Source organism: Caballeronia sp. LZ016, from assembly GCF_031450805.1.
GTDB lineage: Bacteria > Pseudomonadota > Gammaproteobacteria > Burkholderiales > Burkholderiaceae > Caballeronia.
This window is the reverse complement of record NZ_JARTVY010000003.1, coordinates 173,015-230,685: the sequence shown is the minus strand read 5'-3', so window position 1 is coordinate 230,685 and position 57,671 is coordinate 173,015. Positions and strand designations below refer to the sequence as shown.

At 59.4% G+C, this 57,671-nt stretch carries 47 protein-coding genes, 7 pseudogenes and 1 other annotated feature (2 of these 55 running past the window's edge); of the genes and pseudogenes, 18 read left to right on the top strand and 36 right to left on the bottom strand.

What is annotated here, in order from left to right; all coding sequences use genetic code 11:
* Positions 1–1,198 (bottom strand): IS3 family transposase gene (locus tag P9220_RS20090; protein WP_404989561.1). Its coding sequence is split into 2 segments (ribosomal slippage): positions 1–892 and positions 892–1,198, totalling 1,242 coding nucleotides (it extends 43 nt beyond the left edge of the window); the frame shifts between segments, so codons are not numbered across the junction.
* Positions 780–896, bottom strand: a sequence feature (AL1L pseudoknot). It overlaps the preceding gene by 117 nt.
* Positions 1,199–1,425: 227 nt before the next feature.
* Between P9220_RS20090 and P9220_RS20085 the strand changes: the two genes are divergently transcribed.
* Positions 1,426–2,919, top strand: coding sequence for a sensor domain-containing diguanylate cyclase (locus tag P9220_RS20085; RefSeq protein WP_309767111.1), 1,494 nt, complete (start codon positions 1,426–1,428; stop codon positions 2,917–2,919).
* Positions 2,920–2,991: 72 nt separating this feature from the next.
* Here the strand turns inward: P9220_RS20085 and P9220_RS20080 are convergent, their stop codons facing one another.
* The 3 genes from P9220_RS20080 to P9220_RS20070 form a co-directional block, all read right to left on the bottom strand.
* A complete protein-coding gene (locus P9220_RS20080; protein ID WP_309767109.1) occupies positions 2,992–3,372 on the bottom strand; it encodes a response regulator in 381 nt (126 codons plus the stop codon).
* Between the two features lie 113 nt (positions 3,373–3,485).
* Complete coding sequence (locus tag P9220_RS20075) at positions 3,486–3,698, bottom strand: hypothetical protein (RefSeq protein WP_309767108.1); 213 nt, start codon at positions 3,696–3,698, stop codon at positions 3,486–3,488.
* 133 nt (positions 3,699–3,831) lie between these two features.
* Entirely contained in the window at positions 3,832–4,677 is an 846-nt protein-coding gene (locus P9220_RS20070; RefSeq protein WP_309767106.1) for an MFS transporter, read from the bottom strand.
* 119 nt (positions 4,678–4,796) lie between these two features.
* Here P9220_RS20070 and P9220_RS20065 point away from each other — a divergent pair.
* Positions 4,797–5,088: pseudogene (locus tag P9220_RS20065) on the top strand (dienelactone hydrolase family protein); the annotation flags it as partial.
* A 716-nt stretch (positions 5,089–5,804) separates the two neighbouring features.
* Here the strand turns inward: P9220_RS20065 and P9220_RS20060 are convergent.
* The 5 genes from P9220_RS20060 to P9220_RS20040 form a co-directional block, all read right to left on the bottom strand.
* Positions 5,805–6,368, bottom strand: coding sequence for a hypothetical protein (locus P9220_RS20060; protein ID WP_309767105.1), 564 nt, complete (start codon positions 6,366–6,368; stop codon positions 5,805–5,807).
* Positions 6,369–6,927: 559 nt separating this feature from the next.
* A complete protein-coding gene (locus tag P9220_RS20055; RefSeq protein WP_309767103.1) occupies positions 6,928–7,185 on the bottom strand; it encodes a hypothetical protein in 258 nt (85 codons plus the stop codon).
* 17 nt (positions 7,186–7,202) lie between these two features.
* Complete coding sequence (locus tag P9220_RS20050; protein WP_309767102.1) at positions 7,203–8,189, bottom strand: serine protease; 987 nt, start codon at positions 8,187–8,189, stop codon at positions 7,203–7,205.
* A gap of 90 nt (positions 8,190–8,279) precedes the next feature.
* Entirely contained in the window at positions 8,280–8,543 is a 264-nt protein-coding gene (locus tag P9220_RS20045) for a hypothetical protein (RefSeq protein ID WP_309767100.1), read from the bottom strand.
* A gap of 66 nt (positions 8,544–8,609) precedes the next feature.
* Entirely contained in the window at positions 8,610–8,840 is a 231-nt protein-coding gene (locus P9220_RS20040) for a hypothetical protein (protein WP_309767098.1), read from the bottom strand.
* Positions 8,841–8,992: 152 nt separating this feature from the next.
* On the opposite strand from P9220_RS20040, the gene P9220_RS20035 reads away from it, so the two are divergent.
* Positions 8,993–10,165, top strand: coding sequence for a bifunctional diguanylate cyclase/phosphodiesterase (locus P9220_RS20035; protein ID WP_309767097.1), 1,173 nt, complete (start codon positions 8,993–8,995; stop codon positions 10,163–10,165).
* Positions 10,166–10,437: 272 nt separating this feature from the next.
* Here the strand turns inward: P9220_RS20035 and P9220_RS20030 are convergent, their stop codons facing one another.
* Positions 10,438–10,734 (bottom strand): DUF6723 family protein, encoded by a 297-nt coding sequence (locus P9220_RS20030; protein WP_309767096.1) that lies wholly within the window; start codon positions 10,732–10,734, stop codon positions 10,438–10,440.
* 1,091 nt (positions 10,735–11,825) lie between these two features.
* On the opposite strand from P9220_RS20030, the gene P9220_RS20025 reads away from it, so the two are divergent.
* On the top strand, positions 11,826–14,456 hold the full coding sequence (locus P9220_RS20025; RefSeq protein ID WP_309767095.1) for a PAS domain S-box protein: 2,631 nt from the start codon (positions 11,826–11,828) through the stop codon (positions 14,454–14,456).
* Positions 14,457–14,642: 186 nt separating this feature from the next.
* On the opposite strand, the gene P9220_RS20020 is transcribed toward P9220_RS20025, so the two are convergent.
* The 4 genes and pseudogenes from P9220_RS20020 to P9220_RS20005 all read right to left on the bottom strand — a co-directional run.
* On the bottom strand, positions 14,643–14,924 hold the full coding sequence (locus tag P9220_RS20020) for a flagellar transcriptional regulator FlhD (RefSeq protein WP_404989565.1): 282 nt from the start codon (positions 14,922–14,924) through the stop codon (positions 14,643–14,645).
* Between the two features lie 219 nt (positions 14,925–15,143).
* The gene (locus P9220_RS20015) at positions 15,144–16,388 is read right to left on the bottom strand and encodes a glycosyl hydrolase (RefSeq protein ID WP_309767093.1); all 1,245 of its coding nucleotides are present in this window, start codon (positions 16,386–16,388) and stop codon (positions 15,144–15,146) included.
* Between the two features lie 1,723 nt (positions 16,389–18,111).
* Positions 18,112–18,486 carry a response regulator gene (locus P9220_RS20010; protein WP_309767092.1) on the bottom strand — a complete coding sequence of 125 codons (375 nt, stop codon included), beginning with the start codon at positions 18,484–18,486 and terminating at the stop codon, positions 18,112–18,114.
* A gap of 123 nt (positions 18,487–18,609) precedes the next feature.
* Positions 18,610–19,558 (bottom strand): annotated as a pseudogene (locus P9220_RS20005) (sensor histidine kinase); the annotation flags it as partial.
* Between the two features lie 1,262 nt (positions 19,559–20,820).
* Between P9220_RS20005 and P9220_RS20000 the strand changes: the two are divergent.
* Positions 20,821–22,160, top strand: a pseudogene (locus tag P9220_RS20000) (hypothetical protein).
* An 83-nt stretch (positions 22,161–22,243) separates the two neighbouring features.
* Here P9220_RS20000 and P9220_RS19995 read toward each other — a convergent pair.
* Both P9220_RS19995 and P9220_RS19990 read right to left on the bottom strand, forming a co-directional pair.
* A pseudogene (locus tag P9220_RS19995) lies at positions 22,244–22,414 on the bottom strand (hypothetical protein); the annotation flags it as partial.
* A gap of 613 nt (positions 22,415–23,027) precedes the next feature.
* Positions 23,028–23,243, bottom strand: a complete 216-nt coding sequence (locus tag P9220_RS19990) for a hypothetical protein (RefSeq protein ID WP_309767089.1) — start codon at positions 23,241–23,243, stop codon at positions 23,028–23,030.
* 232 nt (positions 23,244–23,475) lie between these two features.
* Here P9220_RS19990 and istA (P9220_RS19985) point away from each other — a divergent pair, with 232 nt between their 5' ends.
* The 3 genes from istA (P9220_RS19985) (at position 23,476) to P9220_RS19975 (ending at position 25,967) form a co-directional block, all read left to right on the top strand.
* On the top strand, positions 23,476–24,990 hold the full coding sequence (gene istA / locus P9220_RS19985; RefSeq protein ID WP_309767241.1) for an IS21 family transposase: 1,515 nt from the start codon (positions 23,476–23,478) through the stop codon (positions 24,988–24,990).
* Positions 24,965–25,750 carry an IS21-like element helper ATPase IstB gene (gene istB, locus P9220_RS19980; RefSeq protein WP_309767086.1) on the top strand — a complete coding sequence of 262 codons (786 nt, stop codon included), beginning with the start codon at positions 24,965–24,967 and terminating at the stop codon, positions 25,748–25,750. The genes istA (P9220_RS19985) and istB (P9220_RS19980) overlap by 26 nt, the downstream gene beginning before the upstream one ends.
* Before the next feature lie 85 nt (positions 25,751–25,835).
* Entirely contained in the window at positions 25,836–25,967 is a 132-nt protein-coding gene (locus P9220_RS19975) for a hypothetical protein (RefSeq protein ID WP_309767084.1), read from the top strand.
* Positions 25,968–26,143: 176 nt separating this feature from the next.
* Here P9220_RS19975 and P9220_RS19970 read toward each other — a convergent pair.
* From P9220_RS19970 to P9220_RS19955, 4 genes and pseudogenes are all read right to left on the bottom strand, one after another.
* Positions 26,144–26,338: pseudogene (locus tag P9220_RS19970) on the bottom strand (TetR/AcrR family transcriptional regulator); the annotation flags it as partial.
* Between the two features lie 227 nt (positions 26,339–26,565).
* Complete coding sequence (locus P9220_RS19965) at positions 26,566–26,874, bottom strand: hypothetical protein (protein ID WP_309767083.1); 309 nt, start codon at positions 26,872–26,874, stop codon at positions 26,566–26,568.
* 184 nt (positions 26,875–27,058) lie between these two features.
* Entirely contained in the window at positions 27,059–28,267 is a 1,209-nt protein-coding gene (locus P9220_RS19960; RefSeq protein WP_309767081.1) for a hypothetical protein, read from the bottom strand.
* A gap of 123 nt (positions 28,268–28,390) precedes the next feature.
* On the bottom strand, positions 28,391–28,831 hold the full coding sequence (locus P9220_RS19955) for an SET domain-containing protein-lysine N-methyltransferase (protein WP_309767079.1): 441 nt from the start codon (positions 28,829–28,831) through the stop codon (positions 28,391–28,393).
* Between the two features lie 99 nt (positions 28,832–28,930).
* Between P9220_RS19955 and P9220_RS19950 the strand changes: the two genes are divergently transcribed.
* The gene (locus P9220_RS19950; protein ID WP_309767077.1) at positions 28,931–29,134 is read left to right on the top strand and encodes a hypothetical protein; all 204 of its coding nucleotides are present in this window, start codon (positions 28,931–28,933) and stop codon (positions 29,132–29,134) included.
* A gap of 33 nt (positions 29,135–29,167) precedes the next feature.
* Here the strand turns inward: P9220_RS19950 and P9220_RS19945 are convergent, their stop codons facing one another.
* From P9220_RS19945 to P9220_RS19935, 3 genes are all read right to left on the bottom strand, one after another.
* Positions 29,168–29,446 carry an HU family DNA-binding protein gene (locus tag P9220_RS19945; RefSeq protein ID WP_309767076.1) on the bottom strand — a complete coding sequence of 93 codons (279 nt, stop codon included), beginning with the start codon at positions 29,444–29,446 and terminating at the stop codon, positions 29,168–29,170.
* 68 nt (positions 29,447–29,514) lie between these two features.
* On the bottom strand, positions 29,515–29,790 hold the full coding sequence (locus tag P9220_RS19940) for a hypothetical protein (RefSeq protein ID WP_309767240.1): 276 nt from the start codon (positions 29,788–29,790) through the stop codon (positions 29,515–29,517).
* Positions 29,791–29,875: 85 nt separating this feature from the next.
* Complete coding sequence (locus tag P9220_RS19935) at positions 29,876–30,892, bottom strand: DNA-binding protein (protein WP_309767074.1); 1,017 nt, start codon at positions 30,890–30,892, stop codon at positions 29,876–29,878.
* A gap of 194 nt (positions 30,893–31,086) precedes the next feature.
* Between P9220_RS19935 and P9220_RS19930 the strand changes: the two genes are divergently transcribed.
* Positions 31,087–32,253: a tyrosine-type recombinase/integrase gene (locus tag P9220_RS19930; protein WP_309767238.1), complete on the top strand. Its 1,167-nt coding sequence runs from the start codon at positions 31,087–31,089 to the stop codon at positions 32,251–32,253.
* Positions 32,254–32,324: 71 nt separating this feature from the next.
* The gene (locus P9220_RS19925) at positions 32,325–32,567 is read left to right on the top strand and encodes a DUF1488 family protein (RefSeq protein ID WP_309767072.1); all 243 of its coding nucleotides are present in this window, start codon (positions 32,325–32,327) and stop codon (positions 32,565–32,567) included.
* A 729-nt stretch (positions 32,568–33,296) separates the two neighbouring features.
* On the opposite strand, the gene P9220_RS19920 is transcribed toward P9220_RS19925, so the two are convergent.
* Together P9220_RS19920 and P9220_RS19915 are read right to left on the bottom strand one after the other, a co-directional pair.
* Positions 33,297–33,965, bottom strand: coding sequence for a hypothetical protein (locus tag P9220_RS19920; protein ID WP_309767070.1), 669 nt, complete (start codon positions 33,963–33,965; stop codon positions 33,297–33,299).
* A 291-nt stretch (positions 33,966–34,256) separates the two neighbouring features.
* Positions 34,257–35,433, bottom strand: a pseudogene (locus P9220_RS19915) (IS3 family transposase).
* Between the two features lie 103 nt (positions 35,434–35,536).
* Here P9220_RS19915 and P9220_RS19910 point away from each other — a divergent pair.
* Together P9220_RS19910 and P9220_RS19905 are read left to right on the top strand one after the other, a co-directional pair.
* A pseudogene (locus P9220_RS19910) lies at positions 35,537–36,490 on the top strand (IS30 family transposase); the annotation flags it as partial.
* Between the two features lie 183 nt (positions 36,491–36,673).
* Positions 36,674–38,005, top strand: a complete 1,332-nt coding sequence (locus tag P9220_RS19905) for a hypothetical protein (protein ID WP_309767069.1) — start codon at positions 36,674–36,676, stop codon at positions 38,003–38,005.
* Here P9220_RS19905 and P9220_RS19900 read toward each other — a convergent pair.
* From P9220_RS19900 to istA (P9220_RS19870), 7 genes are all read right to left on the bottom strand, one after another.
* Entirely contained in the window at positions 37,949–39,067 is a 1,119-nt protein-coding gene (locus P9220_RS19900) for a hypothetical protein (protein WP_309767067.1), read from the bottom strand. The genes P9220_RS19905 and P9220_RS19900 overlap by 57 nt on opposite strands.
* 359 nt (positions 39,068–39,426) lie before the next feature.
* Positions 39,427–42,072, bottom strand: a complete 2,646-nt coding sequence (locus tag P9220_RS19895) for an AAA family ATPase (protein WP_309767065.1) — start codon at positions 42,070–42,072, stop codon at positions 39,427–39,429.
* A 322-nt stretch (positions 42,073–42,394) separates the two neighbouring features.
* The gene (locus P9220_RS19890; protein WP_309767063.1) at positions 42,395–42,925 is read right to left on the bottom strand and encodes a hypothetical protein; all 531 of its coding nucleotides are present in this window, start codon (positions 42,923–42,925) and stop codon (positions 42,395–42,397) included.
* Between the two features lie 257 nt (positions 42,926–43,182).
* Positions 43,183–43,971 carry an IS21-like element helper ATPase IstB gene (gene istB, locus P9220_RS19885; protein WP_309766146.1) on the bottom strand — a complete coding sequence of 263 codons (789 nt, stop codon included), beginning with the start codon at positions 43,969–43,971 and terminating at the stop codon, positions 43,183–43,185.
* Positions 43,968–44,978: an IS21 family transposase gene (istA, locus tag P9220_RS19880; protein WP_309767061.1), complete on the bottom strand. Its 1,011-nt coding sequence runs from the start codon at positions 44,976–44,978 to the stop codon at positions 43,968–43,970. The genes istB (P9220_RS19885) and istA (P9220_RS19880) overlap by 4 nt, the downstream gene beginning before the upstream one ends.
* 986 nt (positions 44,979–45,964) lie before the next feature.
* On the bottom strand, positions 45,965–46,732 hold the full coding sequence (gene istB / locus P9220_RS19875; RefSeq protein ID WP_309765432.1) for an IS21-like element helper ATPase IstB: 768 nt from the start codon (positions 46,730–46,732) through the stop codon (positions 45,965–45,967).
* Positions 46,733–46,734: 2 nt separating this feature from the next.
* Positions 46,735–48,312: an IS21 family transposase gene (gene istA, locus P9220_RS19870; protein ID WP_309764531.1), complete on the bottom strand. Its 1,578-nt coding sequence runs from the start codon at positions 48,310–48,312 to the stop codon at positions 46,735–46,737.
* A 158-nt stretch (positions 48,313–48,470) separates the two neighbouring features.
* Here istA (P9220_RS19870) and P9220_RS19865 point away from each other — a divergent pair, with 158 nt between their 5' ends.
* Positions 48,471–49,055 carry an HNH endonuclease signature motif containing protein gene (locus tag P9220_RS19865; protein ID WP_309767060.1) on the top strand — a complete coding sequence of 195 codons (585 nt, stop codon included), beginning with the start codon at positions 48,471–48,473 and terminating at the stop codon, positions 49,053–49,055.
* A 578-nt stretch (positions 49,056–49,633) separates the two neighbouring features.
* Here the strand turns inward: P9220_RS19865 and P9220_RS19860 are convergent.
* Together P9220_RS19860 and P9220_RS19855 are read right to left on the bottom strand one after the other, a co-directional pair.
* The gene (locus tag P9220_RS19860) at positions 49,634–50,056 is read right to left on the bottom strand and encodes a PIN domain-containing protein (RefSeq protein ID WP_309767059.1); all 423 of its coding nucleotides are present in this window, start codon (positions 50,054–50,056) and stop codon (positions 49,634–49,636) included.
* A gap of 6 nt (positions 50,057–50,062) precedes the next feature.
* A complete protein-coding gene (locus P9220_RS19855; RefSeq protein ID WP_309767057.1) occupies positions 50,063–50,296 on the bottom strand; it encodes an AbrB/MazE/SpoVT family DNA-binding domain-containing protein in 234 nt (77 codons plus the stop codon).
* A 1,326-nt stretch (positions 50,297–51,622) separates the two neighbouring features.
* Here P9220_RS19855 and P9220_RS19850 point away from each other — a divergent pair.
* Entirely contained in the window at positions 51,623–53,077 is a 1,455-nt protein-coding gene (locus tag P9220_RS19850) for an ATPase domain-containing protein (RefSeq protein WP_309767056.1), read from the top strand.
* A gap of 15 nt (positions 53,078–53,092) precedes the next feature.
* Positions 53,093–53,497 (top strand): response regulator, encoded by a 405-nt coding sequence (locus P9220_RS19845; protein ID WP_309767055.1) that lies wholly within the window; start codon positions 53,093–53,095, stop codon positions 53,495–53,497.
* A gap of 426 nt (positions 53,498–53,923) precedes the next feature.
* On the opposite strand, the gene P9220_RS19840 is transcribed toward P9220_RS19845, so the two are convergent.
* Positions 53,924–55,768 (bottom strand): ATP-binding protein, encoded by a 1,845-nt coding sequence (locus P9220_RS19840; RefSeq protein ID WP_309767054.1) that lies wholly within the window; start codon positions 55,766–55,768, stop codon positions 53,924–53,926.
* 652 nt (positions 55,769–56,420) lie between these two features.
* On the opposite strand from P9220_RS19840, the gene P9220_RS19835 reads away from it, so the two are divergent.
* Positions 56,421–56,687, top strand: a complete 267-nt coding sequence (locus P9220_RS19835; protein WP_309767052.1) for a hypothetical protein — start codon at positions 56,421–56,423, stop codon at positions 56,685–56,687.
* Between the two features lie 35 nt (positions 56,688–56,722).
* On the opposite strand, the gene P9220_RS19830 is transcribed toward P9220_RS19835, so the two are convergent.
* The gene (locus tag P9220_RS19830; RefSeq protein ID WP_309767050.1) at positions 56,723–57,502 is read right to left on the bottom strand and encodes an SET domain-containing protein-lysine N-methyltransferase; all 780 of its coding nucleotides are present in this window, start codon (positions 57,500–57,502) and stop codon (positions 56,723–56,725) included.
* Here P9220_RS19830 and P9220_RS19825 point away from each other — a divergent pair.
* Positions 57,492–57,671: the 5' end (the start) of a DUF2934 domain-containing protein gene (locus tag P9220_RS19825; protein ID WP_309767048.1), read on the top strand. The gene runs 291 nt beyond the window's last position; 180 of the gene's 471 nt are visible here — the first part of the coding sequence; the start codon lies at positions 57,492–57,494; its stop codon lies off the right edge, out of view. The genes P9220_RS19830 and P9220_RS19825 overlap by 11 nt on opposite strands.

The following is a 57,671-nucleotide window of genomic DNA, read 5'->3' as shown; positions in this document are numbered from 1 at the left end:
TCCTCTGCTTCCGCAGGCGATACGTACCCGAGCGGGCCGAGCAACCGATGGTGGTTGTACCAGTGAACCCATTCGAGCGTGGCGAGCTCGACGTCTTGGAGCGTAGGCCATGAACGCCGATGCACAACTTCGGCCTTATACAAGCCGTTGATCGTTTCGGCCAGAGCGTTGTCGTACGAGTCGCCGACGGTTCCGACTGATGGCTCAACGCCAACGTCCACCAAACGTTCGGTGTACCGAATGCTGAGATATTGCGACCCGTGATCGCTATGATGAATGAGCCCGGGCGGTGGCTGGCGATCGTGTAACGCCTGGTTCAGCGCGTCCAGCACGAAGTCGGTCTTCATCGATGTCGACACGCGCCAACCGACGATACGGCGCGCAAACACATCGGTCACGAAGGCCACATAGACAAAGCCCGACCATGTCCAGCAATACGTAAAATCCGCGACCCACAGCGCGTTAGGCCGCTCGGCCCGGAACTGACGTTTGACCCGGTCCAGCGGGCACGGCACCGCATCGTCGCGCTGCGTCGTCTTGATCCGGCGCCCACGCCGCACACCTTCGAGGCCCATCACCTTCATTAGGCGCGCAACCGTGCAGCGCGCGACCTTCACGCCATCGCGCAGCAGCTGGCGCCAGACCTTGCGCACACCATACACGCCGAAGTTCTCGTCCCAGACCGCCCGGATCAGGGCCTTCAGTTCAACATCGCGGCGCGCTCGTGCTGGCCATTGCTCCGGATCACTGCGCCGCCCGGCGTGCCGGTAATACGTCGACGGCGCGATCGGCAGCAGGCGGCAGATCGGCTCGATACCGTAGACGTCGCGATGCTCTTCGATGAACGCGATCATGGCTTCGATCGGCGGTCGAGCTCCGCCTGCGCGAAATATGCCGAGGCCTTGCGCAGGATCTCGTTGGCCGTGCGCAATTCACGATTCTCGCGCTCCAGTTCCTTCAGACGCGCCAATTCCGAAGTTGTCGCGCCCGCTCGTTGGCCACGGTCGCGCTCAGCCTGAATGATCCAGTTGCGAAGCGTCTCTCGCGACATTCCCATCTTCGAGGCGATCGAGCGGATCGCCGCCCCCTGCGTTTGATACTCGTGTTGGTGCTCGAACACCATTCGCACCGCTCGCTCACGGACCTCATCCGAATATCGCGTCCCAGTGGGCTTCCGTGCCTTGCCTTCGCTTTCCATGCTTCAAATCTCCCGTTACAGCCAAGATCCGAAGTCTCCTACATTTCCGGGGCGGTTCATCTTGCGGGATTGGCGTCTCGGGTTGCCATAATAACTGGGTGAGAGGGCAAGTGCGCCGCCAGTCCGCCGGAAAACTCAATCCAGAGCTGCATCTGACGTCTCTGCTCGACAGGTCCGCGACATCGGCAATCCGAAGACCACTTTGGCTGGCAATCGGCGCGACCGTGATGAGCGTGCTTGTCGTGGGCATCACGAGCGTTGTGTTGATCGAAGGTCGCCAGGAGGCGATCCATCGGGCAACGCAAAACTCGGCCAACGTCGTCTCCGCCATGGTAGGAGAAGTCGCACGCAATATCCAGGTTTATGACCTGGCGCTGCAGGCGGTGGTCGAGGGCATGCAGGATCCCGCTGTCGCGGCACTTACACCCGAGATGCGTCGCAAAGTCCTGTTCGATCGATCCACGATTGCCGGCTACATCAGCGGCATATACGCGCTCGACGCATTCGGCGCCGTTTCCGAGGAGCCCGGCGGCACGACGATTCGCGCCAACTTCGCCGACCGCGACTATTTCATCGTCCATCGCAACCGGCCTGACGCTGGACTGTACGTGTCTGCGCCATTCCGATCGCGCTTGAGGAATGGCAACGTATCGATCGCCCTGAGCCGTCGCATTACGGCCGAACGCGACCGGCGCTTCGCGGGCGTTGCGATGCTTGCCATCGACCTCAAGTACTTCCAGCAGATGGTGGACAAGTTAAAAGTCGGACCTCACGGCTCGGCGTTCGTGATTCAGACGGACGGTACGTTGCTGGCGAGGAACCCGGCGCTGCCCGAGGGCCTGTTGCCACCGACGCTGAATTCGCCAAGCCTCGCGACCATGCTGACGTCCAAGAGCGGGTCCTACGTCGCCGCCTCTCCGATGGACGGGGTCGAGCGCGTCTACACGTTCGCTCGCGTGCGTGGAAGCAATCTGATCGTCTCGATGTCGCCGTCGCTGCAAGACGTGACCGCCGAATGGAAACGGCGTTCGCTGATCGTGGCGGCCCTGGTTCTGATCGTCACAGGCTGCTTTACCTTCGCCGTCTGGTTGCTCTTTCTGGCGTTACGGCAACGTGACGCCGCGCAGGCGAAACTGTTGCACATCGCAGGAACCGACGCGCTCACCGGCCTGGCCAACCGCAGGACGCTGGACGCCGCGCTCGAAGAGCTGTGGGCATTGGCAACCCGGAACCGCTTGACGGTCGCGCTGTACTTCATCGACGCGGACAACTTCAAGGCGTACAACGACCAGCATGGTCACGACGCAGGCGATCGGGCGCTTCAGCTGATCGCCGAGTGTCTCGCGCGCTATGCACGCCGCGGCAGCGACCTCGCTGCGCGCTATGGCGGGGAGGAATTTGTCCTGGCGCTCGCCGATACGGACGCTCAGCATGCAGCAGGCGTAGCCGAATCGATCCGCAGCGACGTCGAGTCCGAATCATTGAAGCGCGCGAGCGGATCGGGCCCCGTCGGTTTGCGGGCGCCGATGACCGTGAGCATTGGGTATGTCGTATGCGATTTTCCGCCCGGCGCAGAGCTCGTCGAGCTGGTCGACCTTGCTGACGCGCTTCGATTGGCCGACGAAGCGCTCTATGCATCTAAACGTGCAGGCCGCAACCGCGTAAGCGTCGCAGATCCCGGCCTTGCGCTCAGGGCCATGCCGCACGCTGATGCGGTCTAAGTCGGTCGCCGACGCTGAAAACAAGCGAAGTCCGATCAGAGAAGGCCGCAAGTGTTCGGTGTGCCCCCTGCATCATGGGATCTTTGCCGCCTCGCCGGGAGCAAGGTGATCGATTAGTCTAAGCAGGCACCGCAAAGGATCTCCTTTCCTGTGAAAAGCGTCGATTTCCGCTTCCTTGCCGCGCTCGATGACTTCGGTCTCATCCAGCGAGGTATACGCGATGATCGGTGTGGTTGCGAAACGGCGTGATCCGCGCATCGCTAATGCCACGCCAAATCCGTCGCAAGCCGGCATTTCGATGTCGAGTATGACAACATGCGGCGTCCAGGCAGGCGGCGTCATGAGGGCAGAAGTCCCGCCATCGGCGACGATTGTTCGGATTCCCTCAGTTGCGAGCGCAGCAGCGAGCGCTTCGGCGCCCGCGATGTCATCATCGACGATGAGGACCGCCACGGGTGGGGTAACACCTGCAAATGGGCCAGGATTCCAGATTTTTAAAAGCGGAGCGGGCGCGCCAGGCATTGTCGGTAACTAAAGAGACCGTCGTCTCTAGCAAGCAGCAATGCCTATTCCTTACTTTCGTCCACCCACTGCCCTGACTTGCCGGAAAGGGCCGATACCACAAGTTCTGCATCTTGCCGGGCGTCATCCTCAGTTGGAAACGCTTCCGGCGATTGTCTCAGTACGACGGGTTCACCGCCGCTTGCTCCGTGCAACACCGCAGCCCAAACCCAGCCGCCGGATTGCCTTTCAACCTTGATCTCGATGGATTCCGGCATTGAAGGCCTCCTATCTATCTCACTATAGATGACGGAAGCGCGGTGCCACAGCCGGCATAGGCCGCCCTCTCCCCGGCTCTAATCCTCAGAACTCGCATTAGAAGGATTAGCTTTAATGCCAGTACTACCGGCCTCATCTACTCCTTCCCTTGACGGGAGTCGAGCCTATCAGATAACCGATGCCCTGCGACATGCTGGAAAGCTGCGCGGCCACGTGCGAATCGGAGGACCGCAGGCCGATGACGGTGAGCGCAAGCGTGAACGATGCGCCTTGGGCGAACCCGAGGAGCAAGGTCCATCCCCACATCGTCGATAAGGGCGCAAAGAAGCAACCCATCAGGGACACCCCCGTCAGTAGGAGCGCGGTTACATTAATCGCACGCTGATCTGGCAAGCGCGCGACAAGAAGCGGCAACAGCAGCGACGCGACGGCCTGCGCGATTACGCTCAGCGAGAGGAGCAGTCCTGCGTCGACTGCGCTGATGCCTCGCATGCGCAACACAGTCGGCAGCCAGCCAAATACGATATACGCGAGCGACGATTGCGATCCCATGAACAGCGTGACCTTCCACGCAAGCGAATCTTTCCATAATCCGCGTACGAGCACGTGTCTGCGTCCGAGGTGAGCGTCTTTGGGCGGCAGGTGGACGCGCCAGACGAGTGCCGCAAGCATGATTGGCAGCACCCACAGTGCGAGCGCCAAGGCCCACGCATTGCCCGTTGCATTGTCGGTGAGCCGCTCGATCGCATGAAGAGCGGGCACTGTCACGGCGGCTGCGGCCGCCGCGCCGGCGGCCATCGCTGCGCTGTAGACGCCGGTCATCAGCGCGACGCGATGCGGGAAGTCGCGTTTAACCACGCCCGGCATCAGCACGTTCATCAAAGCAATTGCAAAGCACGCGATTACCTGGCCTGCATACAACGCCTGCCACGTTGGTATGGCCCGCATTGCAGTGCCCGTTGCAAGCAGTACGAGCAACGCGAACAGCGCGCGCTCGCTTCAACGTATGTTCGGCCGCCGTCGGAGCGACACGTCTGCGATGCACTTCTAAGGTTCCGCAACTCGTCAAGCGCTTCGGGCGCGAGCTAAAAGCGCCAATGTTCTGCGCCACGCATGATCGCGAGATCGACTGGCTCTTGCCGGGACTGGAACCTCTGGGCAGGTACTTCGAGGTGCCGATGCTCTCGGTCGTCTGCTTTCGCGGCGAGAAACTCTACAACGAGCATATTTACTGGGATCAGGGCTTCCGTGCTCGTACAAATTGGCGTGCTCGATCCGACCGGTCTTCCCGTCGCTGGCGTTCAGACAGCCAAGAAGATGATCGATGAATTTTTGCCGACCAATACGCTGATGCGACATTGGAAATCGAGCGAAGGCAATCCGGTCTGACGAGACTTCGGATCTCGCCGGGGTAGCCCCTTGATTCTCAGGACAGCTGGGATGAGAGTACATGACAAAAGATCAAGACTTGCGTAGCCGTCTGGTAGTCGGCGCGAAGCGGGATGATCGCCGGGAATACGATCCCCAAGCCTGCCAGGAACTGGTCCAATTGTGCATGACGTCCGCGTTTCCGCGTTTCGATAGCGCGTGCGGCGATGGATACGGCTTGAATCCGAATGTGTTGCGCGAATGGTCACGCGCTATCGCGCTATCAGAAGACACATCCGGCGCAGAATTGGTATTGGCGCAGAGGGAACTGAGGGCAGCAGACAGGGCATCGCTTGATGCCGCGCCGCGGCCTTGCGGACTCACGCGCCCGACGTGCCATCACCATTTGTACCGGTCGTTCACGGTGCTGTGACGGTTGAACGAGCGGTGACCGCCGGGGTCCAAATGTCCAAATGCTCGCTTCGGTGACGGGCCAGCTCACAGACTCTTCGAGCGTTTATCTCGTTCAAGCGCGCAGCGGCTCGCTTCAACGACACTCAAGGTGAGTTAGCCAGCCGCTTACACAAAGCACACCGGTCTACAAGCAAAACGCAAGGTAGCCTGTTAGATGTGCCAGATGTGCCGACAACGACGGGCTTTGCATCGACGTCTAATCCAAGGTCGCGGCCGTCGGGCTTAGGAGTCGCCGTTGAGAAATGGAAGATGCCGCACTACTATCAGAAGGCGGCAGCGGCGACTTGTCGGCACAAGAGACCATCAAGGCGCGTGAGTGCGTCAAGCGGCCTGTGCATGACCGCGTAGCTTCGCGCGATCGCAAGATCGGTCATCGTCACGGGACTGTGCTCAAGGTGACACTCGGCTCGCTCGCTCAGTCTCAAGATCGCCATACATAGACTGGTGCGAAGCGGATCTGAAAGCGATTCCGCTTGTTTTGAGAGCTCTCGACTTGCCATCAGCATGCTTTGACAAGCATCGAACAACTCCCCGCGCCCGACAGTGTCGACATCCACCGCGACGCCTAAAGCACTGCGCAACGTCGCAAGCGCGAGGCCCGGGCGCTGATTAACAGCAAGGTAGCGCGCCAACTGCGTAGCGGCTTGCGACCGACCCGCATTTCCAAACCTGCTCGCAATTAGCTCAGCGAGGTCGGCGATCCCGCGCGCAAACCTTCCGTCGGTATGTGCATCATTTTCGCCCGAACGTATAGTCAGCATGCGGACCAAGATCTCTAGGTCGTCAACGACGATTGGCTTATAGTCTTCCGCAAATTGTCCGTCCATAACATCTCGTTGCATACCGCAGTTGTCCATGTGCCTGATGATGAGCCCGTCGAGATGGGAGCAGCAGGTCGCTTGTCGCCGACCCCATAGAACGCTCACAGCAATTATTGTGCGTAGTATGCAACAGCGGTAGGCTTTCCTGCCCGCGGCGCCAACGATGCGTCACGGCGGAGCCTACAAACCTACAAACAGCAGTCTTCTCCAGGAACCGCCTGGAGTGACAAGTGACGAGTGAGCGAGACATCGAGAAACACGCGGTGACGCCGTGGGCGCCGTCGCCGTCTGCGGCATGGACGGCTCAGCGAGAATCGTCTCGTATCAGAGGAACAGTGAGCACTTCTTGCGCGTTGCTCGCCCGGGAAGTGTCGCCGGGGACCGCCTTCGCTCAGATAACACAGGGCATCCGCTTCCGCTAGCTTGGCTGATGAGAGCTGGCTTGGCACGCGGGCATCGGTTTTGAATGCAGTCACCACAAACGCGTCTGCACCGGAAGGTGCCCTGATGACAGGTCATGTAGGACGTTTGCCCCCCGTCTGTCACACGCCGAGACGCCGTCCAATCAGTCGTTCTCTCCGTCAAGGTTCTTGCTTGAGGAATTCGACCCCTCTGTATCAGGTTTGCGCGACTGGTCTTTCCCCGAGTCGGTTGTTGTCACGTTCAGTTGATCGAGCACCTTATCAATTTTTGCCTTGTCACCGCCGTCAAGCGCGTCTTGCGCGCCGTTATCCCTGATTTGTTCGGCCGTTGGGTGAGGCGCCTTTCCTTCGTTACGTCGCTCTTCATCGGAGGGCGCATTCGTTTTGCCAAGCTCGGTCATTCTTGCTCCTGTAAAGGTCATCCCGTGATTGCCATGAGGATGTCGGCATACCACGCGCTGTTCAGCCCCAGCGATTCGTCGACTGCCAAGTCCCGTCCGCCCATGTCGATCGTCGACGAGTGAATGCCAAGGAGCTTCCATGGGAGTGCGTACTTGCTACTCGCCGTTGCCGCGATCGCATCACTCGTCACGACCGGCGCGCCGCTGGTGCCTCGATGCGTGCGAGCATCGGTAAGAAAGCAGCCTTTGCCCTGAAAACGTAGGCCGAAGGCCGATGCGATGACGCCTTGCCTGACCACGGGCAGGTGATGCAGTGAATCATGAAAGCCGAGCGGGAAGCCAACAATCAAAACCGAAGAGCCGATCGTCATCACCTCTTGTCCCTTCGGCAAATGCTCTGGCCCAAACGCCTCGAAGACCGCGGTGCGCGGCAGCTGCCCCTTGACCAACTCTACCACCGCAACGTCGACCTGACCGCCCCCATCCCCACCCTCCCGCCAGAGGCTTAGCCCTTCTGCATAAAGCGGGAGCGAGTACCACGTCGAAGCCCCAAGGTTGCCGCTGTCAATGTGAAGTTCGATCTCGAGCCGGTCTGGACAATGTTCGCTCGCCGCATCGTAGACTACGTGCCGGCTTGTTACTAGAAATAGCCGCTCTTCACGCCTGAAAAAGAAGCCGCTGGCGTTCGTTAGATGGCGTTCATTCGCGAATGTTCTCACGCGAGCGGCGGCAAGCAATAGGCTGTCCACGGTGGGCTGATGGACCGTCGTGCCTACTGTTGCGAACGGTTCTCTCGCTGAGCGGCTGGCCAGCTTTGCCATTGACGCGAGAAGCGCCTCACCTTGCGGCGTTGCGCGCGCCGATAGTAGAAAATCCTCAACCGATGCATCGGTCGGCTCTCCACCGGAGCTGACGCTCGGCACGTGGCGGACGACGGGTACGCCGTCGCGACCGCAGTGCATAAGCCACCTGTCCCCATTTGCACTGACGTACAGTTCGGTCACGTCGTTATCCATTAGAAATTTAGAAAAATCGGATCGCACGGTGGTCCCGACAGCGATCGCAAGCTATTACTTGGAAGGACTGACGGCGATCTATTCAGTATCAGATTCTTCGGCGTGGATGTCTGGCGGACCGATGAGAAGGTCGATTGCTGCCTGCCCGGCACACTCGGCTATGAGATAAGACCAGCGCCGCGTGAATGGGCCGTTGCGAAGCGGGATATGACGTCCAGACGCGCCAAGTACGCTAAGATTGCTGCCTCCGATTATCTGGAAGCTGACGTCGTAAAGGTCTTCCGACGAGGCTACCAAGGTGACGTGTATTTCAAACCCGCGATAAGGAATGGTACGAAACATCAGGCGTTCCTCAAGGTGGACCGGTGCCTCGATCAGAATGGGGTGATAGGCAACTGCAGAGTTACCTCATCCTGAGGATACCCTTCGAACGAAGTCGTCTATCCATTCACGGGCCCACGTCCGCGCGTACACGATCGCATCGTCGCGTTTATCGAAGCCCGCCAAGTCACCACTCATGATGATTTGAGCCTCTTGTCCGTCAATGGCGGGCGTCGTGATTTTCGCATGGGCCATATACTCGCCGTCCGCCCTACGCGGCGTCGGGTCGATGCCGAAACTGGTCCCGATCAGGCCCATCTCATTCTCCGCTAGATCTACCTGCCGCCACGCGCATGCAGTGGCTCACCGATCATTACGTTCCAGCATCGATTGGTCCCGACTGGCCGGCAGGATAGCGAAACAGCGCCGGTTTCGCTTTGCGATTGGGGGGTGGCCTGCGCCGGCCACGAATGAACGCCGCCGGCGACGACGTCTTGCGTGAGGTATCGGCACGGCTCAAATCAAGCCTGACGCCTGTCGAAGCCGTCACACGCTACGCGGGTGACGAATTTGTCCTACTGCTGCTGGCTGAGGGACGAGATGAATGTCTACTGCAGGCGAATAAGCTCGCGGCGACCGTGCGGCAACCGATCAAGGTCCGAGAAAGTACTGTCTCGCCGCGAGCCAGCGTTGGCGTCGCCTTTTTCCCTGACCATGGGAACGACGCTGCGGAGCTGTTGCGTGCCGCCGATTCAGCAATGTATCGTTCAAAGTCGATCCGCGGTGGATCCGTACAGGTGTTCGATCCGGCCTTGGCAGCGCTGGAGATTGCACGCACAGCCATGGCTAGAGCACTAAAAACGGCCATAAGCCGTCGTGAGCTGTTTGTGCTGTACCAGCCTAAGGTATCGCTTCGCACCCGGAAGGTTCAAGGGTTCGAAGCGCTGCTTCGATGGCAAACCGCCGACCTCGGCGTCGTTGGTCCTACGCAGTTCATACCGCTTGCAGAGAGTACTGGCCTGATCGTGGAAATTGGCGAGTGGGTGCTGGAACAGGCGTGCACTCAGGCCGCTGAATGGGCGAAGCTCTCACCCGACGTCGTCGTAGCCGTTAACGTCTCGCCCGTGCAATTCGAGCGAGCCGACGTACCGGCAATCGTTGCCCGCACGCTTAAGCGGGCGTGTGTCGACCCGCGCAATATCGAACTGGAGATCACCGAGAGCACGTTCATGGCGCCTGCGGCGCTGCCTTCGTTGCATGCGCTTCGCCGCATCGGCGTGTCGATCGCGATCGATGACTTCGGCACGGGTTTCTCGAGCCTTGAGTACGTGCGTAGCTTCATGGCTGACCGGCTGAAACTGGACATGTCGTTCGTGCGCGGCATCGGTTGCTCGCGCGCCGACGAGGTCATAGTCAAGGCGGTGATTGCGATGAGGCAGGCGCTCCACATCCGTGTCGTTGCTGAGGGCGTCGAGACGGCCGATCAAATCGACTATCTGGTGAACAACGGCTGCGACGAAGTGCAAGGTTATTGGTTCGGGCGCCCAATGCCGTCCGAGGTAGCAGGTTCCTTGCTCACGCAACCACAACAGACGGGCGTTGCTACGCCGTGCGACACAGCTCTCGAGCGTAGCACTGGGTAGGTGTCTATTTCCACCTTCGCGCCTAAGCGCCCGACTGTTCTCGTCTCGAGAAATTGGGGGAACGGTTCGATGCTGGTCCCGGTATCAGATCAGACGAGGCACTTTCGAACGCAGCCTGGCGATTCCTGTAGGAGACTTCGGATCTTGGCTGTAACGGAAGTTTTGAAGCATGAAAGCGAAGGCAACGAAGCCGGCAAGATGCATCGATTAGGTACTGATTGTCTGTAGGCGGCCTTCGTTCTGCTTCGTCCTCTACCGAAGGCCTGTCGTCACTACAGTTCGGGACTCTTCAAATCGCCGTTCACAATCATGTCGCCGCGGAAATGCGCAGCGCTGATCGCATCGGCCATGCTGCCGAACGGGCCAATCTGCTCAGCGCCTTCAAACGGATACAGCAACTTACCGTCAGTTGTTCGCACGACTTTTAGGGTGCCATAATACCCACTTGCGCTATTGCCGCGATACGACGCGTAGATCACAAAATCGTCCTCTGTGGCACCGGGTGTGGGAACGACGCTTTTTGTAGGAAACAAAGCTAGTTTTGGGCGCTTGCCCCTAATATGTGCCATTTCGTCGTAGTCCTACGTAATCGTGACTGCGTTTTCGCCACTGCTCGATCGAGAGCAGGCCAACTGCCTTACCCTTTGAACGGATCGAACCCGTAAGAAGTGCGCAAGAACTGTGCCGCACAAAAGTTTTGATCGCATTTGAGCGTCTCACGCTGACCGACCTGGTCAGCGATTCCCATTTGGAGCACTGCTGGAAATTTGACGGCTTGCGGAAAGGTAGCACCGATGGTTCGAAGCGATGTTGAACTGCAGGCAGAGGGGTCCGCTGGCCCGATATGCAAATATGTGGTCGAGAAAGAGCATACTTAAGTCTGGCTTCGCGCGAAACTGAACCGATGCTTTGCCCGCAGGTCATGGGTCACTTTTTCACTTGCGTCGGTTGTGAGATGGCAGTATGAGCGTCGACCTCGAGTTGGCCCTTCGGACGGCGATCAACGTACTGAGGGACGCGGCAGAAAGTAAGCGCCTACCGAATGGATTGCAATTGACCGTGGAGAAGGCAGAAATCCATTGGCGTTCTGCCGCGGTGCTCGAAAACACCCTGAACGGTCGAGCGAAGGTGCCTAGGAAGCCGTGAGCGACACTGAACTGCTCGGTGGTCGGGGCCCTGACCGGGTTGCCTGTCGCACGGTCACACGCCCCGGCGATGCGGATGGTGGACAAACGCCGATGACTCGTTGGCGCGCCTCGCGCGAGATCGACCGGTGGCGCATCATCAAGAGACGTCCGGCGGGACAAGTGTGGGACGGGCTCCGTCAGCCCGCTCTTTAGTTTTATCGCCCAAAAGCGGCCATTTGAATCTCGCGGCCCGGGAGCGGACAGTCGTCAGCGCGTGGTTCCGACCACAAGAAACGGCTTGGACATATACGGCAAGGGTTAGCCGCTCAACGTAGCTCGATGCGACCGTGAACGCGAGGTGCCACAAAGTTCCACTTCTTTCTGGAACCGCCGATAAGTATTGGCGACGAAGAGAGCTCCCAGGGGCGACGAGATTAGGTTGCCCGCAACGCAGCAAGCTTCTGCAAACATCGTTCGTTGCCTCGGTTGCAGCGAGTCGACGGCTGCCGCTGGCCAATTTTGGAGCGCATGTTATGCCGATCCCTCGAATCATCGATTCGATTTCGCTGCTGGTGTGGACGGTTGACAGCACCGGTAAACTCACTTACATAAATCGATGGGCACGGCTCTATAGTGGCCTAGGGCTTACCGAGGCGGGCTCGTGGTACCAGTTGTTGGCGTTGGACGACGTGGCGGCGGTCGAGTCCGCTTTGTTCACACTCAGCCGCGACCGGCTTGGACTAGACGTCCACGCGCGTTTGCGCCGGCACGATGGCGAATTACGGTGGCATTGCCTGCACTTGCAGTTGGCCGATGGTGCCGAAGGGACGAATGCAACGGTTTCAGTCGTTGCTGTTGACGTCCACGAGTGCAAACTGGCGTGGCAACTCTACGAACAAAGCGAAGCGCGGTTGCTGTCGGCTTTTGAGGCGGCCCAGATCGGCGCATGGGAATGGGACCTTGGAACGGGCACAGCCCGCGTAACGCCTGTCGTCTGCCGCCTGTACAACATTGAGGAGGCGGAGCGGACAGTGCCGCTCAGTCTGCTATGGCAAAAGGTGCGTTCGGATGACCGTGAACGATTCTCGGACGAGGTCACTGCCGGGATCGCACGAGGCGCCCCCTTCGAAGTGGACTTCCCGATTTCCACCGATAGTGGCGCGACGAGGTGGTTACGGATGCGTGCTCACGCTCAAGCGCAATCGGAGTCCGCTGGTTCGCTGGTCTTTGGGGTAACCTTCGACATTTCGACCGTCCGCGCGGCGGAGGCAAGCGTTCGTCAAAGCGAGCGGCGCTACCGTGAGTTGGCGCGAGCGGCCGGTGCGCTGGTTTGGTCCGCCGACGCCAACGGAGAAATGCAGCCCATCGAGGGCGAGTGGGAATCTTTCACTGGCTTACCGACCGACCGCCTTGTTGGGCACGGATGGATGGACCTTGTGCATCCTGCGGACCGCGATAGTCTCAGCAAGACATGGCGACAGGCGCTGCGTGAGCTCGGACCGCGCGACACCACTTTCCGGATGCGCAGGCAGGATGGCGCATATCGGACGATGTACGCGAGGGCTGTGCCGTTATGCGATGAACGCGGCGGGCTGCACGAATGGTTCGGCACGACCATTGATGTTACCGAGCGGCGCCGAGCTCAAGCGATCAGCGACGCGCGCAACATTCGGCTGGCGGTGGCGACCAAGGCTGCAAGCATAACGATCGTCACGCTCGATCTCGGAAGTTATGTCCTTTCCATCGAAGCGCCAAGCCGAGGTGGGTCCATGGCAAGTCCGACGTCGAACACGGAAATGTCCTACGCCGACGCGATGGCCCACGTTCGCGCGGAAGATCGACCGGTGCTCGAACAAGCGATTACGCGGCTGACGGCGAACCAGGAGGATTCCGTCAGCTTCGAAGTGCGCGTGCTTGTTTCCGGAGAGGAGCACTGGATGAACGGGAGCGCTGCGCTTCAACGGGGACAGGACGGTAGCGCTGATGTCATCGTTGCCAGCGTGTCCGACACAAGTGCGCGAAAACGCATGGAACTCGCCCTGCTTGACGCAGATCGGCGTAAAGACGAATTTCTGGCCATGCTTGCCCATGAACTGCGGAACCCTCTCGCTCCACTTAGGACCGTAGTAACGCTACTTGGCCGCGGTTCATCCGCAGGCGATCCGCAAGAACTGATAGCGACCATGGATCGGCAGATCAGCCACTTGACCAGGCTCGTTGACGACCTCCTTGAGGTTTCGCGCATCACCCAAGGTCGTATTGTTTTGAAACGCGAACCAATCTTGATCGGCACAGTCGTCTATGGCGCCGTGGAATCGGTCGCGCCCCAAGTGCAAGAGCAAAAGCAGACTTTGACCGTCGATGTTCCTAGAGACACCGTCTGGGTCTGCGGAGATGCGACCCGTATGGCGCAAATCCTCGTCAATATCTTAAACAATGCTTGCAAATACACGCCGGAAGGAGGACGCATTGAGATCCACGCGTCGGCGGACCAGGAATTCGTCAGTGTCGTAATCGCGGACACTGGCGCGGGGATCTCGCCCGACCTGCTTCCCAGGATCTTCGACCTGTTTTCGCAGGGCGAGCGCACCCTTGATCGAGCAAAGGGCGGCCTGGGCATCGGCCTATCCTTGGTGCGCAAGCTAGTCAAAATGCACGAGGGCTCCATTCATATCGAAAGCGCCGGACCAGGAAGGGGCACTACCGTCACGCTACGTTTCCCACGAATGAGCCCGCAGGTGCAGCCGTCACACGCCACTGAAACACGAGACGCATCTGCGCACCGACCGGTCTCCCTTCGTATTCTGATTGTGGACGACAACCGGGACGCGGCGGATTCGCTCTCGCTGGTTTGCGAGGCGGAGGGTCACTTGAGCTGCGTATGCTATGCATCCACTGAAGCGTTGGAGCGATCGTCGACCTTTAACGCCGACGTGGCTTTGCTTGATATTGGTCTGCCCGAAATGGACGGTTATGAATTGGCGGGGCGTCTTCGCGGCAAAGGGCAGAAGACACCCGTTTTGATTGCGATCACCGGCTACGGCCAGGCCGAAGACCGTTTGAAAGCGCAGACGGCAGGGTTCGATCATCACTTCGTCAAGCCAGTCGACATTAACGCCCTACTCCTCCTGCTACAAAGATGTAATCCAAGAATGACGGAGTAGAAGCGCGCGTGGCTAGCGATCAGCCGATTCAGCGAACGCCTGCGCGGACCGTCGGTGATGCGGCTTGTGTTGGGAATACAAAGTCGCCTGCTTTGTTACCGCCGAGCTGGCTTGCGATGGGCGACGACTTCCATACTTGTCGAACGTGCCACCTGCGAGGGCGGACGACTCTACTCTCCCCGGCGGTCATAACACGGAAGTCTCTGTAGCGGCGTCGCCCAGGACGCGCGACCTAACGGGCTCCTCGTTGCGACTAATGAACGCGCCCAGCATCGCATCGGGACCGAGGCGGAACAAACAAAGGAGCTGCGACGATGACGCGAGCTTCGCAAGCTGCGCCGGCGACAGTCGCGCCAACGCGTCGGCCACCTGCGTCGACAGGCCTAACTGCACTGCGGCCTCCCGGCTTGAGGCTAGGACACGCTGTGCGAACTGCAGATACGACAAGTTCAGTTCACGGATCGCCATCAAGTCGTTACTTGCGTGCTTCATCGCTACGGCGTCTACAGTCATTGTGAAGATTGTTAGAGTGCGTAAGCAGTGCAAAGTGCGAAAAAAAAGCAGGAGCCCAACGCCTCCACCGAGACACATCTTTTCAACAATTAAGGGGCTCTCCTCCTATCGCGTTCGATTAGTGGAGAGGCACCGGATCTGGAAAGCCGCAGGCGGTTGCCGCAAGCGACCGGCTCAAACTGGGTTCGCCTTCACGAAGTTCTTAAAGAGGTCATACGATGCGCGCTTCGTCACGCCATCGCCGGCGATGAGACCGTAGTTGTCGTCGATGACCGCGTACATCATGATCGATTCGATGTTGTACTTGTCCTTCAGCGAGCGGTACTCGGCCAGCGCCTTCGGAATGTACGCGTTCTTCTGGTCCATCGTGTCCTTCTGCGCGTTCCAGCCCCACTCCGTCAACCAGATCGGCACACCGAACGAATCCTTCAGCGCCTGAAGCACGTCGTAGCACTTGCTGTTCTGCCAGCCGCACAGCATGTCGCCCGAGCTCTCATACCAGTGATAGCAGGTGAAGTCCCAGCGAAGCGATGCTGCGCCGCTCACGCCGTTGGTCGTGCCGTTCGGCGACACGCCGTTCCACAGCATCTGCAGCGCGCGGTAGGACAGCGGAATACCAGTGCCCACGCCGCACTTGATCGACGGGTCGATCGCGCGCACGCCGTCGATCATGCCGCGAAGTACGCCGCGCAGCGACGGCCACGCCGAGGCGCTCCAGTTTGCTGCGCTGCTGCCGTCGCCGCTGATCTTCAGCGGAACGTCGAGTTCGTTGCCGCACTCGATGTGCGACACAAGGCCCTTGAGCTGCGTCGTGACGCCCGTCGCGAGGTTGTAGCCAAGCGTGTAGGCCGACGCTTCGCTGAGCGACGTGTTCCAGCCGCATGAAAGCGGGTTCAGCACCGGGAGAATCGACACGCCGCTGCCCTTGAACGCGCCGGTTAGCGCAGCCGCGACCGTCTTCGCCATGCCTGCATCGGCGACGTCCGCGCGATAGTTGGTCACGCCGAGATCCTTGAGGATCGCGAGCTGCGCGGCCGCCGACATCGTCTTGTAGATGCCCGAGCCGTAAGCGAGGTGGCCGTTGATGCCGTAGAACTTCGAATTGGACGTGACCGCTGCCGCCGCCGACGCCACGCCGCGCGGGTCCGTGGTGCCGACGTTCTGCCACGGGCTGCCGTTCTTGAACCACGTACCGGCGGAGTTCTTGGCGTAGATCGCGCCGTTGTAATAGAGGATCGTGGTGAGCGCGGCAGGCGAACCGGTCGCGACGCCGGCGCCGTTGCGATTCACGCGGCCGCCGACGAGCGTCCACACGGCGCCTGCGCTGTCCGTAATGGATGCGGCCGGGGGAATGACGGTTCCGCTCGCCGAGGCGCTCTTGGCGACGGCCTGAGCGTTCACGACGCTATCGGCAGACATGGTTTCGCTGCCGCCGCCGCATGCGGCCAAAGCGGCACTGCCTGCGCCTGCCATTATCAGAGACAGGAAGCTTCTACGCGAGGCTTTGGCGCCGCTCAAGGGAGCTATCGCGTCAAGGTAAGAAGTACGAACGGAAAGGGTCGGCAACGGCTTGAACATGGCAATAAATTCGGCATCCGGTGAGGAAACCGAAGTATATTGGTCATATAACCCGTTGAACGTTTCTAAATGTAACATCTAATAAATAGTAACGAGCTTTCTTATGATTTATAGAAAGGAGAATGAAGTACTCCTTCGCGCTTCGATATAGCAAAGTTTCTCGGAGATTTCGTTGCGGCCTCATAGCGATGAGGTCATTAATAGTCACTCCATCAGGTACAGAGCTACAACTAAGCAAAATCTACCGGAATATCAGACGATTCACGACTTGGACCTGAGGGAACGTTGCTTACCGACTTGCATCGCGCAGAGCAATGTACAGAGTCCTTAGAAGGTAATTTTTGCGCGATGGTTGCGGGAGCATGATGCACGCTTCGTCAAGCGCGCTTGGTGGAGTGATCCGCGACGACGCGCGCAGAGCGCGGCCGTGAGCCGAGTGGTGGCCAATGCCTTCCAGGAATCGTCGCGTAGGGATGCGGTGCGCCTGCCTTCCATTGAGAACAGCGTGGCGCCCAAGCCGAGAAAAAGCGGGACCGGGCGATACTCGAGGCGATCGCCGGCGGAGAAGCCGGCGACCTCGGCCGCGTAGAATCGATGAGCTATCAGCGCGGTCGCCGAGGCGGATGGTCGCGTTCGTGACGACGGAAGCCGGAGCGGTTGAAATGCCGCGCGCTTCCGGTAAGTGCGTGTACACGCTTAGGGGTAGAACTGGAAAATGACGAGCGCGGCGAGCATTCACCTTTATCGTTGCTTACTTACCGCGCCAACGCCTATGCTGCTTATGCGTGCCCTCTCTCGTTGCACGCAACCTTTTGCCCGCGCCTGTCCGCGGGCTTCTTCTTGTTGCCGTCGGTTTTCGTGCCGCTTCTCTCTTTGGGGCAAGGCCGCACGAGCATGTGCCCGGGGTGCACGTCCGGAACTGGGCGGTCCATAAACGACGTTTATTGGTCTGTTGCAGCAGGCCTGTGCATGGGGATGACCTGAAAATCATGTATGAAGATAGCTGATCACAGGGGTCTACTCCTCGTCGCCTGTTTTCTCGGCAGACGGTAGGCATTGGCCCGCCGCTGCCCTGAGCGCGGGCTTTTTCTTGTATTCGCCGGATTTCTGCCTAAGCTAATACTGCGTCCCCTGGCGGGACGCATCGTGGATTCAAGGATTCGCCCCGTCCTAGGTCTAGGCGGGGTTTTTTGCCTGCCCCCTCACATTCCCGCGCTCACCCGTGCACTGGCCGCGCTGCGCGAAAGCAAGTCAAATGTCTATGGTGTACAAATCCCTGCAAGTGCGCGTGACGGGCACCGACCTGAATTGCTATGTGCCGGCGCCGCTCGCCGCGCTTGTCTGCGCTCTTCGCGACCAACGCGCTCGTATCACCGCAGCAACTATCGGCGCGGCAGACGTTTCGTCCGTACATAAAAAGGCCGCATTACCGTTAGTCGTCAGCCCAGTTAGCCGGCTCCTCACGGGCTGTCCGACTAAGCACGGGCCTGCTGCGGATTTCCCTCGGCGGCGCTACTCGCTAGGCTGAACCTTCTTGGTTTCATCAACTTCATTCCAGCATGCCTCACAGGGCGGAGATGGGCGGGCAACCCTCATTAATAGTCCGTTGAAGCAGCGAAACATCGACCGGCTTGACGAAGACGCTGTTGAAGCCGCTCGCGACGGACTTTTCGGTCACCTCAGGGCCGCTATAGCCGCTCAGCGCGATTAGAAGGGGGCAAGCTGCACCTAGACGGCTGCGGGCCTGCTTGGCTACATCGAAGCCATCCATATCCGGCAGTCCTATGTCCACAATAGCGACCTGCGATTCGCCTGACGCCATCGCTTCGAGCGCCTCTGAGCCGTTACTGGCGGTCGTGACCCGATACCCAATTTCGTCAAGCATTGCTGCGGTAGCCAACCTGACGTCGTCATTGTCTTCGACGAGCAAGACGTTCAAGGCTTGCGCTGGACTTTGGTTCGCCTGTGGTTCGAGAACCTTTGATCGGACCGCCGACTGATCAGCCAAGGGCAGTTGAACGACGAACTCGCTACCATGCCCCTCACCGCGCGACTGCGCCTGGATCGTTCCGCCATGCAGTTCGACTAATCGTCGCGCCAGATTCAGCCCGATCCCCAGGCCCTTCAGACCGGTCCACCGTCGTATTGACTTGCGAGAATAATTCGATGATGGTTTCAAGGTACTCCGCGGGAATGCCACGGCCATTGTCGGAAACGGTCAGTCGCGCGCGCCGACTACTTTTTGAACATTCCGCTTTCAGGCGGACCTCGATCTCGCCACCGGCATCCGTGTACTTCACCGCATTAGCTAGGAGGTTCGCGACGACCTGCTGCAGTCGGGCGTCGTCGCCAATCAGCGAATAATCGCCTGGCGATATGTTGATGTTCAGCGTATGACGTTTGATCTCGAAGTCGCGCCGCACCGAATAAGCGGCCGTCTCTACCACCATGCGCAAGTCGACGACATCGCGCTTTAACTCGATCGCTCCCCGTGAAACGCGCGAGGCATCGAGCAAGTCGTCGACCAGTCTCGTCAACGTCGTTATTTGCCGATGAACGACTGCGACGATCTCGGGAGGAACGCTTGCATTGGCGTCGCTTCGACGGATCAATTCGAACGCAGAGGCAACCCCAGCCAACGGATTGCGCAGCTCGTGCCCCAGCATCGCCAGGAATTCATCCTTTCTCTCGCTGTCGTCTTTTAGGCGGGCGGCAAGTGCTAGCGCTTCCTCGCTGACCCGACGAAGCTCGGTATTTGCGTTGCTTAGCTGACGGCTGCGTCGGATCAGTTCTGACTCGCTTTCGAGCCACTTGGCCGACTGGACCTTAGACGCCCCGGACGAACGTAGGACATCATTTACGAAATCAGTAACATTCTCGACCCGGTGCAGGATTAAGGCGACCGAACCGTCCGATCGCAAGATCGGTACGTTAATTGGACTCCAGTAGCGCTCTAGGAACCCGCCGTTCCTCGAAAGGTGGTCGGGCACGTCGTACTTCTGCAATGCCATTGCATCGGGTCGACGGTGCTTAACGACGCGGCGGAGTGAGTCTCCCAGTAGTTCAGTCGATCGAGCCGTTGGGTCTGCAGGGTTGTCCGGGAACGCGTCGAAGATGGGAAGCCCTATTAGTGCCGACCGCGCACTCGCCGTTTCGCGCAGATATGCATCATTGACGTCGACGATGGTGAACGCGTCGTCCGCACGCACCAAAAGACAAGGGCTCGGGAAAATCGAAAAAACGGCTTGGTAATCCTCGGCAAGAGGCGGAGGCGTAGGGTCAGTAGCCATAGCGGTGGCTGAATGCAGTGGTCCATGAGATCGCAGAACAAACAAGCCGCACGTTGCATGCCACCTGCGGTATGTAGTCGCGCATGAGCAGATCGTCCGTGTCCGCGTCGGGACGACGAGGACCTTCTCCACCCTGTCGACCCCACTGGTCCAAGTCCAACGACGCGAGCACATCGAAAAAGCTTCGCTTAATCGCGTACGTTTGTCTGTTTGTCAGTCGCCTGGCCTGCTCACTCCAGATGGACGGGTGCGGCGCCGCCTCGGCAGACCGTTGCAGCTTGGCAGGGGCCGCATGCGCACGATCTCGAGAACGCCTACTACACTTGCAAAGGTGCGTTCAAACACCTCCGCCTACCATCTCGGTTTCACAAGGTGGGGCGCCGCACATGAGCCTCACCAAGATCAGCACCGCCGCTGGGTGTCCGGCTTCTTCAATTCGAAGGACGTCTCATCATCCGAGTGGCACATGGGCGCGCAGCGTTTTAAGTTTCAGCGGAACCGAGAGACGAGCAAGCGCTTCAAGAAAATCGACGACAAGCGCGACGCCTACTAGGTCATTCACTGCTCTTGCGAATCGTTCTACGACATCAAGGGGTCGAAAAAAACCGATTTTTGCCTGTGCTCAGTCGTCGAGTGCTGCGATCAATCTTATCGAGGATACGGCGTCAAGAATATTTCGATTAGACATCAGGAAGGGCCGGCGTCTCCGGGTAGAGCGTGTAAGTTGACTGATGGAGGCGCCTGCTGCCTCGCTGTGCGATGTCAGGAACGTTGGCAATCCGCCGACAGCTTGAGGACGCTATTTTGCTGGCGACCTCAACGTCGGCAAAAGGCCGAGAACGCGTCCGCCTCAAAATCTCATGCCGCCGCGTCAACGGCTGTTTAAGGAGGTTCCAGGCGCAGGTTTGCCCGCAGCGGCAGCCGATCATCCCTCGCTTATAATCCAGAACTGACGTTCAATGCGCCGCACCGGAGGTTAAGCTATGAGTCAGACCCGCGGGCGGGATGCGGGGTACCGAGAAAAGGCGGACAGGCGCCAGCCTCATCACCTGTCTCGATCCAATATCCCATCACGAAACCGTACACCCTCTCAGTCGCCTTCCAAAGAGCCCGCTCCGACTGCCTCAATCATCAAGACGCGGTCGTTTCAGCTTTTGGTAAATGCGGTCGGTGCCGAGAATATTGCGTTGGCTCTGGATTCCACTCTATCGCGCGTCGCGGAGCTTATGAAGGGCGAAAGATTCACGCCGGAGACCGCCTTTCCATGGAGTCCACGCTTGGTCTGCCTCATGGGTTTTTCGATGAGCCTTACCCTGCCCTTTCGCCTGATCTCATCGCTCGCTTGAAATCGCCCCTAGAGTTTGTCCGCACGGACGACGACGTGGACGACGACGCCAAGACGCTGACGATGCCGGCACCGGCCGTTTCAGTCGCACAAGAACATCTTTTTGTTGCGGACGGTCCGTCCGAGGATGCACAAATGCCATCTCAGAAAGCGAAGAGCCCGCATAGCGCCGAGAAAACCGGTCCGGCTCAACTCACCAAGCAGTCAACCGGCAAAGCTGCTGCGAAAGCCGCTTCCGGCCGGCGCGCGGCAATCGAAGGAACCTTGCCCCAACAGCTGAGCCTGCGCGATGGCGCCACGCTCGAAAGCATTCGACGCGCGAACCTTCATGTCCTCACCGGGCGCAACGGATCGAAGGCCAAGCTCGGGCTCGTCATGGGTATGACAGGGTCAAACATGGCGCATCGACTGCACGGCAAGAAGCGCATGGACGATGCAGAAGCGAACCGCTTTACCGAGCGGCTTGGTTTGCCAACTGGCTGGTTGGACCGGCCGCGCTCTGAAACGGAAATACCGGAATCCGTCTCCGCTCTGCTCGCGCCCGCGTCACGAACTCGCGCGAGCGCTCCAGAGCAATCGTCCCGCGCTCCCACGTTGGACGCCGGGCCGCCGGACATATCGGGTCCTTCTATTCTGGCGAGCGAGACGCCGACCGCTACCCTGAAGGGTGCGCAGACCCCGGCTGCCGCCAAGACGCCGCCCGGAAGTATAAATGCGGCAGGTGCCTCCCCGACGAACGAGACCGAACAACCCGCCGCGACCGAGGCACATGCGGTTGAAAACGGCGGCGATCGCGTGCCGGCACGTGACCTCGCGAACGCTGAGTTTCCACCAGCTTCGACAACAAGTCTGCAGGGTCTGGACGGCATTTCGCCGATAGCGGAAGCGCTGCTCAAGACGCTGGCGGGCAAAGCGCGCACGGGTAGGCTAGATGAGTTGACGGCGCTTGAGCTACTGCACAAAGCAGTGTTGCTCTGAATCGGTCACGCGTCGGCTTCAAGGCAGCCGCCCATTCGTTGGGTCCGCAACGCATAGCTCAGGCGAGTCTTGTTGCAAGTACCTTAGGCGATAAACGAGGAAGGCCCTGTGATGAATTGTCGCACACGAGCCTGCACGTAGTCCTGTCCGACGAACGCCGCCAGGGTGAAGCGATTGCAAACGAGGTAGTAGCCCATTCCGGACAGCGTGACGTAGAAATTCAGCGCGTCCGCATCGGCCGGGAAGCTCTCCGCCTCTGCTCCGGTGCGTCAAGGTCGCGCGCAACAAGTCGATCACGGGCGGGATTGCCTCGATCAGCTTTGGCGACCGGCCGAGGTACCGCCCTTCATGCAGACTTCCGTTGTGGACGAGATTAAACTACATCGGTTCGCGCTGCAGTAATCCCAGATGGAAAGCGCAAGTAACCTAATTACGTCTGCGGCCCCGTGAGGTAAAGGCTGTCGATGGCGGTCAGTTTCCGCGCTTTTCGGGCGGCGTCGTATATCGGCGTCGCGGCAAAGGGCGAACAATCCAGCTAGCGGAAGCAGTAAATGCGCTGTGAGTGATATGACGACGATGCGGGTCGCGGCGTAGAGAGCCCGTAGGGCGACTGGAGACGCGACCTGCATCGCGTCGCGGCAGCGACATGGTAGAAAGGCGTTTGCCAAGGAAGAACAACAGGCGCGACGCCGGCCTCAACTGCCAGGTCCAGTCCGGCACCGCGCCTCCACAGGGTTTCCATGTGGCAGGCCTTCTGGCCGGCCGGAGAGCCGCGTGAGCTGCCAGTATCGCATCGCTCGCGCGGCCCGTCGACTTCACTGGACCCGTCTCTTTGGCGTTCCAGGGGAACCGCCAATGCAGCCGCCTTCAGGTCGCCTGTACCTGTGCGCCCGTTGTCGGGCGCAGGTCTTCGTCTGCCGCCAGTGTGACCGTGGCAATCGATACTGCCGCGACTGCGCCGCCCATGCACGCCGCGACAGCGTGCGCGAAGCCGCGCAACGCTATCAGCGTTCCCGCCGCGGACGCTTTGCACATGCCGCACGCGCCCGGCGCTATCGGGTCCGGCGGCAATTCGTGACGCATCACGGTTCACCTGACTCCCCCGCCGATGGTGTACTGCAACCGGACCGCGACGACGCCGTTGCACTCGCCAACGCCGCCGTTCGCCCGGCGGCGCCGCCTCAGTTGAACTGTCGTTTCTGCGGCACCTTGCTCTCACCGCTGGTACGAACCGGCTTTGTGCGTCGTCGTGGTCTCCATCATGTTCGCCCCGAAGGCGTTGCCTTCGACCATCGTTCTGATCGCGGAGGCCCCGATGACAATTCCGGTTGAGCTTGAGACGCAGATCCTGCGTCTCTATCACGTCGAGAAGTGGCCCTGCGGCACCATCGCGAAGCAGCTGCACGTGCACCGTGAGACGGTGCTGCGTGTGCTCGCCAGCGCCGGACTACCGCGATACGGCCCGACGCCGAAGCCCTCGATGATTGAGCCGTACCTGCCGTTCATCCGGCAGACGCTGGAGAAGTATCCGACGCTCACGGGCAGCCGTCTCTACTTGATGGTGCGTGAGCGCGGCTACAAGGGGGCGCGGGATCACTTCCGACACATGCTCGCGTTGCATCGCCCACGCAAGCCCGCCGAGGCCTTCCTGCGGCTGCGCACCTTGCCAGGCGAGCAGGCTCAAGTTGACTGGGGCCACTTCGGATATGTCGAGATCGGTCGCGCGCGTCGGCCATTGATGGCCTTCGTGATGGTGCTCTCGTACTCGCGCGACATCTACCTGCGCTTCTTCCTCGATGCGAGGATGGAGAACTTCTTGCGCGGGCACATCGGTGCATTCAACACGTGGTGTGGACTGCCGAGAGTTCTGCTCTACGACAACCTGAAGTCGGCGGTGCTTGAACGGGTCGGCGACGCGATCCGCTTCCATCCGACGCTGCTCGCGTTCGCCGGCCATTACCGCTTTGAACCGCGCCCCGTTGCCGTTGCGCGCGGCAATGAGAAGGGACGCGTGGAACGCGCAATACGACATGTGCGCGAAGCCTTCTTCGCCGCGCGCAAATTCACTGACCTTGACGACCTGAACGCGCAGGCCGAGCAATGGTGCCGCACGCAGGCGGCCGACCGCCCGTGTCCCGAGGATCGCGCGATGACCGTGCGTGAGACATTTGTTCAGGAGCAGTCGTTGTTACTCCCGCTACCTGCCAATCCGTTTCCGGTCGAAGAGCAAGTGGCCGTGAAGGTCGGCAAGACGCCCTACGTGCGCTTCGATCTGAACGACTACACGGTACCCCACACGCACGTGCGTCGCACGCTGAGCGTTCGTGCTGACCTCAACCAGGTTCGCGTGTTCGACGGCGCCGAGATGATCGCCAGCCATCGGCGCAGCTACGACCGAGCTGAACAGATTGAAGACCCACAGCACCTGAAGACGCTCGTCGAGTTCAAGCGTGAAGCGCGTCAACACCGCGGCATTAACAGCCTAACTCGCGCCGTGCCCTCCTGCCAGCTCTTGCTGATGCGCGTGGCTGAGCGCGGCGCGAATATCGGCGGGCTGACGACCGCGCTGTTGCGCCTGCTCGATCGCTACGGCGCTGTCGAATTGCAGGCGGCAGTCGAGGACGCGCTGCGCGCGGGATCCGCGCATACGAACACCGTGCGGGCGGCGCTCGAACGTCGTCGCGCGGCGCGAGGGGCACCACCGCCCGTCGTCATCAATCTGCCGGAGCACGTGCGACGTAAGGATGCGCCCGTGCATCCGCACCGGCTCGATACCTACGATCAACTGGCAAGGGAGGAAGGCGATGACGTCGACCACGATCAACAATGAAGTCCTGCGTCTGCGCGCGAAGGCGCTGCGCTTGAATGGCCTCGTCGAGCACTGGGGCGAAATCGACGGCGCCACATGGCTCGCGCCGCTGCTGCAGTGGGAAGAAGACGAGCGCGCGCACCGCTCGTTGCAGCGACGCATCCGGGCGGCGAAACTGGGCAAGTTCAAGGCGGTGGCCGACTTCGACTGGAGCTGGCCCGCGAGAATCGACCGCGCGGCGGTGGAAGACCTGATGTCGCTTACATTCCTCGCCGACGCAACCAACGTCGTGTTCGTCGGCCCGAACGGCGTGGGTAAGTCGACGCTTGCACAGAATATGGCGCACCACGCACTTATCCAGGGCCACACGGTGTTGTTCAAGTCCGCCAGCGAGATGCTCGGTGAGCTCGCTGCGCTCGACAGCGATTCGGCGCTGCGTCGGCGTCTGCACTACTATGCGACGCCGGACATCTTGGTGATCGATGAGGTCGGCTACCTCTCGTACTCGAACCGCCACGCCGACTTGCTGTTCGAACTCGTCAGCCGCCGGTATGAGACACGTTCGACAATCATAACGACGAACAAACCGTTTAAGGAGTGGTCGGACGTGTTCCCGAACGCGGCCTGCGTGGTGTCGCTGGTCGACCGCCTCGTGCATCGCGCCGAGGTGATCTCAATCGAGGGCGAATCGTATCGGCTCCAGGAAGCGCGTGAGCGCAACGAAGCCCGGGCCAGGCAGCGCAAATCCCGCAAGCCCCCCACGAAGAAGGAAACCGCGTGATGAACCGCCCTTTATTGCCATCGGGGCGCCGTCGCGGATTGCCGTTCACCGTTCCGACGACTGGACGCCTGAGCAGGCACTCGCCGTGTTCGAACTGCTCGAGGATCTCCTGGCCGTCGTGACCGACTTCTATGGTGCTCAGCTTAACGAACTGCTGCACGAGCAACGCTCTTCAAAGGCGCACACGCGTACTAACGAACGCGACCCGCCGTTCTGACATAAATACAGTGCATCAAAGCGAAGGGGCCTGCGAGGCCCCCTCGGGCTTGAGCAAATCACTCTGACTTGCGCCGCCCAAAAGGCGCGGTTTTACAGCGCCGTCAACAAAGGCGGACCTCATGACGCACATTCCGCGTATATCGCCTCGAGGACCGCAACGTACCGCCCCTCCTAGCTTTGCAAGTAGTAATAGAGCATCCGCCCGTTGGTATGCGCGGCCGTTGCGATTGCATCAACGCGGGTTCCGGAGAGTCCGAAAGTCGAAAATTGTTGGGTCGCAGCTTCCAGGATGCGCCGGCGAGTGCCCTTGGGGTCCGTTTTGGTTGTCGGTTCGTTCGTTGTCGTCACCTCCGACGATGCAGCGGACATCGGGATTATGCGCGCGGCGCTTCTTGGCTGGCCTACGGTGCGTCCGGCGCGTTCTACCCTACGCTGATAGGGCGATTTCAAGCGTGATAAGTCGTATAAGCACTCTTGCGTTTAATGGCGGTGGCATGCCATTGGCGACTAGCGTCGCCGGAGCGAGTCCGTTCTATAGCCCAGCGGTATCAGTGCTACATATCGATCCTTCCAGTAGCTCAATGAGCGCCGCGAACCTACGCCACGCGGCGATCGTCGCTCGCTCCGGCGTCCACCTGTTTCTGTGCGAGCTCTTCGACGGCAAGCTCAAGTGCAGACAGCCGGGCAAGTTGGACGGGAAGCAACGCGAAGGCGATGCGAAGCTCATGGAGCCGTGCCCTCCAGTAACGAACGCTTATGGGCAACGGAGCTGATGTTGCATGCACTGCCGTCACGACTTTCCGCATATGAGCGAGTTCACGATCAGCTTCCAGGGAAGTCCGCTTGAGCACGCCGGGCGAATTAGCGGGGACATGATGTTTTCGCTCAACTGCGATTGTCTTCATACGCTGTGCATCTCCTGATCCATTGAGACCAGCGTATCGAGGCTCTCGAGAAGTCAAGGAAGCATACGGGAGCGTAGCCGACGTTGGGGCCTTGGGGTTCTGGCTGTGAACGATAGGTCCATGCCGGACTCATGCGAAGGCGTGAGCAGCGCAAGCGCTGCATTGGCCGATACCCTTCCCCTTTCTAGGGCCCGGCGGCTTCCATGCGCGTGCGCAACGCTCGACCTACCAGCGAATCCGCATTTCGAATCAGGCGTCGCACGCAATCGTCCACCAATACCTTAGAAACGCGACCAGCGAGCGCCCCTGCGACGAGGGCATCATAGGCGTCGATCACATCGGTCACCGAGATTTCGTAGCCGTAGCCGGCCTCCATCCAATGCAGCGCTGAGACGGCACACTCCATCGCAAACTGCGGCTGCGTCGTCTCGAAATCTCGCGCGGCTCGTATGAGGGTTTTGGGATCGGTGGGACTCTGCCTGGACAGCGCGACCGCTTGATCGAATAGGCCGGCGTCTTTCGCAGCGGCGAACCACTTGCCTTCCGACCCGGGCTCGCTCCGAATCAGGTCGGATAAGATGGTTTCCTGCGATTTCTCAGGATATTTCTTGGCGATGCCCCGGAACGTTGCGAGGTAGGTGCCAGCACGATTGGCGGAAATTGCGTAGCGCTCATAGGCTTCGCTTTTCATGCCGCACCCTAGGAGAATCGTCTCGCACGCTCGCGCAATCGCGTGCTCGGGCGCGTTCAGCCCTCGACTCCCTTCAGCAAGACGAAGCGCATCGCCCGGACGTCCGAGGGAAACCAGCGCGTCAACGGCCCAGCGTCGATACCACCAGGACTTCAGCCGATCACGCTGGGCGAGCTCAACAATTTCCCCGAAGCGGCCGGCAGTGAAAAGCGCACTGAAGCACGGCACAGTGCCGACAAAGTGGTTGAATCCCTCGGCCTGAAGCACGTGCGTGACAAGCGGCAATAGCTGATCGGCCCATTCCGACGCCAACTCGGGCGTGACGCACAACGTGCCCCAGTGTTCGCCCAAATGCTCAATGTAGGGCATCTGATCGTCTTGCAAGGCCTCGAATAGCCTGTTTAGCCAGCGTCGGCGTACAGCAAGCGTAACGTCGGCCGCTGCCATCACCGGCACAAGCGTGTCGATCGTGCGATTAACTGCGCTGCCCAGTGCGCCCGAGGAACTATCGACCTGCTCGAGTGCCGGTGATAGCTTTTCAAGGAGGAGAACAGCCCCTTCGGCGGCGAGCGCGCGATCTGTGCGCGCGACCGAACGAATCTCCGATACCGCCTCCTTCAGGCGTTGGATCGGTAGAGACGATCCCCACCCGAACGCATTGCGTCGGAAGCGTGAAGCAAATGTCCATTTCGGTGAGGGCATGACAGTCACGTTTCATCAGCAGGGTGCACTATCAGAGCCGTCGCCGGCGAGTCGGTGCGATAGTTGAAGTGGTCGTTCAGGTGCGATGGTCCGTGGCGCGTGCGCATCATTTCATCGGCGGTTTCAGGACATCGCTAACATTGTCCCTCGACAGGCGTCGGACCCGCAGCGACACGCATACAGCCGCTTGAGCGCAGCAGATTTTCGCCCTTCCACAAAAAGTCGATAGTCGATAAACAGCTCTTCGCCTGGCGCGATGTCGCGCAGCGCGTGGAAGAAAACCCGGCTGCCCTGTTGCTCGGCTTCGCAGTTCGGCGCGCAACTGTGATTGACCCAGCGCGCCGAGTTGCCACCCTGCGCTCCGTCGATCACGCGCCCGTCGTCAAGATCGAAATAAAACGTGTGACCGTCTTCGGCGGCTGAGCGCGCATACTGGCGCTGCGATTGTGCCCAAGACAGGCGCTTGCCCTTGTATTCGAGGACTGTCTCACCCGCCCCGATCCGGGTGAGCGCAAATACGCCGCGTCCGTGGACCGGCGAAGAACGTACTACGATGCGGCGCATGACGATCTTCCTCTCTGGTTGTGCCGTCACCGGCTAAACGATGTGGCACCGTCCCGGCGAATTGGCATAATGCGATGGACGCACGAGCTTTGAGGCCCTATGCCTTCTCCGACCGGTCTCAGCCGAATGAAACGCAAACCACCTCGCGGCACGCTGGTGCGCCATGAGGACCGCATCGTCGAGGTGCTGGGCGAAGCGCGCGGCCAACGGATCATGATTCGGTCGATTCATGCGGACGGCAGCGAACGCCTCACGGCAGTTAAGCTGAACAATCTGCGGCCGTTGGACGATCAGCTCTTCTAGACGGTAGCGGCGGCATGACTGAGCCGCCGTCGTTCACCCTTGGTTGACGGCGTCTTTGAAACTCTTGCCGGCCGTGAACTTGGCCGTCTTAGCTGCTGCGATCTCGATCGCCTCACCCGTCTGCGGATTTCGACCGGTCCGTGCGGCCCGCTCGGCGGTCCCGAACGATCCGAAGCCAATCAGCTGAACGGCGTCACCGGCAGCCACCGCTTTCGAGATCGTCTCAAGCACCGCATTGATAATCTCTTCTGCCGCGACCTTGCTCGTGCCCGACTCGGACGCCACGGCGTCGATCAGTTCCTGCTTGTTCATTGAAGTCTTCCCAACTTTCAAAACGAACGCGATCTTACAGAACCGCGACGAACAGCCGACCGCCGGTGCTACGAGGCCGCGTCGGTGGCATCCAAGTCGAACAGATCCGAAGTCGCATTGTGTGCTGCGAGCAGCTCGGGCAGTTCGCCATTTCGCATCTTGGCTAGCATTTGCGGCGACAGCCAGATTTCTTCCATCGCATCGATGCCCTCTTCGATCATGCGCTGCAGAAAGAACGACTGCTTGCGCCCCGTGGCCTCTGCCAGCACGCGCAAGCGCTGTTCGATGACGGGGTCGATCCGCACCGCGACCACCCGCAATTTGTTCTCTGCCGATCTTCTCATCTGTTTCCTCCTCTGGGCGACCACGCGCATGACGCGTCTTTGGCCTTGAATTACGCCCGCCTGCCGGCGCAATTGCGCCAATTATCTACGGGCGACCTTTTGCTCTCGCCGTTTTGCCAACCGCTGCCTTTCGGACGACTCGCCTGGCGGGCGGACCGGCTTCGGCAGTGGACACGCGTCGCGCAGTCGGCCGCGCCGTCGTGCTCAGCGACTTGAACTGTTCCTGAAGCGAGTGATGCGCCGCTTCAAGCGCGGCGAGCTTGCCCTGCAACACCCCATTCTGGTGACGCGCGTCGCCCTGCTGCGCCTGCAGCGCGTCGACGGTGCGACGATGCTCGGCCTCTCGCTTGTCGGCGCGTTTGGCTGCCTCCGTCAGTTCCTTCTGAGCCTTGGCCACTGCGCTGCGTTCGCGGTCAATCTCCAACAGGGCTCGTTTTTCCGTGGCGCGTAGACGTTCCTCGGCGCGGCTCGCGGTCTCCCGAAGCTTTTCGAGATCACGCGAGAAGGTATCGCGCACTTTCTCGAGTTCCCGCTCACGCGCGACCGCCTCGTCGCCGAGCCGCTTGATCTGCGCCTCAAGCGCTTTGCGCGTAGCCGACTCCTCCGCCTGCTGCCGCTCCAGCTCCCGGATTTCGACCTGCGCCGCGAGCAGCGCGGCCGTGCGCTGCTCCAGGGCGGTCTCGGTGCGCGCCAGCTCCTCGCGCGCCGCGACGACCTTTTGCTCCGCTTCTCTGCCAGCGGCCTCGACCTCCTCGCGCAGCGCGGTCAGTTGCGCCTCGGCTGATGCAATCGCTCGCGTCCATAGCGTGCCAATGAGTTCGCCGGCCACCTCGCGCAAGTCGGTTGGCAGGTCAGGATGCTCGATGCGCACCCGGCTTTTCTCGCGCAGCTCGGCCCAGAATTCGCCCAGCACCGACGCCGGCGTGCTCATGGTGCCGCGCCGGACCAGGTTGTAGAGGCGGTTCGCGGTCGGGGCGACGCCAAAGCGGAAAAACAGCAGCGCGCAGACTTCGCGATAGAGCTCGCGCGTCTTCGGGAATTCGACTTTGAGGCGCTCAATATCGGCCGCGAGGCGGCTTTCGTCGGAGAGGACGTCGGACATGGCGATGCAACGGAGAAGGGTGCGTTGATCATACAACGTAGAAAGCCATTTCCCTAATTGACCGCACTTGGCAATTTGACATTACGGCTATAATGATGAAAGTTTGGTGCGGCATCGCTTCTGAAACGAACGTGACCTCAAAAACCCCTGCACCGGTTTCACCGCCGTATGCGCTGCAGCCTGCGCCGCTCGAAATGCTCGCCGTTCCAGCAAAGCTGGACGGCTCCGCTGGAACGAATCGCGCCGTAACAGGGCGCGCACAGATTGCCGCCGACAACGACCTCGATGCGATCCGCGCCTGGCTGTCGCGCTTTGTCGACACGAGAGCCACCTTTGAGAATTACCGCAAGGAAGCCGAGCGGCTGCTGCTCTGGTCGATCGTCGAGATGGGCAAACCGCTCTCTTCGCTGACGCATGAGGACTGCCTGCGCTATCAGCAGTTTCTCGCCGATCCACAGCCTGCCGGCACGTGGGTGGCCGGCGGCGGGCGCAAGCACCCACGCAGCGACGCGCGCTGGCGGCCGTTTTACGGACCGCTGTCGCCGTCCAGTCAACGCCAGGCGACCGTCATCCTCAACGTGATGTTCGCGTGGCTGGTGCAGGCCGGCTATCTGGCGGGCAACCCGCTCTCGCTCTCGCGCCAACGCACGCGCCACGCCGCGCCACGCATCACCCGTTATTTGGAGCCAAGCGTGTGGCAGGAGGTCAAGGACTTCATCGCGACAATGCCGAGGGAAACGGCCCGAGAAAAAGCTCACGCGTACCGAGTTCGATGGCTGTTCACCCTGCTGTACCTCGGAGGGCTACGTATTGCGGAGGTCGGCGCGAACACGATGGGCCAGTTCTTTGTTCGACCGGATGCACACGGCGCGCTGCGCTGGTGGCTCACCGTGCACGGCAAAGGCCACAAGCAACGGCTCGTGCCCGCCACGCGCGAAATGATGATGGAACTGTCCCGCTATCGGCAGCACCTTGGATTAAGCGCGCTGCCCTCGCCCAACGAAGACACGCCGCTCGTGCTGCCAATTGGCGCCACGGCGTCGAACGAGCGCACCGCGACATGTGCGCCGCTCACGCGCGCCGCGCTACACGCGATCGTGAAGGACGTGTTTGCGGGCGCAGCGGCGCGCTTGCGCCAGCGTGACGAAACGGCGAGCACGCGCGCCGAGTTGCTCGAGAAGGCGTCCGCGCATTGGCTCAGGCACAGCGCCGGCTCGCACATGGCCGACAGTAAGGTGGATCTGCGTACGGTGCGAGACAACCTGGGACATGCATCACTGACGACGACGAGCATTTACCTGCACGTTGACGACGATCGGCGCCATCAGGAAACCGAAGAGAAGCATCGCGTAGACTGGTGAACCTCCAAGCGCGTTCAGCTTAACGCGTCTCGGCCTGCTGCCCGCTCTGTCCGCCCCCTCGAACCGACCTCATGAATGTGCCTGTGCCCGAACCGCAGATCTCTGCAGACAAACAGACGCTCAGCTTCGTCATCGAGTGGCGCGGAGAAAGCGTAACCTGCGTCGTGCCGCGCCGGTGTCTGGAAGTCTTCTTCTGGTTGGCGCCCAATGCGGATGACGCGCGGCTGGTGAGCGTTTTCAGAGTGGGTCTTCTCCGATCGACGCGGTCGCGCGACGCAAGCTGCTGGCGCGATCAGCGCGGCCGGTGCGGCTGACCGAGACGGATTTTTCGCATGCTTGATTGCCAACGGCGTCCTGCAGGCAACCTACGGCAGTGGTGCTGCTGGCCAGTGTGGCGACGGAAGGCGACGACTATTAGTTGCGTCTCGCGTTAGATACGACTGTGGCTTGTCGCGACGACACCCGCAGTCATCCACAAGTTTGTATCTGGCGATTAACACGTTGCTCGGAAAGCGTGACGCGCACAGACCCTCGCTGGTCGACATAGAGCTGTTGTGAGTTGATTCGCCGCTGCCCACATGTACGCCGCGGTGTACCGCAATCTGAAGTCCCGAATGAGTCTTCACGACCCGTTGCAGCCGGTCGAGCAGTCTCTGTCCTAAGGGTAGATATCGGAGTGGAACGGTCATTCCGTGCCGTCGCCTGGAGGGCAAGTCATCGGCCAAAGCCGACGCTCGCCGTTCATCCATAGAGCGGCTGCAGCTCGACGCATCGCTGTCATTCGCGACTCAGCGCCGAGCAACGTCGGTTCCTTGAACGGCGAACGAGTCTTGACAACCCGCTACTGCCGTTCGGACCAACTTTAATTCGCTGACCGCTTTGAAGGGTTCACCAGCCGTTGCATGCAGTCAGTCTTGCGCCGAAAACGGCGGCCGCCATTGAACGCGGAACTATTGTTGGAGCGCGACCAACCCAGCGCCAGACACATTCTGTAATTCGCAACATATCCTCCTTGGAGGAAAGGTGCTTTCATCACCTTTGGGTTACGTAAATCCGAATGCGTGAATCTCCGTGGCCCTGTTTTTCCCTGGCACATCACAGCGACGCCGACCGTCTGGAAAAACGAAGCCACCTTTGATGACAAAGGCAGACTCAGAGTCTGGTGCGAGACATCCCCAGCGTGCAAGTTTTCGGGGCCGATTTTTCTCAGAGCCAAGCTGCGATTGCCAACGCGGAACCTCGAGAACGCGATGATCGGACCTCGCATGGCGGAGCCATAGTCCTTGATAAATCCACACCTTGGCGCAGGGATGCCCGAACGACTGATCTAAGAAATCAATCGGCAAGGAAGGTCTGAGTTGCAAAACCAGCGGCACGACGATGGGCAGAAGCTCTTCAAGTACCAGCTTATTTGCAGCATCCCCTAGGCCTACATCTGTGTAATACTGCGCGCGATATCCGGAAGATGAATTGTGAAAGAGATCAATCGCTCGTGCGCTGGTGCGCAGCTTGACGACGACACGAGATACGGTCTTGTCGTCAGTAGCACGCTGCTTGATGACTTGTTCGAGAGTGAGCCGGTGTTTGAGAAGCTCGAAGATGCCATCAAAGGATGGTGGGGCAAGCAGCCAATTCCGACGTTCGTTTGAAACGGTTGAGTTAAGGCGCCAGACCTCGGGGTCCACGCACTCAAACGGCTGCGGCGATGACACGGTAGGAGTCGTGCGGCGTGGATGACGCATTTGCGATATGCCTTCGTCGTGCCAGCGGACGATCCATTCCAACGTTCGCACGCGGCCCAACCCGATTACGTCTCGTTTCTCCCGAATGGATCGGACCCGTACGCGACCGGGGGGGCAATGAGTCCCCGGATCAAACCAGCGCTGAATGTCCGAAATTTGAGGCGGATTCAACCGGTCGATGCAACACCTAGAATCTGCATGAGCAGCGGAGGTGTTGCAAATGAAGCAGCGTGACCCTGCCTCCTTTCCACGTACAGCAAATTATGCAGCGATCATCCTAGCCTCGTAATCGACGGGAGTGGAGAAATCGATAGAGGTGTGCAGGCGTTGTCGATTGTAGTAGCCCTCAATCCAGTCGACGATATCCAGACGAGCCTGAGCGCGGGTTTCGTAGCGAACCTGATAGATTCGCTCGACTTTCAGGGTTTTGAAGAAGCTTTCCATTGGCGCGTTGTCCCATGCATTAGCGCGACGGCTCATCGAAACGTTCATCTTGAAGTCGGCGGCCAGTTTTCGGTACGCCCGACTTGCATATTGACTTCCGCGATCGGAATGTAACAACAACCCTGGCGGGGGCTTACGGTGCCAGCACGCGCCGCGCAGTGCCTGGCAGACCAGTTCCGCGTTGATGCGCTCTGACATTGACCAGCCTACGATGCGTCGGCTTGCCAGATCCAGAATGGCAGCTAGGTATAACCAACCTTCGCCGGTCCTGATGAAGGTGATGTCGCTGACCCAAGCCTGATCGGGCTGCCAGCCGTCAAAACGACGATCAAGCAGGTTGGGAGCCACCGGTAAGCGGTGTGTCGAATCCGTCGTCACCCGATACGGGCGTTTATAGACCGGCCGCAGCTCTAAGCGTTGCAGGCTACGGCGTACACGCTCAGCGCTGGCCGGCTGGCCCTGGATCCTTAATTGCCTTACGATCCGAGGACGGCCGTAGCTGCCGCGACTGGCGCGATGAATCGCTGCCACCTCCCGATCAAGCGCGGCGTTGGCCTGCGCTCGCTGACTTGGCCCGCGCTTACGCCACTGGCAATATCCGCTGCGCGACACCGTCAGGATGTGACACAGCCGAGTAACACTGTACTGGTCGCGGTGCTCGTCGATCCATGCGTACTTCACCGCGACCCCTTCACGAAGTACGCCGTCGCTTTTCGAAGGCAAGTCGCGCACTGGCGAGCTCTTTGCGAAGGCGGCTGTTCTCCGCCTCCAGTTCGTTGACCGGGCGCGTCGGTCGCGTGCTCTTCACTTCGTGACTGTCGACCTCGCCGATACGTTGAGCAGCGCGACTGCGTCGACTCCAATTGCCCAAGGTTGCCACGGGCACTCCAAGCCTACGCGCGGCTTCGTGCTGCCCGACTGATTCGGCAAGCCTAATGGCCTCGACCTTGAACTCGTCCGTGTACTGCCGCTTTGGCACTAGCTTCTCTGACATTAAAACCTCCGTACAAACAGAAATTAGCAAATTCCTGCTGTACGTGAAATCGAGGCATGGTCAGCGACCGAGAATCTACTACTCCGAGACCCAGAAAGCGCTGATGTGGGACCGATGGCGCAAGGGCGATACGATTCATCAGATTGCCAAGCTGTTCGATCGCGGGCATTCTTCGATTCAGCGGATACTTTCCGAGACCGGCGGCATCCAGCCGGTGCAAAGGCACCGCGCGCCACAGGCATTGACGCTCGCGGAGTGCGAGGAGATTTCCCGCTTCCTGGTGTCCGGATTATCGATTCGGTCGATCGCAGCCAGGCTGGGACGCGCTCCTTCCACTATAAGTCGCGAGTTGCAGCGCAACGGAGGCGGCCAAGGCTATCGAGCAAGCCAGGCGGATGCGATCGCGTGGGAGCGGGCGCGTCGGCCGAAGGTTTGCAAAATGGTGCGCAACCAGACGCTGGCGCGAGTCGTCGCTGCAAAGCTGAACCTGCAGTGGTCCCCTGAGCAGATTGCTGGTTGGCTCAGACATGCTTATGCGGTCACAAGGACTATTTGGTGTCGCACGAGACAATCTATCGGAGCCTCTATATTCAAGCTCGTGGTGCCCTGAAAAAGGAATTGCTTGAGCACTTGCGACGCTCTCGAACCATGCGCCGGTCCCGTCATCACACACTGAAAACCGAAGGCCGCACGAACATTCGCGACGCCGTGTCCATCAGTGAACGCCCTGCTACGGCGGAGGATCGCGCAATCCCCGGGCACTGGGAAGGAGACTTGCTGTATGGCAACGCTACGAGCCAGATTGCGACTCTCGTCGAACGTCAAAGTCGATTCGTGATGCTGGTGAAAGTCGCCAGCAAGGACTCTGAGGCTGTGGTTGACGCGCTAATACGACACGCCAGCAAGTTACCCCGGGAACTGTATAAATCGCTGACGTGGGATAGGGGTTCGGAAATGGCCCGATCACAACCGCTTTACTGTCGCTACCGACATTGAGGTCTCTTTCTGCGACCCACAGCATCCCTGGCAACGCGGTTCGAACGAAAACACGAATGGCACCAGCTGAGCGATTTAACCAAATCGTTGCATCGGACCGGTTGAATCCACCGAGCGTAAGGCCCCCTCACTGACGTTCCAGGCTTGAATGCGTGGCCGTTCGCTGATAGCCCTTATAGTGGCATTTCGGCGTCGGCTTTACAGTATTCTTTATATCCAACGCAAGCAATTCACAAGGTACCGCATGCTGAGAATCGGGGAAAACGCGTTTCGGGATCACCTCTTCGAACATCATAAGCAAAATTTTGCCTCGTTGATCGTTGGACGCCGGGAGCCGGTGGCCTGGTCCGATGAGGAAACGTTTCCGCCTATCCGCTTCTTGTTGCAGCAACGGGCAGAGCGAGCTATCAACGACATCCTGGACAATTTGGCCACCGTCTTTTTGACAGCCAAGGAGCTTCGGCTCGAGCGCAGCGAAGCCCATGCGACTCGAGTCGACCTGTTCGGTACAGGGGAGGAGACGGGAATCACATTAATCGAGTTGAAGAAATCTGGGCAAACCGAACGCCAAGCGTTCACGGAACTGCTCGCATACGCCAATCACTTCTGCTCGATCTTCCCCGGCCTGACCGAATCAGCGATCACCACGGTGCTGGTCGCTCCGATGGAGACACGCACGGCGCGGGACGCGTATGCGCAAGAGCTGGTAGGCAATCGGAAAAACGTTGTGGCACTCATCCCTCACGAAGACGAAGTCGGGACCTTCACCTTAGGGGTCTACTATCCGGACTCCTCTTATTACGAGTGGGTTGAGAACAATATCATGAACGATCATTCGATGACGTGCGTCACCCTTTCATTCCCGATCATGGAGGGCTGGATCGACTCCGACGTTGATACAAACGGCAGCATCCCGGGTCACAGCAAATCGGCGCTGAACACGGTTGCCAATTCTATTGCCCATCATCTGGAAGCGGCCGGCTTTCACGCCCTTGTGTACGCCAATCAGAAGTGGGGGCATTTTCCATTCCCCTACCTGAACTGTATCGTGGCTGTGGCCATGAACCCGTTTTCGTCTGCCCGCACGGCGGTTGATGGAGGAGTGATCTACGGCCGCTCGGTTTCGGGGCGCTTGGAGCAAGTGCAGGCGATCTTCGATCAGTTAACGGACGATGGCAAAGAGCTTCACTGGCTGGAAACAATGGAAGGCGATTTCCAAGGGCGGCTCATTCGGGCGGTGACAGAACAGTTCGACCTATGTTTTCTAAGTCGGAAAATGACTGTCTACCGAGAAATCGGATTGCCGGATTGGTATGGGCTGAAAGTGGACATCGTCGGCGCCGTTTGTACCCACAATCTAAATGTTTACACGACCGGGCTGATCAGAGAGATCTATCAGGAATACCAGGAACACGTGTACGGACACGGGTACGACAACATCTATGGTGCCGATGACCTGCACATGTTCCTCTACGGGCGCTTGCATCCATTTTTTGCCGTTTGGCAGATCCTGTCCGGCCTAGGATACGAGTCGGACGACGGCGATGAGGAAAACGTAGTAGAAACAAGGCAATAGACGAACGTCTAAAACGCCCGATGAAATAACACCAGGTCTCGCCGATTGTATGGCCGCTTTGTGAGCGCAGCAGTCTTCCGAATGGCCGGGCATGGCGTTGGACGTAGGTCCGGTCATGGCCGGGTGCCGACTCATGGTAGCCATCTTGCATTCCGTGCCGGGATACATGTCAAATTCGTATATCGATTTTCCAATTGTCAATTCTATTTGTTGATTGTATCGATTTAGCAGGAGTAGAAATATTGCAGGCGCGAGGCTTCCGAAAGACGAATAAAAAATAGCCTGAAAAAACACCGTTGCAATAATATAGCGGTTTCCCATAGCCTTAAATTCAACCCCCAAAAACCATTTCATAAGTCGTGGTGCTTCGGCCACGAATCTCGATCCGTAAATGAGGATTGGAGCCATTACAACAGAGACCGGGATGAAAATTGTCCCGGCAGCCATAAACAGAAATGGAATCGCAAAAATCGCCAAAAAAGAGAGGGTGTGCGGAAAAGTCGTAGGTGGGACATGAGTCATCCTGCCGATTATTTCTCCCGAGATACTGAACGCGAGATTAGAGCCAATAGCAAATGCGATGGCAATGAATCCCTTGCCAATCAAACTTCCATAAAGTGTTGCGTAGATGCGATAAACGTCATACGCGGCAACACCTAGGCAGTAAATAAAAAACAAGATCGCGATTGGCGCAAATAAATTCTGTGCGTCCAGCAGATAAAAATAACCTAGAAAAGGGAGGCACAGGGTTACGTTAAGGTAAAGTTGTTGACGACGATCGAGCTTTTCGTACCAATTTACTATGGCGCGCCGGATCTCGGTGAATTCATATTTTCCCGGACAGAGGAGTTGCACCACCCTAACTCCAATCCCGATTGCCATTAAAAATACACTTGTTGAAGAATATACAAATCGCCAATGTGCCGGAATGACGAGAAGTAGAAGGGAAAGAGCGACACTGATTGCTGCAATCCGTTTAATCAGATCGCCAAAACCTGCTTTTCTAGTCATTGACTGCCGACCTGCGGAGACAGAACCGCTCGTTAAGTCTTGATTTTTCATTATTTATACAGCCCTGAATAAAAACGCGTGCTTGCGATGCGACAGTGCTATTGGACTATCGGAAGATGGGGCAGAAACAAGCTTGCCTTTATCCCAGGGATCACGGGTTAGATTGCTTCCCCATGACAGACTCCCATTGAGTTGATAGGAGTTATATTGTCTTCCTCCATCTTTTTCGTCATGACGCTCCATTGAACCTGCTTGCCGAAGTCGGCCGAAGCCGACATTCACGCTCGGCGAAAAGAAGGCTGCTAGTGACAGCCTTCTGTCACTCAGCGCACTCGTAGTCGGAACGACAGCATTCCGGACCGCCGGCCGTCGTGCGAGTCGCCAAAGGAGCATGGGTTCGGAGGCCACCGTCAGGCCTGCGGAGCCTCGATCGCCTCGTCGAGCTTGATGACGGTCTCGAGCATGCGCCGAACGATCGCGGCGTCGAACTCTTCCGTCTGCTCCTCCTCATGGGTTCCCTTGTTCAAGTAGTTCCACTCGATTTTGTGCTTCTCGCCATATCCGAGCATCTCGCGTATGTGTGGCACGACTTCCTGGAACACGGTCACGTCCTTCCTGCCGAGGAACTGGTGCAGGCCCGTCGCCAAACTCATGAGGTCAGGGTCCCCCGGCCCCCTCATCCCGACACTTATCTGCGCCGACAGCTTCTTATTTGCGATCTTCCTCCACAGACGGTTGAGTTCTTCTTCGAAGGCCTTCCGGATGTAACTCAGCGAGTCGCGCGTACGTCCTTCTTCGTGGCTACAGGCGGCAACCGTGAGGTAGTGGCGGGGCGAGTCGAGCTTCACGGTAATCTTCCTAGCGGCGAACGGCACGAGGAAGTCGATCCGGGTCACTGTTTCCTTGTACGTTTTCATTGGCACGGCGTTCTCGAGGCGCTTCACGAAATCCTCACCGTGGGTCGTGACGATAAGTTGTCTTTTGCCAACCTCTTCCGGATCCAAGATGAGGTCGATAATCGCGCCCCGATGCTCGTCGTCGATCGAGTTCACAACATCGTCGAATATCAGAAACGGGACGCGGTCTGTGGTGATCTTCGCCAACAGGATCGCGAGCCCGAGGCACCGAATGTGACCTTCGCTGAGGACCTGAAGCGCGTCGCACGTGTCCCCGTTCCCGAACTCGATCTCTATCCTCTCCCCTACCGCCGTCGGCAACCTCAGGGACTTGAGCCTATCGGAAGGGTGGTCATTCTTGTTGATCTCGTTGTAGAACTTCAGCGTCTTCTCGTTGAGATGCGCAGCCAGTGCCAAGGGCAGTCCGGCGTTGTAGGCCAAGAGTTTTTCGCGGAGCGAGACGTACGCGATGCTGTAGCTCAGGTTTCTCGCGACCCCCGGTTTCTCTGCTTCCGCCTCCCTGATGAGCTCCTCGTTCTCCCGGTTGAACTTCTCGATAGCCTGCGTCGCCTCTGTCTCGCTCTTCGCGTTCGCAGCGACGAGGGTCGAGATGGTCACGATTTCCTCAAGGTCCTTGGAGATCGCGACGTTATCGTCCTCGAGCCTCTTGATCGCCACTTTGGACTGTTCGACCTTTCCATTATGGGCCGCAGTCGCGTCCTTCAGCGCCTGAAGGAGCTCACGCCTTGCCGGCACGGCTCGGAGGAAGGTCGCGATACCCGCTGCATCCTTGGCGTCAGATGCCTCGGCATTGAACGAGTCGAGCTCAAGTGCTCGGGCGAACCCGATGGCACCGCCGGAAGCGGGAAGCCTGGCGATTTTCGAAAGCAGGTCCCGCCAGCCAAAGTTAAGGGCCTCCCGGATTTCCTTGATCCGCGCTTCGGCCTTCAGGGCGACGTCGAATTGCTTCAGCTTTTCCTGCGCGTTGCCGTACGGATCAACCGGAACGGCGAGTCGACCGTCGCGGTAGAGTTCGGAGGCGCACGCGGGACACTCGTCCCCGAATCTTTCGCGGTTCCCCAGAATCGCGCCGTAAAGGTCCCGAAGGGAAAGCTGGTCTTTGTACCGGCTGAGGAGGACTTCCAAATCCGCCTTCTCTACGAGGAGCCGGATCAGTCCGTCGGCGTTGGATAGGATGTCGTCCGTCCCAGCATCAGCGGCCGATTTAAGGTTCTGCAGACGGCCGATTTCGGTGTTGTTTGCCTTTTGCTTTCCACCGTTGCCTTCGGGGCCGGTTAGGACTGCCTTGATTTCATTGAGGCTCTTGCACTCCGCATATTTCGCGAGCAACACGGCAACTCGCGTTTCGGCAGTTTTGGCTTTCACCGGGAGGCTTCCGAGGATCGCTTGGTGCCCGGCGATGCCCTTCGTCCGGTCCGCAAGCTCCTTCCCCTTTTTTCCGACGCAGTCCAGGTAAGGGTCGAGGCGCTCGTTAAACTGCGTTGCGAACGCATTGAACTCTTCTAGGCCGAACAGCGCCGCCAAGCGCGCCTGCTGGGCGGCCGGGGTATTGGCCGCGACCCGCGCGAATCCATCGATCCGGTTCTTTTCGATGAAGCAGAATTCGAAATTGCGGGGGTCCGCTTTCACTTCGATTCCTTTCTCCTTCGCGGTATCTCCGTACAGAACGGGCTTCGCCGACTTCCTCGATGTTGCGTTCCTGATGTATTCCGAGACGGGGATGCGCTTCGAATCCGCTTCGTGGATCGAGGCGAGCATTGCGTATTCGAGCGACTCACAAAGACTCGACTTTCCTGTCCCGTTCGGCCCGTAGACGAATGTGTACGGGTTTTTGAATTCGAAAGTGTGCTTCTCTGAAAACCCACGGAAATGCTCGACCTCTACTTTCGTAAGCCGGACGATCTCACTCTCGTTGGCGTTCGCTAGGTCGGCCGCGATTTCGAGCACCGGAGGCGCTGCGGCTCCGTTTTCGACGATCAATTTCGCCAAGACTCTCCCGCGCCGGCCTCCGGCCGTCCCGACCGCCGTGACTTCGTCGAACCCTCCCAACATCAGGTTGGCCAGCTTTTTCTCGTGTTCAGACAGAGTCGGGGCAGACTTGGCCAAGAAGCGTTTGAATTCGAATAGGGCCTTGGACATGTGCGTTCGCGAAGCGGTTGTTATCGATTATGCGGTCGGGCATCGGTTATCGGCACGACGCCTTCATTCGTTTGGATTGGATCGTAGCGTCTGTCCGCTGGTGCAGAGGATTGCATCTCTGCCGCGCGACACCGTTAACGTCACCACTCCGTCAAGCTGCTGCCGTTGCACGCGACCGACGCTAAGGTCTGCAAAGGCCGGACGCATGTGCCTCAGGCGACTATCCGGCAAGCCATCGGTCGAAGAATTTGACCGACGGCCTTCCGCGAAGCAATTTTCCGTCTCCAGGCAACGGCGCCAATGTTGTCAGATTGACTTCAGACTACTGTCGCGCGGATGTCGCCATGACTGGATCGAGCGCACCGGTGTTGATCACCTTGTCAACAAAACTTTCCATCGCGTTCGCGATCGCCTTCTGAGCAGCAAGACTCAAGGCATCCGCGCCCACCGGGCAATTTCCGTCCTCACTTGCGTGGCCTTGACCGCGGAACGTCGTCGTGATCAGTTCTTTTCCTTGCTTGTCGGAAACGCGAGCGCGAATCGCTATATCCACGTTTGCATCAGCGGATGGCACCCAGAATCCCGGCGTAAAACGAATTCGCGGGTCAAACTCGGAGAGGTCGAACTTGAAGATGATTCCATCGCGCCCGGATGGCACCGCTCCGCCGTTATTAACGACTTGAGGGAAGGCGGCTTCAACGGTCTTGGAAAGCGAACCTTGCAGCGCCTCACCGATATACATCGGATACTTATGGGCGCCGCAGGCGAATCCGGATTTGACATCCTTACCCGCGGTAACAAGATTATCGCTGAAGACAACGTAGGCCTTGTCTTGTCTGATCTTCGTGCTCATGACCTCAGAAGCACCCGATTGCGATGCAACTTGCACGTTATACGCGCAACCCGAAACCACCGTTGCCGCCAACATCGCGGCGCATGCTCTAACCCAAGCCATAGTTCTCCCTCTTTACCTCGGCTGATTTTTCTTCTCTAGAGAACGCTTCTACGGCATGCCGTGAGCGGTTCCCGCTCTATTTGTCAACGCCGACTGAAACCTGACCCACATTTCTGGGTTTCGCCGAAGTAAATGTGACCCACCCGGGTCGTTGATCACGCGGCTACTTTCGTGCTGGCCCGCGTGCCTGTTTGTCCCGCCTTTCTTTTGTCCTTTAGTCGATAGCTCTCGCCGCTGATTTGCACGATATGAGCGTGATGCAGGAGCCGGTCGAGCATTGCAGCCGTCAGCGTCTGGTCATCGGCGAATGCTGTCGCCCACTGTGTGAACGGCAGGTTGCTGGTCAATACGATTGAGCCGCGCTCGTAGCGTTTCGCCACGACATTGAAGAATAGGTTCGCCTCCTCCCGTCCAAATGGCAGATAGCCGATTTCGTCGATAACCAGCAGCCGGGGTCCAATGACCGCGCGATTGAAGAACTCCCGCAGGCGGTTCTGCTGCCGGGCAGCGGCCAGTTGCATCATCAGGTCAGCGGCGGTGATGAACCGCGTCTTGATGCCGGCCTGCGCAGCGCGGTAAGCAAGCGAGGTCGCGATATGCGTCTTACCCACCCCGGATGGTCCGAGCAGCACGATGTTCTCGGCCCGTTCGACGAACGCCAGACTTGCCAGCTCCTGAATCTGCGCACGTGGCGCGCCGCTGGCGAAGCTGAAGTCGTATTGCTCAAGCGTCTTGATGCCAGGCAACGCTGCCAGCTTCGTGAGCACCTGACGCTTGCGCTGCTCGCGCGCGCCAAGTTCCGCTTGCAGAAGTTGTTCAAGGAAGTCGGCCATACTCGAATCGGTCGTTGCATTGCGTTGTGCAAGCGGCGCCCAATCGGTCGCGACGCAGTCCAGCTTCAGTTGTGCGCATAGCGCGCCAATCCGTTCATGTTGCAGATTCATGCTGCGACCTCCAGCAATGCGTCGTAGACCGCTAGCGGATGCTGCAGGCTCTCGCGTGGCAGCACCCGTCGGTTGTCTGGCGCTGCGAGCGCTGGCGCCTGGGTTGGTAACGGCAGGAGCGCCGCCTGCTCCGAACAAAGCAGGACCGCCGGACGCTCACCTGTCGTCGCGTGGCGGCGTACATTGGCAACTTCTGATAGCCAACGGCCAATTTGCGCATTGGCGGCCTCAACATCAAGCTTCAACCCCGAGGACCTGAGCGTCGCGGCAAGCGGCACAACGAAGCTCTCCTTGAGATAGCGGTTGAAGCGTTCCACCTTACCCTTGGTCTTCGCGCGATACGGACGACACACCTTCGGCGTGAAGCCGTAGGTCTCAGCCAGCGCAAGCAGCTGTGGGTTCCAGCGATGCTCGCCTTCGCCGAATGCATCGCGTTCGATGACCACCGACTTCGCGTTGTCGAACAGCACATGTTCTGGCGTGCCACCGAAATAGACGAGTGCTTCACGTAGGCATTCGCATAGCGTCGCGGCGTCCTCACGCGAGGTGAAACGCACGAAACTCGCACGGCTGTAACCCATCGTCGCGACCAGCGCGAGCAATGGCTCGCGCCCTCGTCGAATAACGGTGAAATCGGCCTGCAACTGCTTGCCCGGCGCGGTTTCGAAGCGCACCACCGGTTCAGCTTCGGGACGCTTGTAGGGCATCAGAAATGCCTTGAGCTGACTGATGCCGCCTTCGTACCCAGCTTCCTGCAGTTCGCGAAGCAGAACCGTTGCCGGAATCCAGTGCGGCCGCGCGGCGGCGACGCGCTCCAGCAGATAGTCCTTAAACGGGTCGAGCTTCGTGGCTCGCGGCTCACGCTGGCTGTAACGGCTCGCCTGCTCATCCCTCAAATATCGGCGCACAGTGTTGCGTGATAAACCCGTTTGCCTTGCTATCTCACGTACCGCCGTCCCGCGCCGGGCCAATACCTTGATTTCCACTGTTTGCTCCTGAGTCAGCATCGGCGGCAAAAGCCGCCATCGTCTCCCAGGTGGGTCATGTTTACTTCGGCGCCAGGGTCATTTTTACATCGGCGCTAACATCTATTAACGGCAACGTGAGAGAAGTCTTTAGAGGCTGCGGCTGAATTCGCTCTTTGGCAGCGTTCAGTCATCTGGTTCAGCTGGGCGGCGGACTATGCTAAAACGCATCACCATCAAGGAAACGAGGCTTTGTGCCTGCTGCTTCACACATTCACGCCAATGGCTTTGCCTCGACTGACTCGGACGCTCAGGTCCCTGCTTGGCAGTTACCGGTCGCGGCAAATCAGTTTCCATACCCAGTTCAGCTCATGCTTTGCGCCCTGCCTAGCGAAGTTACGACCGCTCGAGCGTCGGAAAGGAGCATCGGGCAACGACGTTACGTGTCGGCAACGATATGCTTATGCATTTTCTAATCCCGTTCCGGTGCACTCCATGTTCTCGCATCCAGACTTAGACGATGACCTTGAATCTGAAGGTCTTGCTCTTCTCGCCCGACTTAGGTCCCGTGGGTACAACGGAGACCGGCTCGCCGCCTGTTCGCGAACTCGCGGATTGCTGGCCGCACTCGCTCGCGAGGGTTTCAAGATTCGGTCGAGCGGCCGCGGCCTTTCAGAGAATGGCAAGACTGTCGTTGTAGAATGGGAAGAAGGACCAAGGCAAGTGCCACTATGTCGGGTACGAGCCCAACGACATGCAGCGAATGGACTTTCTCCTCGGGATCCCGTTTCTGATGTCGGAAGGTGGCTCCCGTAACCGCAAGACGATCGGGTTTGACCTTGCTGCGCTGGCCGAGGCCACAGGTGTACCCGTCGCACATCTTCATTTGACTCCTGAGAAACCTAAAGGGCAGCGGGAAGATGGAGTTGAGGAGCAATATCTTCGAGTGAGCGAGCACCATTCCCGGATGGGCAGTTCAAACTCCTCCACCTGTGGGCGGCTAAATTCCCCCAGGCAGGACCAGTGGATTATGCGTCGGATTCCTCAGTGACGGCAAGCCTGGTCGCTGCTTCCCGGAGGCGATAACTCTTTCCTTCAAACTCGAGGAGTTTTGAGCGATGCAGGAGACGGTCAAGAATCGTCGAGGCCATGGTGCTGTCGCGAAGGTAGCGCCCCCAGTCCTGGACGATGCGGTTGGATGTGACGAGAATGCTGCGGCGATGCTTGTATCGTTGGTGAACAAGGGTCTGCAGCAGTTCGGCCGCGGCATCAGGGATGCGTTTGGCGAGGAACAGATCGTCAAGCACGAGAAGTTCGGGCTCAACGAGTGCCTTGAGCAGACGGTCCTGATCGGCCCGCGTTTCCACAGCATAGCCGGCGAACACGGTGTCGGACTCGACGTAGCGCACCTTCCTTCCCTGCAGGGTGGCGTTGTAGGCGATGGCCTTGGCGACGTGGCTTTTGCCGGTGCCCGTTTTTCCTATCAGCAATGCGTTGTCGCTGTCGGCGACGAACTTCAGGGTATGTAACTCGAAGCAAGCCTGACGAGGTACTTTGGGGTTGAAGGACCAGTCGAAGTCACTCAAGGTTTTTCGCTCGTCCAGACCGGACTGCTGATAACGTCGTTCGAGAAGCCTGGATTGCCGCCGATCGAGCTCGTCCTGCAGAATCATGGAGAAGGTTTCGAGGAACGGCTGCTGGCTGGCCTGGGCTTGCAGCACCCTCGTTTCCAGCGTCGCGCTGATGCCAGACAGACGCAGTTCGCGCAGCGCGCGGTCAATTTCAGCGAGGCTCATGCTCAAGAGAGATCTCCGTTGGGTGATGACATGGCGGCGCTATGACTGGCGCCGAGGGTGAACAGGTCGGCATAGTCGTCGCCGTCCCGGATGAGGTGATGTTCTTGAGTCAAGGGCAGTTCGCCCTGGATGGGCGTGTCCAGTTCAGCCAGCGCCTGCTCCAGAAGACGCTCGGTTAGCGCTTTGACCTGCTTGTAGCTGGTCACACCTTCTCTCACAGCGATCTCGCACGCCGAATCGATCAGGCGGCGGGGGTAGCGCCGGGCGAGACCGACGATGCCCCAGAGCTTGCGCTGACCGATTCTCCCTTCCGTATCGAACAGCTGCTGACACAAACGCTCGGCCGACGGCCCGATCGCCTTGGCCTGCAACAAGATGCGGCGCGTTTCCCGGGAGGGATTGAACGGTCGCTCATCGTGCGGCAACACCACTGATCCCGGCTTGTCGGCCAGAACGTGCGTGCGCAGCAATGCCTGTGTCTGGAGGTTGCGGACTTCCAGGCGACGGGCAAACTTGCGTACGAGCACCTGGCTGCCGATGAGAGCCGGTCGGGCGGCGTAGCTGCTGTGATCCACCCGTACGCACGTGTCGTCGCAGACCGTGTAGACCTTGTCGGTGAAGTATTCGAAACTGCGCGTGGGCAAAGCACCTAGATGGGGGCGCTCTTCCTCGAACATCGCCTGAACCTGGCGACGGGTGCTGCCGTGGATCCTTCTGGCCGCCCAGTTCGATTCCCATTGATCAAGGAAGGCGTTTTGCTCCTCGATCGATTCGAATCGTCGCCCCTTCAGGGCCGTGCCCTGAGTGTGCTGGATTGCGTTCTCGACGGTGCCCTTGCGATTCGGATCCCGTACGCGGGCTGGGTCCGCCACCACGCCGTAGTGAGCGAGCATGGCGGCATACACCGGATTGAGCTCCGGCTCGTACAGGTCCGGTTTGACTACGCCTTCCTTCAGATTGTCGAGAACGACGTACTGCGTGACGCCACCAAAGTGGCGCCAGGCCTGCTCGTGCAGTTCAGCCCAGACCTGTTTGCTGGACTTCCACACGACGCGGCGGAAGCTGCGCCGCGAGTAACGCAGCGTCATCACGAACAGCCGGGGCTTGCGGTATCGGTTGGTGCCCGGCACCCTGGTCAGGGCGCCTTCGCCATAGTCAACCTGCGCCTCTTCGCCAGGCATGAAGTCCAGCCGGTCGAACTGGGCCGGCTCGTGCTGACGCATTGTCCGCACGAACCGCTTGACGCTGTCGTATCCAGCGACAAAACCAAATCGGTCCACCAGATCCTGGTAGATGGCCATGGCATTGCGCCGAAGCCGCAATTGAGCCTCTATGAACTCCCGGTGAGGCTCGCAAGCTGATATCTGGCTGCCCTTTGTCGGTGGGCATGGTGGAGGAATTTGCAGCGCGCAGCCGGTGGGCACCGTGGGGGAATTTGCTTGCGCCGCTGCGAATTGCTCCTGGTACTTGCGAATCGTCTTCCGATCAACCCCGGTAACCCGGGAGATTTCCCGCTGACATTTGCCCGCAGCGACGAGTGTGGCGATGGTTGTTTGCAGATGCGGCTTCAAGACGTTCACTCCAGCCACCCCTCTTGTTCATTCTTCGAGAGGTGCAAGGTAACGTCCTGCCAGACCGCGTCAGCATCATGCTCCGCGTGTCTCTAGGTGGGGGATTTTGAGGTGCCCACAGGTGGGGGAATTTGCCCGCCCATCGGGGCCATTCTGCGATAGTACTGGTGCACGCCATCACGGCTGCCCTCTGCTCATCCTATCAGCCGCCCGAAGTTGAGTCCGAGGATATCCTCGAGGCGCGTGAATGGGCTGAGCTGCAGAAGCGCCGGCCAAGTTTAAGCGCAGCCATGTACGAGAGAGTCACGAAGGCGAGACGGGGGCAGGGGCGTTACCGTGACGATCTGATGCGGCTTTTTGAGGGCCGTTGTGCGGTTAGCGGCCTGGGTCTTTCTGCGGCGTTACGAGCTTCACACGCACTCGCATGGGGCCGGTGCGAAACCGATGAGCAGCGCGTTGATGAGAACAATGGGCTGCTCCTGTCAGCAAACTTGGATGCGCTTTACGACCGATATCTTATCTCGTTCACTCCCTCGGGGGCAGCCCTCGTGTCCGAGTCGCTGAGTGCCGAAGACCTGAACAGGCTGGGACTCATCGGTGACTTGCGCGTGACGCCCACCACCGCCCAAGCTCAATATCTTGAGATGCACCGAGGTGAGTTCGTCAGAAGGGAAGAGATGCGCAAACAGAAGAGAGCGGGCGTCAACGCCGCATTTCATGCCGCCAACCTCGTGACGAAGGGACCGCTCTAAGGGAGGGAATCGGGGATTCGTGTTCGTAAGGCAAAGACGCGGACGGTACAATGCAACGACGGCTTCCAGGCTTACGAACGCATAGGGGCTAGTTCCGGTTATTGTCGGAACTGGAGGCGGCATATGCTGAAAGTATTCTCCCGATGCTTGACGCCGTCACCGTCGGCGACCCGCCAAATTGCTGACGTCCGAGCTTGGCCTCTCCAACGACGGCTAAGGCCGATGAACGAGCGCTCGCCTTGTGACAATCAGATGGCCGGTTGCGAAGCAGAGCCGACGCTTGAGCGGCCTGCCGGCGGTGCATGTGACCGGCAGTTTGTGGCCGAACTCGGTCAGACCAGGTCCGCCGGGCGAAGCTTCGATTCATGAACGAGCTACCGCGAATCATCGGTGACTCGCCTCTGGCAATCTATCGACGCGAAGACTACATAGTACTGCCACGCGGCTGCCGTAGATTCCTCTATGTCAGACTTAGATGCTCTAAATGTGTGATCGCGTACGCCTCTGATCGAGCCTACGATCAAGTAACAAGACGCGGCCGGGGACGCGCAGTTGTTCGCGGCGTCAGGCCGGTCTGCTCAAGGAAACGGGTTGATCACGGTCAGCTTGTCGAAGATGACTTGACCATGGTGCATGTCTTCGCTGTAAAGGACCTCGCAATCTGCGATTAATGCGAAAGCAATGATGCAGGAATCGTAAAACCGGAATCCGTAGTGCGCTGCAATCCGACGTGCCTCTTTGTGAACTTCAAGTGTCAGTGGCACGACTTCGCAAAACGCTTCGACGTCGTCCAAGATGCGCTCGATCTCAGGCCACGATAGGCCCATCTTCCGGCTCATCACAAGCGTGACCTCGTTCATCACCTGAGTACTGATGACTGGCTTGGAATTTCTGCCAGCCACCAATGCCTCAGCCCTGTCAGCCTTTGCGGCGTCGTCAGAAAACAGATAGACGATTACGTTGCTATCGACGGCAAACCGAGTCGGTGCTGCCACTGTCATTCGGCGTTATCCCCGGTCAGCGAGTGATTCCCGATCAAACTTGAAGTCCGCGGGCAGACGTCCCCGATACTTGCGCAGGCGCTCGATCCGCTCGGCAACGGTGGGCTTTTTGCTGACAGAGAATGCGCCCGAACGGTCAGCGTAAATCTCAATATCGTCGCCCTCCTTCAAGTCAAGCGCGTCGACAACGCTCGCGGGCAGCCGCACGGCAAGGCTATTACCCCATTTTGCGACTTGCATGATCATTCCCGTGGATACACGTTATACGCATTGTATATCCGACCCGGTTTTCTAATCAAGTCCGAACCCGTCAGGTGACGTCCCGACGGCAAACACCTTCCCTGCGAGCGCGGTCTCAACACGCCGTTGCGGTTCGCCGGCACTCCGCACGCGCGTCTTATGATCCGGTCGACCCAGTGTACATCGGCGGGCTAATGAGATCTGACGTCCGGACGATTCGTTGGCAGTGTGCGAAAATGCCGGGCGCTGGAACGAACGCTGCCTATCATAGGAGTGTTGACCCAGTGCTGATCGTCGATCCTGCCGGCGGCGAGTTAGGATTGCAAATAAAACCACCGCGCCGGAGGTACTTGACGTTTGCAATACGCATCAGTTCGCACTTGCACAGCGAAATGGCGTCTGGCAGCTCGTGCAAAGCGATTGGCAGGATACGCGTGAGACCGAGCCCATCCCTTTTCCGACGATGGACTGCCGCCTTGCACGCCTGGTAACCGGTGTTGACGCCTGAGCTGCTGCTGCGCGCTATCTGTGACCGTAAGCTCCCGGGTGTGTTCGCGCGTGGCCTGCTCGGCCACAACCAGGGGAAGACTGATCCCGTTGTGACAAAGCGTCATCGCACTGACCGGGCGAGGGTGTTCGCGGACCGATCTCATGTGTTGCTGGAAACCACCGGACGCGATCGAAAAACAGTTCACTCTTTGCGGGCAGGTCCGCAGCGAAGCGAGTTGGCAACGAAGTCCCGCAAGCCGTTGAGATAGACGGTATTTGGAAGATATCGATAGTCCGACCACATTACCGCGTTACACGGCCTCCGGTGAACAACGGATCCGAGAAAGAGTCTCGCCAGCCTAGCGAGTAAGTGGCTATACTCGGAATCCGTGTAACATCCCTGCAGAGGCGCGTGTCTCGACCAATGGAGCGCCTCATGTACCACATCATTCCCTATCGGCCCTTTAGAATCCACGTCAGCCAGCGGCGTCAGCCGAAGATCCTTACGACGTGACGGCCGATCAAGGGCCGATCCACTCCGGCGTGATTGGGCGCGCCGGCCACAGCATATAACTTCATAACGGTCCGTCCGCTCGTCGCTGCGCCTGTTTCATCGAGCAGCGCGCGCCGAGCAAGCAGCAATCGATGCGCTCGTCCGTCGGTGCGCAGCACGAGTATTGACTAGCCAGCTCTGGGTCAACGCTCCGCGGTGAGCGAATCCAAGAGCCGGTTGACATCGTTCGTCACCGGCGGTCACCCGATTACTTCGGCATAGAATCGGTCTGACATAGGTAGTTTGGCTAACGAACGGTACTTTAGAATTACAGACGGGTCGCCATGACGAAAGCTTTAAGCAGATTGATCAGTGATGTCCCCGGGCTTGATGACGTCCTCGGCGGCGGGTTCGTGGCCGGTTCGTCTTACATCATTCAGGGCCAGCCCGGTTCGGGGAAAACAATCCTTGCGAATCAGATCGCGTTTGCTCAGATGCGGCAGGGGCGAAGCGTCCTATATGTGACGCTGCTGGCCGAATCGCATGATCGGTTGTTTCAATCTCTCTCGACCTTGCGCTTCTATGAGCCGCGTCGGGTGGGCGCGCAAGTGACGTATATCAGCCTGCTGAAAGTTTTCCGGGATGAAGGGCTGCTGGCCCTCGTCGAGGTGCTGCGCGCTGAGTTGAGGCGACAAAGCGCAACCATATTGATCCTGGACGGATTGCTCAATACGCGCGACCAGGCTACCGATGACCTTGATATCAAGTCATTCGTGTCGGAGCTGCAAAGTCACGCTGCCTTCACCGGGTGCACCGTCTTTTTCCTCACAAGCGCGAACGCCAACGATTCCAGTCCGGAGCACACTATGGTCGACGGCGTGGTTCAGCTACGGGAGGAGTTGTTTGGTTCGCGCACAGTGCGGCGTCTCCGGGTGGCAAAATCGAGGGGAAGCGCGTCGCTCGGCGGGCTTCACACTTACGAGATCGCGGACCAAGGCATCATTGTTTATCCGCGTCTTGAAGCGCTCCTCGCGACACCGTCCGCGAAGGAACTATTGCCCGCTCGACGAATTGCGACAGGCGTTGCCAACCTCGACGAACGCATGGCCGGCGGTCTGCCCGCCGAGTCGGTGTCGCTTGTCATTGGCCCCGCGGGCAGCGGCAAAACCACGTTTGGGTTGAATTTCTTGCGGCTAGGCACGCCACAGGAACCCGCGCTTCACTTTGGCTTCTACGAAACGCCGGAGCGGCTATTGGCAAAAGCAGAAACGCTCGAAATGCCGTTGCGACAGATGACAGAGGTTGGCGCGCTGCGCGTAATGTGGAACCCGCTCACCGAAAACCTGCTCGATAGACTCGGCAGGCAGCTGTTGCACGCGGTGCGCGAGCACGGCATCAAGCGCTTGTTCATCGACGGCATGGGCGGATTCGAAAGCGCAGCGGTGGTCCCGGACCGTCTAGCTGAGTTCTTCGCGGCGCTGACGAACGAGCTCAGGGCCATTGGCGTAACTACCGTTGGTACCTGGGAAACAAAACAGATCCTCGGTCCCGCCGTGACAAATCCGGCTCCGCGGCTTATCAGCATGCTCGACGGCCTTATTGGCATGCATCATGCGATGGACAGATCGAAGCTTCGCCGCGGAATGACGATCATCAAGCTGCGTGACAGTGCGTTCGATCCCTCGATTGCGGAAGCCGAAATATCGGCGGGTGGCATCCGCGTTGTAGGTCCGATGCCATCCACCGCCTCTACGATGCCACAGGCCGTCGCGAGCAGCGACCAAACGGCCGTAGAATGAAGAGAGGCGCGTAGCATGACCACCATTGTCGTCGTCGACGATGAGCAGGCGATTACCGACTTCTTGTGCTACCTCTTCCAAGAAGAGGGCTTTGTGGTGTCTTCCGCAAGCGACGGCAAATCAGCCTTGGAATTGATCCGCTCCGTTAGGCCAAGCCTTGTCGTGACTGATTTCATGATGCCGATAATGTCGGGGCTGGAACTTGCCCAAGCGTTAAGGGGCTGCGAGGACTCCGCCGGTATCCCAATCATTCTCGCAACCGCAGCTCAGGGCGCGATCGCGCGTGCGCATGCAACGTTGTTCAACGCCATTTTAGATAAGCCTTACCCCCCCGACGAACTCCTCCGCCTCGCGAATTCGCTCGTGCCATCGGTAACTGGTCACCGCAGCTTTTCAGGCAACGACAACAACACCTCATAAAATAGGCCAATGCGCATGTCCACGGAGACGTCGCCATGCGTAGTATGACAGCGCGTGAAGCCGGCTCGCAATGAACCAACCGCCAACTGTGTTTTAGGGAGCTATTGCGGCTCGACTTCATCGAGCCGGCTTGGAGCCAACCTGGTCCATCGTTCGTCAAACGTGGAGCTCGCTGCGTTGACGATCGCAGCCGGGGGGGGGGGGGCGTGAAGCGATACGACCGCGTATGAGTCAAGTAACCGAGCACTGAGCGGCGTGACGCTGAAACCAGCGCTGGCTTTTTGTTCTATAGCGGAGCTGCATCGATCAGCTCGCAATACTGCCAGGTCGGTGGGTCAGCGTTCATACCGGCGGCATCGTTTTGCGGGAAGCGCCACCCTCAGGAACCCAGCAGTTCACCAACAACCGCTGCTGTTGGCTCTGCGTTCACATATTCCGGGCTCCCGAATATCCGTGTCCCTCGAGCGCGCCAATCGTCGCCGTCACATGCCGAATCGTCCGCTGCAGCAGTCCGACGTCTATCGGCTTAACGAACGAATCGTCGAAGCCGCTTTGTATCGCGCGTTCGCTGACCTCCGAGCCGCTGTATCCGCTGAGCGCGATCAGGTACGGGCGCTTGTCGCCGAGAATGTTTCTCGCCCGCCGCGCCACCTCGAAGCCGTCGATACCAGGCAACCCGATATCGACGATGGCTACCGTGGGCGTTTCCTTCACCATCGCGTCCAGCCCGCTTGTGCCGTCCGACGCCGTCGTGACCGCATAGCCGAGCGATTCCAGCAACGCGGCAGTCGCCGCTCTTACGTCTTCATTGTCTTCCACCAGCAGGATGGACACGTCTTGATCGGGAAAAAGAGAAAAGTGATCCGTGACCGGCACCGGCTGTTCGGCGGGCGCCCTCGAAAGAGGCAACTCCACAACGAACTGACTTCCTTTTCCCTCGCCTTCGGACTGTGCCACGAGCGTGCCGCCGTGCAGTTCCACCAAGCGGCGCGCGAGATTCAGGCCGATGCCGAGTCCGCCCTCGGAGCGGTCCAGTGGCGCGTTTACTTGCGCGAACAATTCGAAGATCGATTCGAGGTAGCGAGCAGGAATCCCGCGTCCATTGTCCTCGACGGTGAGAACGGCTCTGCGTTGCGCGTCGTTCCCGTTCGCGCACAGACGCATGCGAATGCTGCCGCCGTGGTCCGTGAACTTCACGGCGTTCGACAGCAGGTTCGCGACGACTTGCTGCAAGCGCGTGGCATCGCCGTTCATCGCATAATCGCCTGGCGCGAGGTCGATGACGAGCGAATGCCCCTTCGTCTCGAAGTCTCTCCTCACCGAGTACGCAGCGGTTTCGATGACCATGCGCAAATCGATCGATTCGCGATGCAGCCGGATCGCGCCGCGCGAGACCCGCGACGCATCGAGAAGATCGTCGACCAGCCGGGTCAGCGTACCGATCTGGCGGTTGATGAGCGAGCTGATCTCCTGCGGCACGCCCGTCGCTGCGTCGCTCAAATCAATAAGCTGAAACGCCGACGCGAGACCGGCCAGCGGATTGCGGAGCTCATGCCCGAGCATCGCTAAGAACTCGTCCTTCCTGATGCTCTCGTCCTTGAGACGGGCCGCAAGCGCGAATGCCTCCTCGCTGAGCCTTCGCAATTCCTGGTTGGAGTTCTTTAACTGCCGGCTTCGACGAATCAGCTCCGACTCACTGTCGACGTGCTCAATTCCGCGTTCATTCGACTGGTCATATGACGCCGCAGTGCGTTTGTGCACTTCCGCCACGAAGTCGGTGACGTTTTCGACCCGGTGGATGATGGCCGCTACCGAGCCATCCTGGCTCAGCAGAGGAATATTGATGGGACTCCAGTAGCGCACGATGAACGCCCCGGTATCGCTCGAGCGATCGGGTACGTCGTAGCGCTGCAGCGCCATCGCGTCGGTGCGGCGCAGCCGGACGACACGCTCTAGGGACGCGGCGAGCACCTCCGTCGCGTTTGTTTTCTGATCCGTGGGATCGTCAGGAAACGCATCGAACACCGGGCGGCCGATCAGATCGTGGCGATCGCTGATCGTTTCGCGCAGATAGGCGTCGTTTGCATCGAGGATCGTATAGCCGTCGTCGACAGCCAATAGAAGGCAGGGACTAGGAAGCAGCTTGAAGACGATACTATACGTGTCGGCTGATAGCACTCGGCCTGTGTCCATTGTGATAGCGTCCTCCCGGCCCCCGTAAATGCATGGCGCAATGCACGATCGGAATTCTGTTAGCAGCGAACGTGCCACGGCACGCTCACCTGGCACACCTGGCTTCGTCGATGGGGTGCCGACGCGTTGAGGCATGTCGACTAACGTTGTACTTTCTCAAAAAGCGCTCGATTGAGGGGGCGTCGAGCGGCAAGTTGCCCCGCGCCCGACGTTCCCGCCCTATGTCGCGTCCGAATCGCGGGGATTCAAAACATTGCTAACTCCACGCGAGAAGTGCTATTCACGAGCGTATCCGGTCGCCGCGTGACGTGGGTCGCCTGGGGAAAAAGAGGACATGGCAATGGGAAGGGCAACCTAGCCAGTGACGCACAGCGACCGGCGTCCTTTGCTGCGAAGGAAAGGCCGGTGGTCGATCGCCGCCTCTGTGCGCACCCGAGACGCTACTTCTTCGGCTTGCCTTTGCCGGAGCTTTCGCTCATGCTGAACCGGCTCATCCCAACACCTAGTATTGGCGGAGTGCGCGGGCGGAAACAAGAAGGCGTGCACCAACGACCTTTCCTTACTTCGCGTACTATGGATCACCCGTGCCGCTGATTTCCGGTGACACATCTGGAGAACGGCATGCATAGCCAACAATTCTGCTCGCGGCTCGACAGCGCTTCGCAGCGAGCCACGCGCGAGTCTTTCGAAGTCTCTCCTGCTCCTGATGCGCGCTGGCGCCGGGGGCACCGTGACAACGAACGAGCATGAGCTGCTGCAAGGCTCGTCGACGGACCATCGGATCGCGGATTGTCACCGCATGATTGAAGCGCAGTCAGAGCGCCTGGCTAAAGCAATCTTTAGCGGTGCCGACCCGACTCAGGCACGTGTCGTCTTGTATTGTCTCAAAGGCAGCCTGTCGGCGCTCGAGGCCTCGAAAGCCGCGATAGCGCTCGACGTACGTGCGTCAATTCACCAGAGCCTGTTCGGAACTCCCAACAAGTCGAAAACCAAATAGCGTGCGGGCCCGAGCCTAAGACATCAAGGTGCGGCTCAGTTGCAGTCTAATCGGCGACGGCCTGTGTCCCGTTTCCGCCTGAAGAGCGGTTCGGCAGTCTTCCGCGCGTTGTGCCGGCTGCCGGGCCACGATGGCGCGAGCATCGTCCCTCGACACGCGGGTGAGCCACAGTGGCATTGATAGAGCCGCTTGAGGGCGGCCGTCCGGCGCCCTTCGACGAACAGTCGATAGTCAATGAGCAGCTCTTCGCCTGGCTCGATGTTACGCAGCGCGTGCAAATTGACGCGACTGCCCTGCTGCTCCGTCTCGCAGTTCGGCGCGCAGCTGTGGTTCACCCGGCGCGCCGAGTTTCCGCCTTGCCCGCAGTCGATCACGCGTCCATCGTCTAGATCGAAGAAGAACGTGTGGCCTGCCTCCGCGGCCGAGCGCTCGTACTGGCGCTGTGCTTCCTTCCAGCTCAGGATCTTGCCTTTGTACTCGAACAGCACATCACCGGCGTTGATGCGCGTGAGCGCGAACACGCCCCGGCCATGAATGGGCGACAAACGGACAGCGGTGCGACGCATCGGCATTGAATGTGTAGAAGCGAAAAAATGTGTCGCGGTCAGGCCTGCGGCGTTGAATGATCGCTCAACGCTGTACTCGAGAAGCATATGCCCCGATCGACTGACCGCCCTATCAAGCGCAAGCCGCCTCGCGGTACGCTGGCCCGCTATCGGGACCGAATCGTCGAGGTGCTCGGCGAAGCTCGCGGACAGCGTGTCAAGATCCGCTCCGTCTACGGACGGTGAGCGGCGTACGGCCGTGAAGCTCATCAATCGTCTGCCGCTGGATAACCCTTTTTTGACGCGCGCGCGAGCGTCGCTCGCCGAGCAAATTGCAATGAGGAACTCAATGTTGGCGACTTTCGACGAAGAAGAGGTGCGCGAGCGCGCCTACCGTCTATGGGAAGCAGACGGCCGATGGGAAGGGCGCGATGAGCAC

Coding starts and splice junctions, on each gene's coding strand:
- P9220_RS20085 (WP_309767111.1), top strand. CDS start 1,426: ATGAGCGTGCTTGTCGTGGGCATCACGAGCGTTGTGTTGATCGAAGGT.
- P9220_RS20075 (WP_309767108.1), bottom strand. CDS start 3,698: ATGCCGGAATCCATCGAGATCAAGGTTGAAAGGCAATCCGGCGGCTGG.
- P9220_RS20060 (WP_309767105.1), bottom strand. CDS start 6,368: ATGGACGGACAATTTGCGGAAGACTATAAGCCAATCGTCGTTGACGAC.
- P9220_RS20055 (WP_309767103.1), bottom strand. CDS start 7,185: ATGACCGAGCTTGGCAAAACGAATGCGCCCTCCGATGAAGAGCGACGT.
- P9220_RS20045 (WP_309767100.1), bottom strand. CDS start 8,543: ATGTTTCGTACCATTCCTTATCGCGGGTTTGAAATACACGTCACCTTG.
- P9220_RS20040 (WP_309767098.1), bottom strand. CDS start 8,840: ATGGGCCTGATCGGGACCAGTTTCGGCATCGACCCGACGCCGCGTAGG.
- P9220_RS20035 (WP_309767097.1), top strand. CDS start 8,993: ATGAACGCCGCCGGCGACGACGTCTTGCGTGAGGTATCGGCACGGCTC.
- P9220_RS20030 (WP_309767096.1), bottom strand. CDS start 10,734: ATGGCACATATTAGGGGCAAGCGCCCAAAACTAGCTTTGTTTCCTACA.
- P9220_RS20025 (WP_309767095.1), top strand. CDS start 11,826: ATGCCGATCCCTCGAATCATCGATTCGATTTCGCTGCTGGTGTGGACG.
- P9220_RS20020 (WP_404989565.1), bottom strand. CDS start 14,924: ATGGCGATCCGTGAACTGAACTTGTCGTATCTGCAGTTCGCACAGCGT.
- P9220_RS20015 (WP_309767093.1), bottom strand. CDS start 16,388: ATGTCTGCCGATAGCGTCGTGAACGCTCAGGCCGTCGCCAAGAGCGCC.
- P9220_RS19990 (WP_309767089.1), bottom strand. CDS start 23,243: ATGCGTCACGAATTGCCGCCGGACCCGATAGCGCCGGGCGCGTGCGGC.
- istA (WP_309767241.1), top strand. CDS start 23,476: ATGACAATTCCGGTTGAGCTTGAGACGCAGATCCTGCGTCTCTATCAC.
- istB (WP_309767086.1), top strand. CDS start 24,965: ATGACGTCGACCACGATCAACAATGAAGTCCTGCGTCTGCGCGCGAAG.
- P9220_RS19965 (WP_309767083.1), bottom strand. CDS start 26,874: ATGAAGACAATCGCAGTTGAGCGAAAACATCATGTCCCCGCTAATTCG.
- P9220_RS19960 (WP_309767081.1), bottom strand. CDS start 28,267: ATGCCCTCACCGAAATGGACATTTGCTTCACGCTTCCGACGCAATGCG.
- P9220_RS19955 (WP_309767079.1), bottom strand. CDS start 28,831: ATGCGCCGCATCGTAGTACGTTCTTCGCCGGTCCACGGACGCGGCGTA.
- P9220_RS19950 (WP_309767077.1), top strand. CDS start 28,931: ATGCCTTCTCCGACCGGTCTCAGCCGAATGAAACGCAAACCACCTCGC.
- P9220_RS19945 (WP_309767076.1), bottom strand. CDS start 29,446: ATGAACAAGCAGGAACTGATCGACGCCGTGGCGTCCGAGTCGGGCACG.
- P9220_RS19940 (WP_309767240.1), bottom strand. CDS start 29,790: ATGAGAAGATCGGCAGAGAACAAATTGCGGGTGGTCGCGGTGCGGATC.
- P9220_RS19935 (WP_309767074.1), bottom strand. CDS start 30,892: ATGTCCGACGTCCTCTCCGACGAAAGCCGCCTCGCGGCCGATATTGAG.
- P9220_RS19930 (WP_309767238.1), top strand. CDS start 31,087: ATGCTCGCCGTTCCAGCAAAGCTGGACGGCTCCGCTGGAACGAATCGC.
- P9220_RS19925 (WP_309767072.1), top strand. CDS start 32,325: ATGAATGTGCCTGTGCCCGAACCGCAGATCTCTGCAGACAAACAGACG.
- P9220_RS19905 (WP_309767069.1), top strand. CDS start 36,674: ATGCTGAGAATCGGGGAAAACGCGTTTCGGGATCACCTCTTCGAACAT.
- P9220_RS19900 (WP_309767067.1), bottom strand. CDS start 39,067: ATGAAAAATCAAGACTTAACGAGCGGTTCTGTCTCCGCAGGTCGGCAG.
- P9220_RS19895 (WP_309767065.1), bottom strand. CDS start 42,072: ATGTCCAAGGCCCTATTCGAATTCAAACGCTTCTTGGCCAAGTCTGCC.
- P9220_RS19890 (WP_309767063.1), bottom strand. CDS start 42,925: ATGAGCACGAAGATCAGACAAGACAAGGCCTACGTTGTCTTCAGCGAT.
- istB (WP_309766146.1), bottom strand. CDS start 43,971: ATGAATCTGCAACATGAACGGATTGGCGCGCTATGCGCACAACTGAAG.
- istA (WP_309767061.1), bottom strand. CDS start 44,978: ATGCTGACTCAGGAGCAAACAGTGGAAATCAAGGTATTGGCCCGGCGC.
- istB (WP_309765432.1), bottom strand. CDS start 46,732: ATGAGCCTCGCTGAAATTGACCGCGCGCTGCGCGAACTGCGTCTGTCT.
- P9220_RS19860 (WP_309767059.1), bottom strand. CDS start 50,056: ATGACAGTGGCAGCACCGACTCGGTTTGCCGTCGATAGCAACGTAATC.
- P9220_RS19855 (WP_309767057.1), bottom strand. CDS start 50,296: ATGCAAGTCGCAAAATGGGGTAATAGCCTTGCCGTGCGGCTGCCCGCG.
- P9220_RS19850 (WP_309767056.1), top strand. CDS start 51,623: ATGACGAAAGCTTTAAGCAGATTGATCAGTGATGTCCCCGGGCTTGAT.
- P9220_RS19845 (WP_309767055.1), top strand. CDS start 53,093: ATGACCACCATTGTCGTCGTCGACGATGAGCAGGCGATTACCGACTTC.
- P9220_RS19830 (WP_309767050.1), bottom strand. CDS start 57,502: ATGAGCTTCACGGCCGTACGCCGCTCACCGTCCGTAGACGGAGCGGAT.